Origin of the sequence: Azospirillum sp. OGB3 (assembly GCF_014192915.1) — a bacterium.
GTDB lineage: Bacteria > Pseudomonadota > Alphaproteobacteria > Azospirillales > Azospirillaceae > Azospirillum.
In genome coordinates this window covers 57,672-99,577 of sequence record NZ_JACHYN010000020.1, presented here as the reverse complement: position 1 = coordinate 99,577, position 41,906 = coordinate 57,672, and the positions used below count along the sequence as shown (strand labels likewise).

The window sequence follows — 41,906 nt, the reverse complement described above, 5'->3', positions numbered from 1 at the left end:
GGGCGCCTCAACGGCCTGTCCGCCCATCAGGCCATCTCACGCGCCCTCGCTGGTCAGCCGATCTTCGCCGCCTGACCAGCCCCCTGAGCAATTACGGCTTCGCCTTCGTATTCGGAAAGGCCAGCAAATACTCAAAGCCGTACCGGAGAAAGTGCTGGAGCCAACGCGGGCAGGCGCCGATTAGGTCGTCTCAACAAACCTGATGGATCTCCCCGAATTCCCCCCCGAGTTCCCGCTGTCCGGCGTAGCGGTCGGAGATCCCCATCTCGGGCCGATGCCGGCCCAGCGCCGCGGCAACCACCGCCCCCGCCGCGGCTGGGGGGCGATGGTGTGCCGCACGGCCGTACCGGCGTCCACGCACGACGGGCCGGTCAGTACGCATCGAAATCGAGGAACTCGAACGCGGCGAGGCGGACCTTTTCCGCAGGGGGCATGGCCGGGTCGAGCGGGCGGTAGATCAGGTTCAGCGGCGACGGCAACAGTCGCCGCGGCAGGGGCAAGCCGGAGAGCTGCACGGCCTCGTTGAAACCGGCGTAGAGGAAGAAGGGCGTCTTGTGGTGCGCGCACGCCGCGTCCAGCAAGGCCCGCGCGCGTAGCGGCCCCTGTCCCCGCCGGGGAAGGAACTTCAGCGCGATGACGATCGGGACGCCCTTGTGGCGCTCCACGCGGCTGACCAGGACGCCGCTGGCGTCCGCATGCAGCCAATAGGGCCCGAGCGGCGACGACAGGCGCCACGCCAGCTTTTCGGCGGTCCACAGCTGGGCCAGGGCGCCGGCGGACGGCGCCGCCACCGATCCGGCGATTTCGGCCAGCCGCGGGGAGCGGGTGAACGCCGCGTCGGTGACATGGGTCTCGATCCCCCGGCCGCCGAAGGGGTTCGCCACGCCGATGATGACCGGGAGCGGGCTGAGGATGGCAAAACCGAGCCGCCGCGTGAAGCCGGGGGTCGAATTCGCGTTCGCGACCCCCAGGACCGCCTTCGCCCCGCGCTGGTCGACGGCGGCCTGGTAGGTCTCCTCCGCGAGGCGGGTGAACACGCCCTTTCCGCGCGCCGCTTCCGTCACCGCCGTGTTCAGGGACAGCATCAGCGGATAGCGGGTTTTCTCATCGGCTCCCCCATCCGTCCAGGTCTGGGGGATCAGGGCGTAATGGGCGCTGAGCGCGTCGTCGTGGCGAAGGTTCACGGCGACCTCGCGGCCTTCCGGCGACCGCTCGTACTGCCAGTCGATGTATTCGGGCGTGTAGCGTTTCCCTCCGAAGACCTTGTCGAGCATCCGCGCGACCTCGGCAAGCTCGGCAGCGCGCGCTTGCGGCGATGTTGTAAGCTCCTGGGATTCGCTCATGCCCTTCGCTCCTCCTGTTTGGGGCCGCGTCCGGCCCGACGCGACCCGGAGGCGGCTCTTTCTTTGGTTTGACGAGCAGACCAAGCTGACCGACCCGAAGTCCCGGCCGCAATCCGCCCTAATGGACCAGCTGGTGCCGCTCCGGATCGAAAACCGGAAGTTCTCTATAACCGGCCACGCCGCTCATGGCATCCTGAAAGCGGATCGCCGGCCGGTTGCGGAAGAGGAATTTTATTTTCTCAAAGGTGTTCCTGCGGTTGAGCCAAAGCAGGATGCTGGTGGGAAGCGACGTGCCGGGCATGCGCGTGAACGGCTCGGCGGAATCGAAATCATAGGGATGGATGTAGGTCCACAGCATCGCTGCTGGCGTGGTCCTACGGATGCACTGGCGCGTCAGGAACTCGGGGCTGTAGCGCAGATAGATGCCGCCGAGATAAGGGATGCGGAAGCGGCCCAAGCGGGCGAGTGGGCACGGGAACTCGACAAGCCCGCCCGGCCAGCGGAACGGCGTCGCCGGTGCCCCCGGGAAACCGTAGAGAGGGCTGGCCATCGGCATGATGCTGGACGAATAGGTGAAGCCCAGTTCGCCGAGGACGTCGAGGGTCCACAGGCTGCTTGGGACCAGGGAGAAGATCGGGGCGCGGAAGCCGCTGACGGCGGCTCCGGAAACCTGCTCCAGCAGTTCCTTGGCCAGACGCGTCTCGGCGGTGAAGGCGGAGCGCTCCTCCCGATCGAGCGGGGTGTGCTGCCAGGAGTGGCACCCCAGCTCATGACCACGCTCGACAACCTTGCGCACTAGGCCAGGATGGCTCTGGGCGATGCGCCCGACCGTGAAGATGGTGCCCCGGATCCCGGAGTCCTCAAGGAAATCGAGGATCTTCTCCATGTTCCGCGCGAAGCGCCCCTCCGCCTCGTAGAGACCGAGATGGTCCTCGAGGTCGAGAGAGAAGACGATGGGCCGTTTGTTCGCTTCCACTGCCTGTTCCATGACGCTCTCCAGGTGATCGGTCAAGGCTTCACGAGCATCAACTTTTCCAGAACGACTGGGGAACCTTCAATCACGTGGAAGTAGACAAACGCGGTGCGCGCTGACCGTGGCGGGGTCAGGGCAATCGTGCTCGCCTTCCGTCCCGGTGCCGTGCAGGTTTCCGGGCGGCTGACCACGTCGACGATCCGGCCCGAGGAATCGAGCCAATTGACCTGGGCTCCCACCGTTGCCGGATCGTCTCCGCACAGGAAACTCGCTTCATAGACCAGGGTGGTGTCCTCCACGACCGCGGCCTGGGCGATCCGGCTTCCCGGTGGCATGGTGATCGGGCCGTGCTGCGCCTGCTGGCTGACCCCGACGTTGTCCCACCGCTCCAATCCGTCGGAGAAGCTCGAGTTCTCAAGCAGGTTGGCACCGTTCGGCGCCGGGATCGAGACGCCATAGAGAATGGCATCCCCGGTGCTTGCCAGGGGGGTGCCGGATTGCTTGAGAAGACGGGCGATGGGCGCCTTGTCGGGAACGGCGCCCGGCCTCCAGAAGACATGGGTGATCCGGTTCCGGTGAAGGACCAGGGCCGCCGCGTCGACGCTCGAGGCGTTGGCCAGTTCCTGGCTGACCTTCGGATTGTACCAGACCCCATAGATGGGCATGCTGGCCAGGCCCGCGCCCACAGGCTGGCCGAGGATCAGAACACGCGCATCGCGCCCGGCCAGGGCATTCACGGCGTTGATCAGTCCGCGGTAAGGAACGCGGCTGGAAATGAAGGAGTCCCGGTCCCGCAGGCCGACGACGACGTTGGCGTCGAAGCTCGGCAGAATCCAGCCGGCCGACGGCAGGAAGGCGAGGCCCAGCCCGACGAACAGGGAGCCGAACGCCAAGCTGGAGCGTGCCAAACTGGAGTGCGGCGGGTGGCCGTCTCCCGGGGCAAAGGCGCGCAATCCGCTGGCGCACACGATGAGCACGAGCGGCAGGGCCGGGTAGGCGTAGCGCATGTACTGGGTGACCGGCACCAGCATGCAGACATAGCCCAGCCCGGCCGCCGCGGCGACCAGGGCCATGCGGTCGCGGGTCGCGACCGCCATGGCCAGGCCGGGCAACAGAAGCCCGAGCACGGCGAAGCCAAGGGCTCCGTCCTGGCTTTCCATGAACAGGCTGGACTTGAAGGTCCAGAGATAGGGCAGAGCCGGCGACAGCTTGCCGATCCAGTTGCCGTCCGAGAAGTTCGCCGAGCTGTCGAAGTACGGCGACTTGAAGACGGCGTTGAACCACGGATAGACCGGATTCCCGGTCACCAGATAGGCGTGCAGATAGGGTTGGCAGCCCAGGACCGCGGTGAGGACCGCTGAGAAGGCCAGGATCGTCAGGGCGCGGCGCGGCGCGTTGTGGCGCAGCAGCAGGGCCGCGAAGACAAGGCCGAAGGGGATGAAGAAGAGGACGGCGTGCAGCTTCACCAGGGCGGCGCCGGCCAGCAGGAAGGCCAGAGCCGCGCCGTCCCGCAGGCCGAACTCCCGGTGGGACCGCACCAGGAGGAGCACAGGGGCCAGACAGAAGACGGCGAGCGCGTTTTCCGAGAACAGGCTGGCCGTCGTGATGAAGGCCAGCGGCGTGCTCGCCAGGAGGGCCGCGGCCAGCAGGGCGAGGGCGCGGCCCTGGCGCCACGCGACCGCGTTGCCAAGCATGGCGCAGAGGAGGCCCAGCAGCGCGAAATTCGCGAACTTGGCGGCGCCCTCGCCGGCAAGCATGTAGGACACGGCGAAAATCCAGTTGGCTCCGTACGGCGCGGCCGCACCGACGAACTGGGCCGGATCCGGGGTCCAGGACCCTTGCTGGGCGAGGGTCGTGGCGACCAGCAGGTGCACGCCCAGGGCGTCGTGATACTGCTCGGGAAGAGCCGCGTACACGCTCTGGGCGGCAAGCGCGAGGATCAGGAGGGAGAAGGCGGCATGGTCGCGCAGTCCGGCGTCGCGGTGCTGTGCCGCCCAGGCGGCCGTGCCCGCCGCATAAAGCCGGATCCGGCGGTGCCCGGCCAGCACCAGGAAACCGAGGACGGTGGCGTGGCTCGCGGCGCTGTGGATCGGCCAGGGCGCCGTCAGCCCCATGACGAGCATGAGCACGCTCAGGCCGACGCAGGTTGACAGCAGACCGGCCGTCGTCAAGCCGAAGCGCGCGCGCCAGAGTGGCCCGAACAAAAAGTCCCCGATCGCCAGGCAGGCGAGTCCGACGAGCATCACCGAGGCGACGCTGCCGACGCCGAAGGCCGCGAGGACCCACAGGCCTCCCGCGGCGCCGAGCACGAGCAGCCGGCGGCGGGCGCCGGCGCCGGCGGCACCGATGGCCAACACCGCGAAGGCTCCGGCGAAGATCAGGAAGCGCATGGCCCCCGCCTTGTCGCTCCAGGCTTGCCGGGGATCGAGGCCGGTCTGCAGGAAGCCGTAGGCCAGCAGGGCAAGACTCAGGAGGGCGAGAACCGCCGCTCCCGCCCCGACGTGCCGGAGGCTGAGGAAAGATGCACGCGGAGCGACATCATTGCTGATCGTCATGTCGGCGTTCCATAAGACTTGGGGGTGGCGCCGGGGCGCGCGGCTTATGCGGCGTGTCCCGGCTGGCGCGCGCCTTCCACCTCGAGCGCAATGTCGAGCATGGGGATGCCGACGAGGCCGCGGGCAACGTGGCTGGAGTGGACACGGAAGAACAACGCGTCGTCCACCCAGTGGTGCTGGACGTGGTCGTGCTGCGTGCCCTCGGCGATGGCGGCCACCACCGCGAAATCCCCGACGGGCAGGTAGGGCATCTGGAAGCGGAAGCGAGCCACGAACTCCTGCCCGGGCTCCACCGTCAGGGGGCTGTCGCTGTAGGAGAGGTAGGTGTTGTCGCCGAACAGGTTCTGGCCCAGCCGGTCCTTGATGTAGAAGCCAATGATCGGGCTGTGGATCGCCTTTTCCGCCCGGCAGGTGACCTTCAGCACGACCTGTTCCCCGCCATCCAGCGAAGGCAGGGAATGTCCTTGCGGATCAAGAAGCTCGACGCCAACAATTCTGGCTCCCTCCACGCCGTACCAGGGGCTTGCGTCGTTGAACTCGAAGATTTCGATGCTGTTGCGGTGCTGGGAGGATTTCAGAAGCTCGTCGCGCGGGTCCTGGACCGGCGCCGCGGCCGCCGGCGCCGAACGGCTGCCGCCGATGCGGAAGCTGTTGGAGGTGTCACGCTCGCTGTGGAGATCGGCGATGTAGTGGTAGCAGACATCCTTGGTCGTGCCGACCTCGCGCAGCTCGCCGTTCTCCAGCCATACCGCGCGGTCGCACAGGCTGATCACCTGGGACGTGTCGTGCGACACGAAGAACAGCGTGCCGGTTTCGCGGAATTTGTGGATGAAGCGCATGCATTTCTGCGTGAAGGCGGCGTCGCCGACAGCGAGGATCTCGTCGACGATCATGATGTCGGCGTCGACGTGTGCCGCCACGGCGAAGGCAAGCCGTGCGTACATGCCGCTGGAATAGAGCTTCACCGGCTGCTCGATGAAGTCCCCGATGCCGGCGAAGGCGGCGATGGAGTCGTACCGTTCGTTGATCTGCTCGTTGGTCAGGCCGAGCACGGACGCGGCGAGATAGACGTTCTCGCGGCCGGAGAATTCCGGGTTGAAGCCGGCGCCCAGTTCCAGCAAGGCCGCGATCCGCCCGTTGACGGTGATCGAGCCGCGGGTTGGCGCCAGCGTGCCGCACACGAGTTGCAGGAAGGTCGACTTGCCCGACCCGTTGCGGCCGATGACTCCGATCGTCTCGCCCCTGGCTACGGTCAGGTCGATGTTCCGCAGCGCCCAGTATTCGTCGTAATATTTGCGGCGACCGCGGCAGAGCATCTGCTTCAAGCGGTCCTGCGGCTTGCGGAAAATTGGATAGGCCTTGCCAAGGCCGGTGGCCTGGATGGCGACCTCGAGGGCGGCGGTCTCAGGCGGCATTGGTGAAATCCTTACGCGTCTTCATGGAGCGGATGCTGCCGGTTCCGGAGGGGTGCGTCCACCGTGCCCGCCCCCTCGCAAACGCACCGACGTTATGGCTGGGTGCCGTGGCTTTCAGTGATTGCGCGCGCAACAAGATCGAGAAATCCCCATGCCGCACCGGGCGTGCGGGCGTGGCACTCTACTGTGCGACCCTTGCGATGACAACCACTACCGGCCCGCGGGCCGACACCGGACGGACCAGGCGCGGCGAGCCGGAAGCCCTGCGGTTTGCATTTGGGGAGAGGGCTCGCTATAGATGCGCGCGGATCGGAGGAACTTATTCGATCGCGAAAAACGCCGGATGCCGGCGCAGGTCCATTTGGATTGTGGGAACTTTGACCATGACTGCGATGCCGAAGCCCATGGAGCAAGGTGAAGACTTTGTCATCGCCGTGGTTATTCCCTGTTACCGGGTGAAGCGTCACATCCTGTCGGTGATCGAGCGCATCGGGCCTGAGGTGCGGACGATCTATGTCGTCGACGACAAGTGCCCCGACCAGTCCGGCCAGTTCGTTCTCGACACCTGCAGGGACCCCCGTGTCCGCGTTCTCTTCCACCACGTCAATCAAGGGGTCGGGGGAGCGGTCATCACCGGCTACGAGGCGGCGATCGCCGACGGGGCCGAGGCCATCGTGAAGGTGGATGGTGATGGGCAGATGGACCCGGCGCTCATCCCCCTGTTCATCGCTCCCATTCTCGACGGCACGGCCGATTACACGAAGGGCAACCGCTTCTTCGACCTGACCAACATTTCGAGCATGCCGCCCGTCCGGATTTTCGGCAACGCCGCGCTCTCCTTCATGTCGAAGCTGTCGAGCGGTTACTGGGACATCTTCGACCCGACCAACGGCTACACGGCCATCCACGCGCGGGTCGCCGACATTCTGCCCTTGTCAAAGATCAGCCGGCGCTATTTCTTCGAATCCGACATGCTGTTCCGGCTGAACACGGTGCGGGCCCGTGTCGTCGATGTGCCGATGGACGCCGTCTACGGCGACGAGGAAAGCAACCTCAGGATCAGCAACATCCTGCGCGAGTTCCTGACCAACCATCTCCGGAACATCATCAAGAGGGTGTTCTACAATTACTTTTTGAGAAACTTCACGGTTGCGTCCATCGAACTGCTGCTCGGGATTACCCTGCTGGTGTCCGGTACGGTCTTCGGCGGGCTGTCGTGGATCCGCTCGGCGTCCGCGGGGGTGGAGACCGCCCCCGGGACTGTCATGTTGGCGTCGCTGCCGATCATCGTCGGGCTGCAGTTCCTGCTGGCGTTCGTGTCTTACGACATTGCCTCCATGCCCACGCGCGCCCTGCATCCGATGCTGGGCCTCCGCAACCGTGTCCGCCAAACGATGGCAGCCCGGTCACGGGCCGAAAGCCTGGACGTCGCATCTCCATGACCCGGACCGGTAGCGATCGTGGCGAGAATGGGCGTGCCGTGCGCCTGCGCTCCGGGCACCGCAGGGGGATATTCGGGGCCGGAACATGCGGGAGGGCGGCGCCATGACGGCGATGCCTGAGCGTGTGGGGACGGCCCTCGATCCGTCGGCCGCGGCGGCTTCCCTCGGCCGGGAGCGGAGCCGGTCCTGGCCCGACCTTTTCGTCCTGGCCGTCGTCCTGACCGGCCTCGTCTACACGGCGCTTGCCTGGACGCCGTCGTCCTATGGGGTGGCCCTCGGCGGAATCGGCGCGCCGGGCGAGGGGCTAGTGGTCGGCACGCCGAAGCCGATCCGGTCCGACGAATGGGCGGTGTGGACGCCCTTCGTCCAGATCGCGGTCAACAACGGCTTCCAACGCTTCAACGCGTTGTCTCCCTATGGCGAGGATCTGCGCAACTTCAACGCCCTGCCGCTGCTCGACTGGGCACTGGTGTTCAAGCCGCAGTTCTGGCCCTTTTTCGCGGTCGACCCGGCCTGGGCCTTCTCCTTCTCGCACGCCGTCCTCATCGTCCTGTTCCTGACTGGCTACCATCGCCTGTTCGTCGCCTTCGGCTTCAGCCGGGCCTGGTCGGCGGCGGCGGCCTGCGCCCTGTTCTTTACCAGCTACGCCCAGTTCTGGTGGACGACGACGGGGCCGCTCCTGGCGATATTCCCCTGGCTGTTGCTGGCCGTCCTGGCCCGTCTGCCCTGGTATCTGCACGCGGGGTTGATGGCCTATGTGACGACCTTCTGGCTGCTCAGCCACCTGTATCCCCCCATCATCATTCCGTTGTCCTTCGCCGGCGGAGCGCTGCTGCTCGCCTTCCGGCCGGAGACCCTGCGCCCGCGCAGGCTGCTGCCCTGCCTGCTCGGAGCCGTGGTCGGGATCGGGCTGACCTGGCTTTACCTGCATGAGCCGATCCGGGTGATGGCGGCGACGGTCTATCCCGGTTCGCGCTCGCTGGGCGGCGGCGGTGTGCCGCTGCCGCTCTACCTCGCCCAGTTCCTTCCGTTCCTGGTCAGCACGGACGACTACCGGGATCTGCTCGGCCTGAACATCTGCGAGGTGGCGACGGGGGGAAGCCACCTCCTGCTGCTGGCGCTGGTGTTTCTCGATTATGGCCAGCTCGGGACGGTCCTGCGCCATGGCGGCCCCGCGCGAACGGCGCTGCTGCGTCAGCTTGCCGTGCTGCTGGCCGCCTTCGCGCTGATGTCGGTTTGGATGCTGGCTCCGGTCCCAAGCGGCTGGGGACGCTTCCTGCTGTGGGACAAGGTGCAGGGCAACCGCATGGTCTTCGCCACGGGCCTGCTTCTGCTCGCGCTCGGGCTCGTGCTGCTGCGGGCTGGGGCGGTGCGGCTGTCCTGGGGACGCTTCGCCGTCGCGGCGCTGACCGTGGGGCTGGCCTGGGCGGCGGCGAACGGCGGCTTGGACAACCTCGCGGGGCGGCTGGCGAACAACCTCACCGACCTCGCCATCCTGCCGCCGCTCGCCGTCGTGGTCTGGCTGGGGGTGCGCGGCAGGCTGACCGGGGCACAGGGCGGCTTCGCCCTGATCCTCTGCGCCCTGGCCGTCAACGGGGTCGGCTTCGGCGGCTTCAACCCCATCCAGTCCGCCTGGCCGATCTTCCACCGTCCGGCCACGCCGGTGACCGCCGCCTTCGCCGAGAGTGCCGCCGCCCACCCCCAGGGCTGGGTGCTGCGCGGTGGCATGCTGCCGGGAGCGTTGATGCAGGGGTTGGGCTACCGGTCGCTCCAGCATGTCCAGATCGCGCCCGATTTGGACTTCTTCCGGCCTTACTTCCCGGAAATGGACGACGCGGCCTTCAACCAGCTCTTCAACCGCTACGCCCATATCCAGATCGTGCCCGGCCTGTCGGCGCCGGGCTCCCCGCAGGCCGATGTGATCCAACTCCCGATGGAGCGGTTCCTGCCGCCGCCGCTGCGGGATCAGCGTGGGGAAACCACGCCTGGGACGATGAAGTAACCGGGCGCTTGGCCTCACGGCGGCCCGTGTCGAGGATCAGGCCGCAGGTCAGGCTGAGGAAGGCGAACAGCATCAGGCCAGTGACAGGACGGCCGCAGGATTGACGTGTTTGTCGTTGAAAGCGTATCGCGGTGTGGATATGAGGTGCCCGGTCGAGTTTTTCCGGATGGACGAAGTTAACCGTCCGGCAGGGGCAAGCAATCGCGGTCTTATCCACCCTCACTGTTACGAATTCATGGTCACGCAAAAAATCCGGGTCCTGAGGTGGGGAGAACATGGGCATGACTTGCCGTGCTTTGCTGCTCGACCGTGATGGCGTGGTGAACATCGATCATGGCTATGTCGGCCATCGTGACCGGTTCGAGTTCGTGGACGGCATCTTTCCCTTGGCCCGCCACGCGGTGGACCGGGGATTTCGCATTGTCGTGATCACCAACCAATCCGGCATCGCCCGCGGCCGCTACACCGAAGCGGACTTCCTAGCGCTGAGCGGCTGGATGCGGGATGTCTTCCAAAGTCATGGCGTGGATCTCGCCGGGGTCTTCCATTGCCCTTATCACCGTGATGGCATGGTGGAGCGCTACGCCCGGGACAGCTTCTGGCGCAAGCCGAACCCCGGCATGATCCTGGAGGCGGCCCGCCATTTCGGCCTTGCCCTGCCTGTTTCGGTGTTCCTGGGCGATCAACCGACCGACATGGAAGCGGCGTTGGCGGCCGGCGTGGGGCGGCGTGTCCTGCTGGCGGAGGGTGGCCAAGGCCCCGACGGAAGGGCGGCGACCCTGACGATTGCCCGTCCCGTCGACCTGATCCCGCACCTGTCCTGACGCGGGCAGGCGCGGGTCGGCGGTGGGTTCAGGCCAGCCGCACCGCCACCTCGTCGGCAATGGCGAGGCAGGAGGTCAGGCCCGGCGATTCGATTCCGAACAGGTTGACGAGGCCGGGGACGCCATGCGCCTCCGGTCCCTGTATCAGGAAATCGGCCTGCGGCTGGCCGGGGCCGCTCAACTTCGGGCGGACGCCGGAATAGGCTGGCACGAGGGCGCCGTCGGGCAGACCCGGCCAATAGCGCCGGACCTCGCCGTAGAATCCGTCGGCGCGCCGGGGATCGACCGCATAGTCGATACGGTCGTAAGCTTCGGGGGCGAGCCATTCCACGTCAGGGCCGAAGCGGGCCTGGCCGCCGAGATCGATCGTCAGATGGACGCCCAGGCCCCCTTCCACCGGAACCGGGTAGACCAGCCGCGAGAAGGGGGAACGCCCTTGGGCCAGGGCGTAGTAGTTGCCCTTGGCCAGCACGCGCGGCGGGATCCGATCCGCGGGAAAACCGTCGAGGCTCCGCGCCACCGTCCAGGCGCCCAGCCCGGCGGCATTGACCAGGGTGGTGCAGGCGATGCGCATCGGCTCCGTCCCGCCGACCTCCAGCTCGAAACCGTCGGCGGTGCGGTGGGCGCGGTCCAGCGGGCTCAGCAGGGCGAGCATGGCACCCGCCTCCTCCGCGTCGCCCTGAAGGGCCAGCATCAGCCCGTGGCTGTCGATGATGCCGGTGGAGGGCGACATCAGGGCGCCGACGCAGCGCAGGTTGGGTTCCAGCGCCATCGCCTCGGCGGCGGAGATCTCGTACAGGTCATCCACCCCATTGGCCGCGGCCTGCGCCTTGATGGTCGCCAGCTTGGCCAGTTGCGCCTCGTCGGTGGCGACGATCAGCTTGCCGATGCGCTTGTGCTCGACTCCGTGCGCCGCGCAGTAGGCGTACAGCGCGTCGCGCCCGGCCACGCACAGCCGCGCCCGGACGCTTCCCGTGGGATAATAGATGCCGGCGTGGATGACCTCCGAATTGCGTGAGCTGGTGCCCGTGCCGATGGCGTCGGCCGCCTCCAGGATCACCACCTCCCGACCGGCACGGGCCAGCCGCCGGGCGGCCGCCAACCCGACCACCCCGGCCCCCACCACCACGCAGTCCACCCGCTCCATCGCGTTCCTCTCCGATTCACGGTGCCCGATCCACCGCGCATGGCCATAGAAAGCCCAGACCGGCCCCGCCGCACAAGGCCATACAAGGTCGCGCCCCGCCGCTCCGGCAACGCTTGATCCCTCTCCCGGAGGGTGGCGGCCTTCCGCTCTCGCGCCGCCCGTTCGGAAGGCGGTGAGCCGACTAGGGTACCGAAGGGGAGCCGAACGTACCGCGACGGGAGGGTGGGCGCATCCGTATGACGGTCGTCCGCCCTTCCCGCTCCCTTCGAAAATGCGGAGTAGGGAGGGCGCTAACCCCTCCCTTTGCCTCTTCCGGAGGTTCCGGATTATCCGGGTGTCGCCAATAAAATAAAAAGTATGCGACTGACGAACTCACTTTGGACGGCCTTTTCCTTTGGCATCGCGCCGTAATACGGAGGAGCTTGGATTATTTCTTCTTAGAGGATTGCAGGAATACGCCATCGAAATTCATGTCATAGGATGTCGCCGCCTTCCCAATGTCCGCGAAGGAGGCGATCTGGCATCCCAACGATCACAACAAAATCCACGGAGAGTCTCCCTTGACCGAAGTCATCATCGCGGACGCTGGCCTTGAGGATCTCGACGGACTGCTCAGCCACCGCCGTCCCGGCGTTCAGGTCACGCTCGTCTCCGCCGCCGACGATGGCCATGCCGTGCTGGCGGCCGCTCTCGCCGCGCGTCCGTCCGTCCTGCATCTGGTGGCCCATGGCGAGCCGGGACGGGTCCTGATCGGCGCCCAGCCGCTGGACGCGGTCTCGCTGCTCGACCGCTCCTGGCCGGACGCGCGCGGCACCGAGATCCACATCCACGCCTGCCATGCCGGTGCGGGCGCGGTGGGCCGTCTTCTCCTCGACCGCCTGGCCGCCGCCACCGGCGCCACGGTCGCCGCCGCTTCGGGCCCGGTCGGCCCGGCGGAGCGGGGAGCCTCCTGGAAGCTCGACGTGCGCACCGCGCCCGTATTCACCCCCTCCCCCTTCGCCGGGGTCCAGGGAGTCGGCGCGCGGGGCTGGGCCCATGAGCTGGCCGTGACCGGCACGCCGACCGACGGCAACGACACGCTGACCAGCGACGACGCGGCGGACAACATCAACGGCGGGGCCGGCAACGACATCCTGTTCGGCAACGGTGGCAACGACACGCTGATCGGCGGAGTCGGCCACGACACCATGGACGGCGGCGCCGGGGCCGACGTGTTCGACGGCGGCGACGGCTTCGACGTAGTCACCTACGAGAACGCCACCGCCGGCATGGTCATCGACATCGGGAACCCGGCGAACAGCACCGGCGACGCCGCGGGCGACACCTTCACCGGCATCGAGCGCTGGATCGGCTCCAACTACGCCGACACCATGGTGGCCGGAAACGACCCGGTGTGGTTTTGGGGCCATGCGGGCGACGACGTGGAGATCGGCGGTGCCGGCAACGACACGATGGAGAGCGGCGACGGCAACGACACCGTCTATGGCGGCGCCGGCGATGACCAGATCTACAGCCGCGCCGACAACGACGTGCTCTATGGCGAGGACGGCAACGACCTGATCTACGGCGGCTGGGGCAACGACATGCTCGACGGCGGCGCCGGCAACGACACCCTGTTCGGTGAGGGGGACACCGACACCATGTACGGGGGCGCCGGCGACGACAGCATGGACGGCGGCCAGGGCAACGACCTGATGTACGGCGGCGACGGCAACGACACGCTGATCGGCGGCATCGGCCACGACACCATGGAGGGCGGCGCCGGGGCCGACGTGTTCGACGGCGGCGACGGCTTTGACGAGGTCACCTACGCGAACTCGACCGCCGGCATCATCCTGGACCTGCGCAACCCGGCGAACAGCACGGGCGACGCCGCAGGCGACAGCTTCACCAACATCGAGCGCTGGATCGGCAGCGAGTTCGACGACCAGCTGATCGGCAACGACAACGGCGTCTGGTTCTGGGGCCACGGCGGCAACGATCTCGAGATCGGCGGCGCCGGCAACGACACGATGGAAAGCGGCATCGGAAACGACACGATCTACGGCGGCGGCGGCGACGACCGGGCCTTCGGGCGCGCCGACGACGACATGCTGTACGGCGAGGCCGGCAACGACCTGCTGGCCGGCGGCGGCGGCAACGACATGCTCGACGGCGGCACCGGCAACGACACGCTGATCGGCGATTGGGGCGTCGACACGATGATCGGCGGCGACGGCGACGACGTCTTCTACAGCGGCGCGCACGATCCCCTGCCGGAGGCGGACGTCATCCAGGGCGGCGCCGGCAACGACACCTTCATCATCGCGGCGCAGAGCGACGCCGGGACGGTCTCCTACGACGGTGGCGACGGCACCGATACGCTGCGCATCAGCTCCGACAACGTCGCCGATCCGGAGAACAAGATCACCACGGCGACGCCGCAGATCGACATCTCCGGCATGACCCTGACCAGCGTGGAGAGGTTGGAACTGGTGGGCGGCGTCCGCCACGCGGTGACGATGACCGTCGCCCAGGCCAACGGCTTCACCGGCGGCATCACCGGGGCCACCGGCGGCGACGTCTTCACCATCGCGGGCACGGCGATGGCCGGCACCGTCACCGCCGGCAACGGCAGCCAGCTCACCGCCGGACAGGTCCAGGCGGAGACGGTGAACGGCGTCACCCTGCTGCACATCGGCACCGACGCCACGGCGGGCGCCGACGTCACCCTGCGCTTCGCCGGTGGCTTCACGGCGGACCAGTTCCAGGTCAGCGGCAGCGGGATCACTCTGAGCGGGACGCCCTCGACCCCGCCGAGCACCGAACCGCCGACCACGACGCCCCCGACGACGGAGCCGCCGACCGAGACCCCGCCGACCGGCACTGAACCGCCGGTGGACAACCGGCCCTTCACGCCGATGCAGCGCACGATTGGGGGCGTGACGGAGGACGTGAAGGCCTATGCCTACGATGGCCCGGTCTCGGGCCTGCAGTGGAGCTTCCTGGGCGACGACCGCGGCGAGGTGCTGGGCGGCTCCGACGGCAACGACTTCCTCAATCTGCTGGGCGGCGACGATGCGGCGGCCGGTGGTGGCGGCGACGACGTGCTGGACGGCGGTGCCGGCTCCAACTGGCTGATCGGCGGTGCGGGCAAGGACACGTTCTTCGTCGACGCCCGTGGCGGGGCGACGACCTGGTCCACCGTCACCGATCTGGAGCAGGGCGAGTGGTCCACCCTGTGGGGATACAAGGAAGGCGTCTCCAAGCTGTCCTGGGAGGAGATGGGCGGCGCCGACGCCTACAAGGGCGCCACGGTCCGCTGCGACATCGACGGCAACGGCACCATCGACGCCAGCATGACCTTCACCGGCAAGGCCGTGGGCGCGATGAGCATGACCACCGGCTCGGTGGGTGACCAGAGCTACATCGCTTTCATCAACCTGTGATCCGAAACCGTCGAGCGTCAGTCCTGACTGACGCTCGACGCCATGAAGCGGTTCGAAAGAGCCGGCCCGGAGACCGCTCCGGGCCGGCTTTTTTGATGGTCCGCTTGGATGGCTCGGCCAAGTGGAGTTAGCCCGTCTTGAGGAAGTCTTCCCTCGAAATTTCAGATCGGATTCGCCAAGTTTTCCTCAATACAGCCTTAATAGTTATAATATTCATCTGTTCATCATAGAACAATTCACGATCATATGAATAACGAGTTCCTGCTTATCAAGTAAGATAATGCACGAATTGAGTTCCAATGATGAGGATGTGTTATTTCTTCTTGGACAATTGCAGGATGCATCTCCGAAGGCGCATGTGAATGGGTGTCGCGCTACCCCGTATCCGTGAACGATGCGACCGGGCGCCCCAGCGATCACAACAAAATCCACGGAGAGTCTCCCTTGACCGAAGTCATCATCGCGGACGCTGGACTTGAGGATCTCGACGGGCTGCTCAGCCGCCGCCGTTCCGACGTCCAGGTCACCCTCGTCTCCGCCGCCGACGATGGCCATGCCGTGCTGGCGGCCGCTCTCGCCGCGCGTCCGTCCGTCCTGCATCTGGTGGCCCATGGCGAGCCGGGGCGAGTCCTGATCGGCTCCAGCCCGCTGGACGCGCGGTCGCTGCTCGACCGTTCCTGGCCGGACGCGCGCGGCACCGAGATCCACATCCACGCCTGCCATGCCGGTGCGGGCGAGGCGGGCCGCCTCCTTCTTGACCGGCTGGCCGCCGCCACCGGTGCGGTGGTCGCCGCCTCTTCGGGTCCGGTCGGCCCGGATGCGCTGGGCGCGTCCTGGACGCTCGACCGCAGCACCGCGCCCGTCGTCATCCCCTCCCCCTTCGCGGGCACCGAAGGCTGGTCCCATGTGCTGGCCGTGACCGGCACCACGACGGCGGGTCCCGACCTGTTGACCAGCGACGACGAGCCCGATGTTATCGAGGGCGGCGCCGGCAACGACACTCTGGTTGGTGGCGGCGGCAACGACACCCTGATCGGCGGGGCCGGTGCCGACGTGCTGAACGGTGGGGCCGGCTTCGACGAGGCGTCCTACGAGACCGCCACCTCGGGCCTCGTGCTCGACCTGCTGACCCCGGGGAACAGCACGGGCGATGCCGCGGGCGACACGTTCATCGACATCGAGCGCTGGGTCGGCAGCAACTTCGACGACACCATGGTGGCCGGCAACGACCCCGTGTGGTTCTGGGCCCATGACGGCGCCGATTCGGTGACCGGCGGTGCCGGGGACGACACGCTGGAGAGCGGCAACGGCAACGACACCGTCCATGGCGGCGCCGGCAATGACCAGATCTTCGGGCGCGCCGACGACGACATGCTTTACGGCGACGACGGCGACGACCTGCTGGTCGGCGGTGGCGGCAAGGACAGCCTCATGGGCGGGGCCGGCAACGACACGCTGGTCGGTGACTGGGACGCCGACACGATGATCGGCGGCGACGGCGACGACGTCTTCTACAGCGGCGAACACGGCACCATGGACGAGGCCGACGTCATCCAGGGCGGCGCCGGCAACGACACCTTCATCGTCGCCGCCCAGGGAGATGCCGGCACGGTTTCCTATGACGGCGGCACCGGCATCGACACGCTGCGCATCAGCTCCGACGATGTGACCGATCCGGAAGGCAAGGTCACCACGGCGACGCCGCAGATCGACATCTCCGGCATGACCCTGGCCAGCGTGGAGAATCTCGATCTGGTCGGCAGCGTCCGCCACACGGTGACGATGACCAGCGCCCAGGCCAACGGCTTCACCAGCGGCATCACCGGCGCCATGGTGGGCGACGCCTTCACCATCACTGACGCCGCGATGACCGGCACGGCCACCGCCGGCAACGGCAGCCAGCTCACCGCCGGGCAGGTCCAGGCGGAGACGGTGGACGGCGTCACCCTGCTGCACATCGGGACCGACGGCACGGCGGGCGCCGACGTCACCCTGCGCTTCGTCGGCAGCTTCGCCGCCAGTCAGTTCCAGGTCAGCGGAAGCACCGTCACGTTGGTGGACGCCTCCACCACGCCGCCGACCACGGAACCCCCGATCACCGAACCGCCGACTACGACGCCCCCGACGACGGAGCCGCCGACCGAGACCCCGCCGACCGGCACTGAACCGCCGGTGGACGACCGGCCCTTCACGCCGATGCAGCGCACAGTGGACGGCGTGACGGAGGACGTGAAGGCCTACGCTTACGACGGCCCCTTCTCGGGCCTGCAGTGGAGCTTCCTGGGCGACGACCGCGGCGAGGTGCTGGGCGGCTCCGACGGCAACGACTTCCTCAACCTGCTGGGTGGCGACGACGCGGCCTGGGGCGGGGCGGGCGACGACGTGCTGGACGGCGGTGCCGGCTCCAACTGGCTGATCGGCGGCTCGGGCAAGGACACGTTCTTCGTCGATGGCCGCGGCGGGGCGACTACCTGGTCCACCGTCACCGATCTGGAGCAGGGCGAGTGGTCCACCCTGTGGGGATACAAGGAAGGCGTCTCCAAGCTGTCCTGGGAGGAGATGGGCGGCGCTGACGGCTACAAGGGCGCCACGGTCCATTGCGACATCGACGGCAACGGCACCATCGACGCCAGCATGACCTTCACCGGCAAGGCCGTGGGCGCGATGAGCATGACCACCGGTTCGGTGGACGGCCAGAGCTACGTGGCCTTCATCAACCTGTGATCCCAGACCCTGCGATCCGAAACGCCGTGATCTGAAACGGCCTGGAAAGCGCCGGCCCGGAGTTCGCTCCGGGCCGGCTTTTTCCTGTTGATGCCGGCTGTTGATGCAACAGGGGTGACCGTCAACCTTGACCGATTCGGGTCTCCGTCGTATCGGTTGAACACGGCAAGCGCATTCGCTGTGGAGGTTGACGTGCGTGGCGAAGACATGAGGCTCCTGCGCGAGGAGCGCAAACTCTCACAGCCGGATTTTGCGGCTTGGCTGAACGAGCGGCTGGAGCGGCGCTACGACCGGTCCAAGATCTCCCGGTGGGAAAGCAACAGCGAGAAGATCCCCGACGCGGTGGTCCGTTTCCTGCTGAAGGAGACGACGGTGGTGGACGGCAAGCACGGCCCGGCGCTGGTCGTCTGCCTGGCCAACCAGAAGGGCGGCGTCGGCAAGACCACCTGCACGGTCAACACCGCCAGCCTTCTGGCGCGCGAGGGCTACCGTGTGCTCATCATCGACGCCGACCCGCAGGCCAACGCCACAGCGCATCTCGGCATCGACCTGATCGAGTATGAGGAGGGGCGGCGCAAGTCGCTCGCCCATGTGCTGCGCGAGGAGGTCGCGGTCGAGGACATCGTGGTCCCGGTGGGCGACATCGGGCTGGAGATCGCCCCGTCGAGCATCGAGCTGGCGTCGGTCGAGGTGGAACTGACCGCCGACCCCAGCGGTCCGATGGCGCTGCGCGAGCGGCTGCAGGACGCGCGGGCTGCCTACGACTTCATCTTCATCGACTGCCCGCCGAACCTCGGCCAGTGCACGGCCAACGGGTTGGTGGCGTCGGACGTCATCGTCATCCCCTGCCAGACCGAGTATCTGTCCTCGATCGGCGTCAACCATCTGCTGAAGACGATCAACAAGCTGAAGCGGCGCTGCCATCCCAGCCTCGCCGTCCTGGGCATCCTGCCGACCATGCACAACGCCCGCCTGAACCAGCACCAGGTGACGCTGGAGCAGCTTCACAGCGCGCTGGGCGGCACGCTGCGCATCTTCCCGCCGGTACCGCGTGCGACCATTTACGGCGACGCCGCCCTTGCCGGGCGCGCCGCGCTGGAGGCGGTGCCCGACGCGCCGGGGGCGTCCTCCTACCGGGCGCTCGCCGACGCCATCGCCGCGGAGCGCCACAAGCGTGTGGAGGTGGCCCATGTCGCGTAAGCTCGGAACCGGGAACCTTGCCCGGCTGAACGCCATGAGCCGTGGCGCGCTCGCCGTCTTCGCGGAGCCGGAGCAGGGAGTCCGGCTCGTTTACCCGGACGTGGAGTGGATCGAAGCCAACCCCGACCAGCCGCGCCGGCGCTTCGACGAGGCGGACCTCGCCGCGCTGACGGACTCCATCCGCAAGCACGGCCTGCAGCAGCCGATCGGCGTGCGGGAACTGGGGCCGAGCCGCTTCCAACTCGTCTTCGGGGAGCGGCGCCTGCGTGCGGTGCGCGCGCTCGGCCAGCAGACGGTCCCCTGCATCCTGGTGCCGGACGGCATCGACACCGCCGAGGTGGCGGTGGTGGAGAACGTGCTGCGTGCCGAACTGACGCCTTTCGAGGAGGCGGATGCCTTCGTGGCGCTGGTCGAGCGGCACGGTTACTCCCACGCCGATCTCGGCCAGATCATGGGGCGCGACCGGGCGGAGATCACCCGGACCATCGCTCTGACGAAGGTGTCCGCCGCGGTGCGCGAGCGCTATGAGAACGCTCCCAGGAAAGTAGCCCGCTATAAGCTGTATCAGGTCGCCGCCCTCGACGATGTGGACGCACAGCTGCGCCTGTGGGACTCGCTGGTCAATGAGCCCCTGCCCGCCGCCCCGGCCGAGGCCGGGAATGGCCATGCGCCGGGGCAACGGACGAACCGCCGGGGGGACGAGCCCGAGGTGGTGCTGAGCGCCTTCAGCCTGCGCGTGTCCCGCAACATCCTGCGGACGCGGGAGGCCCTGCAGGCGTTCCAGGAAAAGCCGAAGCGGCTGGACGGCGTGGACCGCGAGGTTCTGCGCGCGCTGCGCAGCTCCATTGACGCCATCCTGGACAGCGATCCGGAATGACGGGGGCCGGTGAGAATTCTCACCGTTATTCCTTTTTCGGCATAACGGTGAGAATTCTCACCGGCCAAAAGCCGGCTCTTCCTCGGCCATGGTCCGGGACCTCATCGGCCGGTGCCAGTGCTTCAGGGTGGGTGGGGCAATCATGACCGGGTATCGTCGCCGCCCGCCACGTCCCCGAAGGCTCGCGACGCCGCGGCGGGGGGAGAAACCCTCGGTTTGTGGCCTCCGGGAAGCCTTTCCACACCCCGGTTGCATTTTGCCGGGATCGGTATCACTGTGGCGCCCGCCCGTTGGACTGTCGCCCGGACCGCCCTGCTTGGCTTGTCCTGTTCGGCGGAGGCCCGGTTGCTTCCGAACACGTTGTCACGGACCCTATTCATGACTGTTGAGAGTTTCGAGGACGCTGCAGCCGGTGCGCCCACCCGAACCGGTGATGCAGGTTCCCTGTCGCCCCGCCAGGAGAGCGTGCGGATGCTGTTCGACAGCCTTGCTCCCGAGCGCGACCGCTGGGTCGAGCGCAATCGCGCCTTCCACGAAGCTGACCGTGCCTATCTGCGTTTCCTCATTCCGGAGAACGCGTCGGTCCTCGAGATCGGCTGCGGCACCGGCGACACGCTGGCCTTTCTGGAACCATCGTGCGGGGTGGGCATCGACCTCAGCCCGGCGATGATCGAACGGGCACGGCAGCGCCATCCAGGGTTGGAATTCCACATCGGCAACGCGGAGGACCCCACTGTCCTGGCGGGGATCGAAGGGCGCTTCGACGTCATCCTGCTGTCCGACACCGTCGGCTTCCTCGACGACATTGAGGAGACGCTGCGCCAGCTTCATCGCTTCGCCACGCCGCAGACGCGCATCATCGTCAGCTACCATTCCCGCCTGTGGGAGCCGGTCCTGGCCGCAGCCGAGCGGTTCGGCCTGAAGATGCCGCAGGGACAGATGAACTGGCTGTCGAGCGCCGACATCGCCGGCCTGCTGACCCTGGCCGGCTGGCAGCCGGTGAAGCGCGAGTGGCGGCAACTCGTGCCGCGCCGGCTGCTCGGCCTCGGCACGCTCATCAACCGCAGCATCGCCCCCTTGCCGGGGGTCCGGAAGCTCTGCCTGCGCAACTACGTCGTGGGGCGTCCGATCGCCAGGGCGCCGGAGCGGCAGCCGTCCTGCACCGTGCTGATCCCCTGCCGGAACGAGCGCGGCAACATCGAGAACGCCATCCGCCGCATGCCGCGCTTCTGCCCGGACCTGGAGGTGATCTACGTCGAGGGCAACAGCCAGGACAACACCTACGAGGAATGCCTGCGCGTCCAGGCCGCTTATCCGGACTGGGACATCAAGGTCATGAAGCAGCCGGGCAAGGGCAAGGGCGACGCGGTGCGCGCCGGCTTCGCCGCGGCGCGGGGGGACATCCTGATGATCCTCGACGCCGACCTGACCGTGCCGCCGGAAAGCCTGCCGAAATTCTACCGCGCCATCGCGTCCGGGCAGGGGGAGTTCATCAACGGCACCCGGCTGGTCTATCCGATGGCCGATGAGGCGATGCGCTTCCTGAATTGGATCGCCAACCGCGCTTTCGCCCGCATCTTCTCGTTCCTGCTGAACACGCGCTTCACCGACACGCTGTGCGGCACGAAGGTGCTCTGGCGGCGCGACTACGACCAGATCGTCGCCAACCGCCACTACTTCGGCGACTTCGATCCTTTCGGCGATTTCGACCTGATTTTCGGCGCGTCGAAGCTGAATCTGGAGATTGTCGAGGTGCCGATCCGTTACGCCGACCGCAGCTATGGCGAGACGCAGATCAGCCGCTTCACCCACGGCTGGCTGCTGTTGCGGATGGTGCTGTTTGCCTGGAAGAAGCTGAAGGCGCTTTGATTCCACCACACCGTCGAGCGTCGGTCCTTTACCGACGCTCGACGGTCGGGACTGCGACGGTGGTCCCGCCGATCCATATCTGGGAAGGCGAGCTGCTGGTCCAGGTGGCCTGAGGGGCGCTCCCGCCGATCGAGAGTGGGCGTCAAGTTCGATCCGTCATGTTCACGCTTGGTGGCATTCGCCAACGCGAGGCCCTCCGTCCCCTCCTAGGGGGCAGGGCTCATCATCATGGTGACGCCCTCGTGCTTTCTTCATCCGACCATCATAAAGGGATCGGCGTTCCGGCCATGTCGGAACCATGCGTCGGAACCATGCCCGAACGCTTTTGTCGTCGCAGGCGATGATACTGTTGCAGATGTTTACTTCCGTAAGTGGAAGGTTTTCCGATACGATCGTCGTTGATCGGGGGCACATCCTTTGGCGGTGTCCGTGTGTCGTTGTCGGATGGATCCGTTTAGAAGAGAGTAAATCGGTTTAGAACCGGACCGCCGCTGCTCAGATCGGCCGTTCCAAGCGCGTCAGGGCGCTCGATCCCAGCCAGATCGCTGGGCCATTCCGCGCATGTCCGTAGCCCGGTTTTGCGATCCGCGGTCCGGCACCCTGATCCACGTCGCAGATCCCCTTTGGGACGCTCCCGATCACGGGACGACCGGCCGCACGATCGCTGTAAAGGAATTGGCGCGCCCTGAAACGGTCATTTACTCTCAACTTCTGGAACTTTACAAAGGGGGTGTCCGGAAGTCTTTTTCCCGGCTTGGGAGAAGGGAATGGCCCTCATCGGCTACGCGCGCGTCTCGACCGACGAGCAGACCACCGCCGGCCAGTTGGACGCGTTGCGCGCCGCCGGCTGCACGGAGATCTTCGAGGAGAAGGCGTCGGGCGCGTCCCGGGCGCGGCCGGAACTGGCGCGGGCGCTCGCCCGCATCGCCCGCGGCGACACGCTGGTCATCTGGAAGCTCGACCGGCTCGGTCGCTCGCTGGCCCACCTGCTGGAGGTGATCGAGGACCTGCGTGGTCGCGGCTGCCACTTCCGCTGCCTGACCAGCCCGATCGACACCGCCAGCCCGCACGGCACGCTGGTGCTGCAGATGCTCGGCGCCGTGGCGGAGTACGAACGTTCGCTGATCCGCGAACGCACGCGGGCCGGGCTGGCGGCGGCTAAGGCGCGCGGCCGGGTCGGCGGCAATCCCAAGCTGAAGCAGGGCGACACCGCGACGGCGCAGCGCCTCGCCGACCGGCAGCGCCAGCTCTATCTGCTGGAGCTGACCCGCTCGGCGGAGGAGTGGCTGCCCACCGTGCGGCGCCTCCGGCCGTCCCGCTCGTGGGCGGCGGTGACCCGCGCCGTCAACGCCAAGCTGCCGCCCGGCCGACACTGGACCGCCGAGCGGTTGCGCCGCGCCGTTCGCGCCTTCGTCGCCGAGGGGCTGGCCGACCCGGCGCTGCTCGACAAGGTGCCGTCCGTGCGCGGGAATGACCGGCTCATGGTGCTGGTCGCCGGCATCGCCCGCGCGAACCCCAAGCTGTCGCTGCGGGCCATTGGAGCTCAGCTGGAGGCGATGCGGGAAACCACGCCGCGGGGCGGGCGCACCTGGGCGGCGGCCTCGGTCAAGAACCTGCTGGACCGGGCGCGAACGCAAGGGTTGCTGGAGCGCGGCGCGTCGGTGGAACAGCTTCGCGCGTCGGATGGCGGCCCCGATCGGGCAGGCATCACGCGCCCTGCAGGGCGGTGATGGCTCCGTCCTTCAAACGCTCGATGCCGTCCAGACAGTGCTGCCAAGCTGGGCGGATCCCTGGCTTCCCGTCGCCACCGCGCGGCTGACGACCTCGCCGTCGAGATTGATGAAATACGTCGCGGTTCGGACGAGCTGATCGGGCGCGAGGCCGTTGGCCCTCAGTTCCTCCCACATCCTCTCCATCTCATGCCCAGGCCGGCCGAGATAGGAGTCGGTGATGCGGTCCATCAGCTTCTGCTGGTCGGCCGTCACGTAGGGCATGTAGCCGCGGTCATTGACGGGCAACGCCATCTGGAACGCCGGCGGGTCGGTCGTTCGGCTCTGGACGATTTTGTTGCGTTGGCGCTTGTACGCTTCCAGCTCCGCCTGCATCCGAGCGATCTCCTCGTTCTCGGTCCGCTCGCCCGATGGCGGAACTGTCGTCGCGGCCGGCGATCCGGACGCGTTTCCCGACAGAAGGTCCGAGAAATCGGGTGAGCCTGTGGGGTGGCCGGCACCCGACATCCTGCTCCGATCCGAGACGACAGCATGGCCGGCGGCCACAGGGTATCCAAGGACTTGCACGCTCACCTCCGCTGCGGTTCATGGCACCGCCATGTGCTGCCGGACAAAAGCAAAGGTTGTGCCATATCCTGACTGCGTCCAAGACCGCCGGACGCGCCGCCGGTGACGCCGACGCGTGCGCCGTTCGCTTGGTCGGACTTTGCCGACGGGCATGAAATGCCCGGCGGAGCGCAAGCGCGGAGACGGTGAGAATTCTCACCGCTCATCCCTGCGAGCGCGGGCAGGAAAAAGGGCCCTTCCCACACCCGATGGGAAGGGCCCTTTCCGTTGGATGCCGTCAGTGGGCGCTGCCGCCGTCCTCGAAGGAGGGCGCCTGGAGGCCGGAGGCCGCCAGCTGCGCGACCACCATGTCCTTCAGCCGCTCCAGCCCCTCGGGCGTGCCGGATTCCGCACGGGCCACCAGCACGTCCTGGGTGTTGGAGGCGCGCAGCAGCCACCAGCCGTCGGCCGTCGTCACGCGGACGCCGTCGATGTCGTTAACGTCGGCGCCCTCGGCCTTCAGCCGCTCCTTGACCTCCTGCACAACCTGGAACTTGCGCTCCTCGCTCACCTGGAAACGGGTTTCCGGGGTGTTCACCACCGCCGGAAGGCGGTCGCGCAGGTCCGACAGCGGCACGCCGAGCTTGCTGACCAGCCCGATCAGCCGCAGGGCGCAATACAGCGCGTCGTCGAAGCCGTACCATTTGTCGGCGAAGAAGATGTGGCCCGACATCTCGCCGGCTAGCGGCGAGCCGACCTCGGCCATCTTCGCCTTCAGCAGCGAGTGCCCGGTCTTCCACATCAGCGGATTGCCGCCCAGCCGGGCGATCTCGTCGAACAGCGTCTGGCTGGCCTTCACGTCGGCGATGATGGTGGCGCCGGGATGGCTCTTCAGAACGTCGGCGGCGTAGATCGCCAGAAGCTGGTCGCCCCACACCACGCGGCCCAGATGATCGATGGCGCCGATGCGGTCGCCGTCGCCGTCGAAGCCGATGCCGATGTCGCAGCCCTTCGCCGCCACCACGGCCTTCAGATCCACGAGGTTCCTCTCGACCGTGGGGTCGGGGTGGTGGTTCGGGAAGGTGCCGTCGATGTCGTCGAACAGCAGGGTGTGCGTGCCCGGCAGCCGGGCCGTCAGGCGGCGCAGGATCTCGCCGGTGGCGCCGTTGCCGGCGTCCCAGGCGATCGTCAGGTCGCGGGTGCCGTCGTAATCCTTCAGCAGCCGCTCCACATAGGCGTCCCGCACGTCGACCTGTTCCGAGGAGCCCTTGCCCGACACATAGTCGGCCTTGGCGGCGATGACGCCGAGATCGAGGATTTGACGGCCGTAGACCGGCCCCTTCCCCAGCATCATCTTGATGCCGTTGTAGTCCGGCGGGTTGTGCGAGCCGGTGATCATGACGCCGGCCGCCGCCTCGCGGTCGCGGGTGGCGAAATACAGCATCGGGGTGGGGCCGAGCCCGATGCGCAGGACATGCAGGCCGCAGGCGACCAGCCCATCCACCAGGGCCGCTTCCAGCTCCGGCGAGGACAGCCGGCCGTCATAGCCGACGCACACGGTCTTGCCGCCACCGCGGGCGACCACGCTGCCGAAGGCGCGCCCGACCGCGCGGGCGTCGGCGGGCGTCAGGGTGCTGCCGACGATGCCGCGGATGTCGTATTCGCGCAGCACCGTCGGATGGAACGTGTGGGCCTCGTTCATGGTCTCGAATGACCTCCTTGGACCAGATCCGTTTCAGACCGTTTTGGGCTGCGCGGGCCGCCCGATGGAAGAGTAGGCGAAGCCGGCGGCGGCCATGTCGTCGGGATTGTAGATGTTGCGCAGATCGACCATCACCGGGCGCTTCAGCAGCGCCTTGACCCGCCTCAGATCCAGCGCGCGGAACTCGTTCCATTCCGTCAGGATGGCGACGCAGTCCGCCCCCTCCAGGGCGCCGTAGGCGTCCTTCGTCCACTCCACGCCGGGCAGCAGCTTCTCGGCCTCGTGCATGCCGGCGGGGTCGAAGGCGCGCACGGTGGCGCCGGCGGCCTGGAGCGCCGGGACGATGTCCAGCGACGGGGCGTCGCGCATGTCGTCGGTGTTGGGCTTGAAGGTGACGCCCAGCACGCCGACGGTCTTGCCGGCCAGCGACCCGTCGCAGGCCGCGACGATCCGCTCGGCCATCCGCTTCTTGCGCGCGTCGTTGATCTCCACGACCGTCTCGACGATGCGCAGGGGGCTGTCCGCCTGCTGGGCGGTGCGCACCAGGGCGAGCGTGTCCTTGGGGAAGCAGGAGCCGCCGTAGCCCGGACCAGGATGCAGGAACTTCTTGCCGATGCGCCCGTCCAGCCCGATGCCGCGGGCCACGTCGTGGACGTTGGCGCCCACCTTCTCGCACAGGTCGGCGATCTCGTTGATGAAGGTGATCTTGGTGGCCAGGAAGGTGTTGGCGGCGTACTTGGTCAACTCCGCCGTTTCCAGCGAGGTCAGGACGATCGGCGTCTCGATCAGGTAGAGCGGGCGGTAGATCCGGCGCATCACGTCGGCGGCGCGCTCCGAGGAGGCGCCGATCACCACGCGGTCGGGGCGCATGAAATCGCCGATGGCCGAGCCCTCGCGGAGGAATTCCGGGTTGCTGGCCACGTCGAAATCGGCGTTCGGGTTGGCGCGGCGGATGATCGCCTCCACCTCGCGCCCCGTCCCGACCGGCACGGTCGATTTGTTGACGACCACCGTATAGTGGTCGAGATGGGAGGCGATCTCCTCCGCGGCGGCGTAGACGTAGGAGAGATCGGCATGGCCGTCGCCGCGCCGGGTCGGGGTGCCCACGGCGATGAAGACGGCGTCGGCCCCGGTCATCGCCTCCTTCAGGTCCAGCGTGAAGGACAGCCGCCCGGCGGCGACGTTGCGCGCGACGAGATCATCCAGCCCCGGCTCGTAGATCGGAATTTCGCCGCGCTTCAGCCGCTCGATCTTGCCGGCGTCCTTGTCCACGCAGGTGACGTGAACGCCGAATTCCGAAAAGCAGGCGCCGGACACCAGCCCGACATAGCCCGTACCGATCATCGCTATGCGCATGAAAATTCCTTTGCTGACAGCCACGCGCCTCCGCCCGTCTCCGGACCGGAAGGCGGTTCCTGGCGTTCAAACGCTGTGCGGTGCGTTTCGGGCCGCTGCCTGGGTGGCCCGATCTGTTTGCAAGGGGCCGCGGAGGCCATAAAGGCCGGCGTGCATCGAACAGCCTTGGCCGGCCAGGGAAAGGCCGGACCGGCCCATGGCCGCGTTCTGCGCCTCATCGGTGCGATCCGGCCCTCATCAGGCCATCCGAACTCGGGGCCGTTTCAAATCGCCTGGAGATAGGCGGGATCAAGGGCGCCGTGGCGGAACGGGATCCAGTCCTTGTGGTCGGCGCGGTATTGCAGACCATAAGGGTTCTTGAAGAAGATCTTCTGCAACGGCTGCCCGCCCTCGGCGCGGGTGCGCTCAAGGTCGATCAGGGGGGAGGAGGCGAACACCTTGTCCCACAGCTCGGTGTTGTCCACGTCGCGGCCCGCGTTCTTCACGTAGTCGCGCGCGGCGTCGCTCAGTTGCCAGGCCTCTTCGACCATCGCGTAATAGTCCACAGTACCCTCGGCCATGACCCTGCTCCGAAGCGTTCGAGATGACGCTTGGCATAGCGCATTTTTGGAAGGGAGAAAACTGTCCAGCAGCGACGCCGGCCAGCGACGCAGGGGGCGTCACGCCGGGGTGGGCAGGCCGAGCGCCGCGGCCAGGGCGGCGACGACCCGGTCGACGTCGGCATCGGCCATTGCCGGGAACAGGGGCAGCGACAGCGTCCGGGCGTAATGGGCGTCGGCGCCGGGCAGGGCGAGGTCGCCGCAGCGCTTGCGCCAGTAGGGCTGGCGGTGGACCGGGATGTAATGGACCTGGGTGCCGATGCCCCGCTCCCGCAACTCGGCCATGACCCGTGCCCGCGTCCGCCCGGCGGCGGCGAAGTCGATGCGGACGGCGCAGAGGTGCCAGGCGGGGCGGCACCAGGGAGCGCGGGCCGCCGGCCGGACCAGCGGGGCGAGGGGGGCCAGCCGCTCCGCGTAGAGGTCCATCAGGCGGCGTCGCCGCTCCACGAAGGCGTCCAGCCGCGTCAGCTGGCTGAGGGCGAGCGCCGCCTGGATGTCGGTCAGGCGGTAATTGAAGCCCGGCTCCGCCATCTCGTAGTACCAGGGATGGGCGGTCCCGTCCTTGGCGAGTCCGTCCGCGGCGGAGGCTGCTTCGCGGTCCTCGAACGCCGCCGGGTCCCGCTCCATGCCGTGGTTGCGGAAGCGGCGCAGGCGGGCGGCGAGACCGGCGTCGTTGGTGGTGACGGCCCCGCCCTCGCCCGCCGCGATCGTCTTCACGGGATGGAAGGAGAAGGCGGTGAGCGTGCCGAAGGCGCCGCCGCCGACCGGCAGGGCGTGCCCGTCGGGCGCCAGATCCAGGCTGCCGATGGCGTGACAGGCGTCCTCGATCACCGCCAGCCCGTGACGGCCGGCGAGCGCGCCGAGCCCGGCCATGTCGGCGGTCTGGCCGGCGAAATGCACGGGCGCCAGGGCGCGCACCCGCCAGCCGGCGCGGGCGGCCCGCTTCATCGCCGCCGCCGCCTGCTCCGGCCCCATCAGGCCGGTGTCCGGATCGACGTCGGCGAAGGCGACCTCCGCCCCGACATAGCGGGCGGCGTTGGCGGTGGCGAGGAAGGTCACGGCGGGCACCACCACCGCGTCGCCGGGGCCGAGCCCCAGGGCGAGCGTGGCCAGATGCAGGGCGGCGGTGCCGTTGGCGCAGGCCACCGCGTGGGCCGCGCCGGTGCGCTCGCGCAGCGCCCGCTCGAAGGCATCCACCGCCGGCCCCTGGGTCAGCCAGTCGCCGCGCAGGACGGCGGTCACCGCGTCGATGTCGGCCTGGTCGATGTCCTGGCGCCCATAGGGCAGGAAGGGGAGCGGCGGTTGGGACGCCGGGTCGCCCATCACGGGGCTTCCGCGATCAGCCGCATCAGCCGCGCGCCGTCCAGCCAGTCGGTGTTGGTGTCGCTGGCGTAGCGGAAGCCGTCGGCCACCGGCCGCGCGCCCAGCCGCTGGTAGGGCTCGTGCGTCCAGAAGGCGAAGGCCGGCTCTATGACGAAGCGGTCCGGCAACTCGAAGGTCTGACGGGAATCGTCCTCGGTGATCATCACCTCGTGCAGCTTCTCGCCGGGGCGGATGCCGACCGGCTTGTGCGGCAGGTGGGGCGCCATCGCGCGGGCCAGATCGGTGATGCGCATGCTGGGGATCTTGGGCACGAAGATCTCCCCGCCCTGCATCATCGCGATGCAGGAAGCGACGAAATCAACCCCGTGCTGGAGCGTGATCCAGAAGCGGGTCATCCGCTCGTCGGTGACCGGCAGCGCCTCCGCCCCCTCCGCGATCATCTTGCGGAACAGCGGGATCACCGACCCGCGCGAGCCCACCACGTTGCCGTAGCGCACCACCGAGAAGCGCGTGCCGAGCGAGCCCGACAGGTTGTTGGCGGCGATGAAGATCTTGTCCGAGGCCAGCTTGCTGGCGCCGTAGAGGTTGACCGGGTTGGCCGCCTTGTCGGTGGACAGCGCGATCACGCGCTTCACGCCTGTGTTCAGCGCGGCCCGCACCACATTCTCCGCCCCGTAGACGTTGGTGTGGATGCATTCCATGGGGTTGTATTCGGCGGCCGGCACATGCTTCAGCGCGGCGGCGTGGACGCACACGTCCACCTCGCGCATGGCCAGTTCCAGCCGCTCGCGGTCGCGCACGTCGCCGATGAAGAAGCGCAGCGTGGAGGCCCATTCCGGCCCCAGCTGCTGCTGCATCTCATACTGCTTGAACTCGTCGCGGGAGAAGACGATGACCCGGCGCGGGCTGGCCCGCCGCAGCACCGTTTCCACGAAGCGGCGCCCGAAGGAGCCGGAGCCGCCGGTGACCAGGATCGACCGGCCGTCCAGAAGGTCGAAGCCGGATTGCAGAGCCTCGGTCGGCGCCCCACTCGAACGGTCAAGCTGCTGCATGGTCACTGTGATCGCACATTATGGTGTCTGAGGTCGTTTTGGCCGACCTTAGCCTGATACCCCTATCAGTGCGTTAATGTTTCGGCAATCGGCGGGGCGGTGCAAAGCCGGGCGCCGGAGGCCGCGGCCCCCCTCGGCCGGCTGGGGCTTTGCAGAAAACTGTTGCGCCGGCACCGTTCCTTTGCACTCTGGCGTGCATGCCGGCCAACGATCCCTCCGCAGCGGCGAACCGGTCCGCAGCGCCCGCCTTCCCGCCCGCGGGCGCCGTCCACGATGCGGAGGCGTTCCACCGCGCCCTTCTCCGCAACGACCCCCGCAACGCCGACGCCTTGCTCGGCCTCGGCGTTCTGTGTCTGGACACCGGGCGCGCGGGGGAGGCGGAATCCCTGTTCCGCGCGTTGGCCGCCGTCGGCCCGGGCGCGGATTGCAGCTATCACCTCGGCCTCGCGCTGACGGCGCTGGAGCGGGCGGAGGACGAGGCGGCCTACCGGCAGGCCCTGGTCTTCCGGCCCGGTTTCCCGGAGGCGCTGTGCAACCTCGGCGCCGGCCTCAACGCGCAAGGGCGGCTGGAGGAAGCCGGGCAGATCTACCGCCGGGTCCTGGCGGTCCGGCCGGACCATGCCGAGGCGCTGTCAAACCTCGGCCTGATCCGGCAGGGACTGGGGATGCTCGATCGCGGGGTCGCGGCTCTTTGCCGCGCCCTGGCGGTCCAGCCCGGCAACCCGGACATCCTGCACAACCTTGCCCTTGCGCTCGACAAGCAGCGGCGGCTGGTCGAGGCCGCCGACGCCGCCCGGCGCGCCGTGGCGGTCCGGCCGGACCATGCCGAGGCCCTGTCCACGCTCGGCACCCTCCTGCGGGAACTGGACCGCCTTGCGCCGTCCATCCTGGCGCAGCGAAACGCCATTCTTCTCCGCCCGGACCGTGCGGAGACGCTGAACAACCTCGGCAACAGCCTGCACGATCTGGGGCGGCTGGACGAGGCGGTGACGGCCTACGGCCGGGCCTTGGCAATCCGCCCGGACTTCACGGGCGCCCATTGGAACCGCGCGCTGTCCCGGCTGCTCGGCGGGGACTATTCACGCGGCTGGGACGATTACGAGTGGCGGCTGCGCCAGGAGGGGGTCCAGGCGCCGGGCGGCCCCTTCCCGCAGCCGTTGTGGCGGGGGGAAGAGCCGGCCCGCGGAACCCTGCTGGTCCATGCCGAGCAGGGGTTCGGGGACACGATCCAGTTCATCCGCTACGTGCCGGCCGCCGTGGCGCGCGGGTGGCGTGTCGTGGTGGAGGCGCCGCGCCCGCTGCTCCGTCTGCTCGGTTCCCTGCCGGTTCCCGAGGGCCACGTGACGCTGGTCGCCAAAGGCGATCCCCTGCCGCCCTTCGACGCCCATTGCCCGCTGCTCAGCCTGCCGCGCGCCTTCCGCACCGAAGTCGCGACGATCCCGGCGCCCATCCCTTATCTCGGCGCCGATCCCGAGCGGGTCGCGGCCTGGGAGCGGCGGCTGCCGCCGCGGACGATGGTGACCGCTGCCCAAGGACGCGAAGGGCAAGGGGGCGGGCCGCTGGCCGGCCTGCGGGTCGGCATCGTCTGGCAGGGCAACCCGCAGGCGGCGGTCGATCGCGGGCGCTCCGTGCCGCTCGCGGAATTCGCGCCGCTTGCGCGGATTCCCGGCCTGCGGCTGGTCAGCCTGCAGAAGAACCACGGGCTGGAGCAGCTCGACCGGTTGCCGGACGGCATGAGGGTGACCGTGCTCGGGCCGGACTTCGACGGTGGGCCGGACGCCTTCCTCGACACCGCGGCGGTGATGACGGGGCTGGACCTGATCGTCACCACCGACACGGCGATCGCGCATCTGGCCGGCGCCCTCGGCCGCCCGGTCTGGCTGGCGCTGAAGGCGGTGCCGGACTGGCGGTGGCTGATGACGCGGGAGGACTGCCCCTGGTACCCGACCATGCGGCTGTTCCGCCAGACGAGGCCGGGGGACTGGCGCCCCGTCTTCGCGCGGATGGCCGGCGCCCTGTTCGAGATCATGATGGCGAAGGCGATGCGGACGACGGACATCCTCGTGGAAACCGCGCCGGGAGAACTCCTGGACAAGATCTCCATCCTGGAGATCAAGCGGGAGCGGATCCAGGACCCGGTCAAGCGGCGCAATGTGGAGACCGAACACGGCATCCTGACGCGGACCGCGGACCGGCACATCCCGGATAGCTCGGAACTGCGCGAACTGGCCGCCGCCTTGAAGACGGTCAACACGGCCCTGTGGGAGATCGAGGATGCGATCCGCGACTGCGAGCGGGCTCAGGATTTCGGGCCACGCTTCATCGAGCTGGCAAGGGCCGTGTACCGGACGAACGACCGGCGTGCCGCCATCAAGCGGCAAATCAACGAACGGCTCGGTAGCGCTCTCGTCGAGGAGAAATCCTATGCGGCCTATTGAGGCCCTGCATGGGAGCGAAACGTCGGAAGAAAACGACCATCGCAATATTGGAGCGGGCGAAGGGATTCGAACCCTCGACCCCAACCTTGGCAAGGTTGTGCTCTACCCCTGAGCTACGCCCGCGCCGCTCCAACGAAGGAGGCAGGGAGATACCGCACCGGCCCGGCGGAACGCAAGCCCCCTGTTTGGCGTCCGCCAAGATTTTTCTCTTCGGACGCCTTCCTCCGTCTTCCCTGGCGCATCCGAAGGAGACGTTAGGCTTAAAGTTATAACCCACTCAATGCTGTTGACTTCCCAGTGTCGACTGTGGAAATTTCCTCTCACAAAACAAAGGCCTTGAGGTCTGGGGAGGAAACCAAAAACATCATGATGCTCTAAGAGCATTAGGCTGCCGCGCCGACCTTGTGTCCGGGCGCGGCATTTTTTTTGGTCGATGCCGTTCTTTTGCCGGGTGCCGGTAATACCACAAGCCGGTAATACCACTCCAGGCGATGTCACGCCTCCGGGCGATGCCGCGCCCGGCAACGGCGGGCGGGATTCGGTCCCGCCCGCTTTTCCGCGGCGCCTCGCGTCACAGGGCGATGCCGCCGGCCGCCAGACAGGGCTCCAGCGTCAGCGCCTCGACCGTCGTCCGTCCGGCGCGGAGCTGTTCGCGCAGCCCCTCTTCCATCCGTTCGCGCTCCGCCGCCCTGGCGAGCGCGGCGGCGGCTTCGGCCTGGGGCACCACGACCATTCCGTCGTCGTCGCCGACCAGGATGTCGCCCGGCATGACCATCACGCCGCCGCAGACGATGGGGGTGTTCACGTCGCCGGTGGGCTGGGTCTTGGTGGTGCCCTTCATGCTCGTCCCCCGGCAGAAGACCGGGAAGCCCATCTTGCGGATGGCCGCGGCGTCGCGCACGCAGCCGTCGATCACTAGCCCGGCCAGCCCGCGCTGGAGCGCCGCCTCGGTCAGCACATCGCCCCAGGGGCCGGCTTCGGTCATGCCCTTGAAGTCGACCACCAGCACGTCGCCCGGACGGGTCAGCGTCATGGCGACGTGGATCATCAGGTTGTCGGTGGGGCCGCCGGACACCGTCACCGCGGTGCCGAACAGCGTCATGCCCGGATAGAGCGGCTTGATCGGAAAGGACATTGCGCCCTTCTTGCCCATCGCCTCGTGCAGCGTGGCCGGGGACTGGCCGCGGAAGGCGGCGACCAGATCGGGATCGGGACGGGGGAACTCTTTGAGGACGGTCATCGCACAGGCACCTTTCACGGCGTGAAGGCCGCCGGCCTTCGGAGGAGAGGACCGGCGGGGAGAAGAAAGCGTTTTTTGGGACTCACTCGTCCTTGAAGGCCTCGTCGCGGCGGCGGCGCACGGACGGCATCACCATCAGGAGCAGCAGAAGGGCGGCGACGGCCAGCAGGCTGCCGCTGATCGGGCGGGTGGCGAAGACGGTGGGGTCGCCGCCCGACAGCAGCAGGGCGCGCCCCAGATTCTCCTCCAGCAGAGGTCCCAGCACGAAGCCCAGCATCAGCGGCGCCGGCTCGCAGTCCAGCTTGCGCAGGACGTAGCCCAGGACGCCGAACAGGGCCATCAGCAGCACGTTGAAGGCGCTGTTGTTCAGCGTGTAGGTGCCGATGCAGCAGAAGACCAGGATGGCCGGGAAAAGATAGCCGTAGGGCACCCTCAGCAGCCGCACCCACAGACCGATCATCGGCAGGTTCAGGATCACCAGGATCACGTTGCCGATCAGCATGCTGGCGATCATGCCCCAGAACAACTCCGGCTGCTTGGCCATGATCTGCGGCCCCGGCGTGATGCCGTGGATGGTCATCGCGCCGATCATCAGCGCCATGATGGCGTTGGGCGGAATGCCCAGGCTGAGCATCGGGATGAAGCAGGCCTGCGAGGCGGCGTTGTTGGCGGCCTCCGGGGCCGCCACCCCCTCGATGGCACCCTGGCCGAAGCGCTCCGGGTAGCGGGACACCTTCTTCTCCAGCGAATAGGCGGCGAAGGAGCCGAGCGTGGCGCCGCCGCCGGGCAGGATGCCCAGCAGCGCCCCCATCACCGTGCCGCGCACCGTCGCCGGCCACGCTTGGCGGACATCCTCGCGCTTCGGCCACAGGCTGGCGATGGGGGCGGTGGTCTGCCCGACGCCGCCGGTCTGCTCCAGGCTGGCGATGATCTCGGCCAGCCCGAACAGGCCCATGGCGAGCGGCACGAAGTCGATGCCGTCGTAGAGCTGCGGCAGGCCGAAGGTGAAGCGGGTGTCGCCGGAATTCACGTCGGTGCCGACCATGCTCAGCAGCAGGCCCAGCAGGATCATCGCGATGGCCTTCACCACCGATCCGTGGGCCAGCGTCACCGCCCCGATCAGGCCGAGAAGCATCAGCGACACATACTCCGCCGGCCCGAAGGCGAGCGCCACCCCGGCCAGCGGCGGGCCGGCGACGGCGATCAGGACGGTGGTGACGATGCCGGCGAACAGCGAGGCAAGCGCCGCCGTGGCGAGCGCCACCCCGGCCCGGCCCTGCCGCGCCATGGCGTGGCCGTCCAGGCAGGTGACCACCGACGAGGACTCGCCCGGCAGGTTCACCAGGATCGCTGTCGCCGACCCGCCATACTGCGAGCCGTAGAAGATCCCCGCCAGCATGATCAGCGCGCCGACCGGCGGCAGGTGGAAGGTCAGGGGCAGCAGCATCGCCACCGTCGCGGTTGGCCCCAGGCCGGGCAGCACGCCGATCAGCGTGCCGATCAACGCCCCGCCGAAGCAGAGCAGCAGGTTGTCCGGGGACAGCGAGACCGACAGGCCAAGCAGAAGGTTGCCGATCAGGTCCATCACGGCGACACCCACAGGGGCCACACCCGCAGGGGCAGGCCCAGCCCCCCGACGAACAGCGCGACGCAGCCCGCCGCCAAGACGGCGCCGAGCAGCGCCAGCGGAACCGGGCGCAGCGGCTGGCCGGCCAGATTGCCCAGCCCCACCAGGATCAGCACCGCCGGCGCCAGCCCGAGGGTTTCCACCGTTCCGGCGAAGGCCAGCACCGCCGCCGTCACCCCAAGCAGAGGGCGCCAGCCCCAGGCCGGAAGGGACGCGCCGTGGGTCAGCAGGCTCCGGCCGGTCACCACGGCACCGGCCAGCACCATCAGCCCCCCGATCATCCGCGGGAAGAAGCCGGACTGCACGTAGGCAAGCGTTCCGGTCGGCCATTCGCGCCCCATCCACAAGGCGATCAGGCCGAAGGACGCGATCAGCAGGCCCGCGGCCAGATCCTGCGGGGCCTGCCCCGGAATCCGGAGCGGCGTCCGATCGCCGACCGCCGCGTTGCGGGATGTGTCCGGGGTGGTGCCGAACGGCGCTGGGGACGGGCCGCGCGGGGGAGCGGCCAAGGAAGAGGATGGGCGGAGATTTGGAAAGGGCAGGCTCGGCATGGGACTTCCACAGCTTTCAGAGGGGCGGCTTTCGGAAGGGTGGATTCCGGCTGCGGTCGGCGGCCGGCTGTTTTTGCAAGCATAAAGGTAAAATTAACCGATAAACTCTTATTGATTGTTGTCGGTTCATCCTATCCCGATTACCATGAAGAGCAATAGCCACGATCACGCTTATCAAAATGACGCATGATCCGCCATGACCGCCAGAAATGGATTGTTTTATTGATCAATAAGCCCCTTAACGGTTGATGAGTGTTTTCGAATGCACGCTGGACCACCGAGGCCGGGCGTCCCCTTTTCATGTGTCTTGCCTCGGCGGCGACCAGCCGTTACCCAGGGCGCACCGCGAACGAGGACGCGGCGATGAGGAGACCCAGGAATGACGCGCCCCCTGCGCCCGTGGACCGTGCTTGAAAGCCGCCAACTGCTCGACGCCGATCCGTTCCTGAAAGTTCATGTCGAGACGGTGGAACTGCCCGATGGCCGGGTCATCCGGGACTATTACCAGTTCGACATGCCGTCCTTTGCCTGCGTCTTCGCCGAGACGGCGGATGGGTGCGCCATCGTCTACCGCCAGTACCGGCACGGGCCGCGGCGCGTGAACCTGTCCTTTCCAGGCGGTCATCTGTCGCCGGGCGAGGACCCGCTGGCGGCGGCCCGGCGGGAACTTCTCGAGGAAACCGGCTTCGTCTCGGACCATTGGACGGCGCTCGGCGGCTACACGGTCAACGCCAACCAGGGCGGCGCGGTGTCCCACATGTTCCACGCCACTGGCTGCCGCCGGGTGGCCGATCCGTTGTCCGACGACCTTGAGGAGACGGAAATCCTGTTCATGACGCGGGAGGAACTGCTGGCCGCCATCGGGCACGGCGAGATCGCCCTGCTCACCCAGATCGCCCTGGTCAGCATGGTCTGGCAGAACGACATCCGCGCGGCGCTCAACCAGCGGCATCGGTGAGGCGGCTTCGCCTCCCGCTGTGCCGCACGCCGTCCTTTTTCGATCAAGCGGAAGCTTGGCTTTTCCAGATTTTCTCAAAAAATGAGTATGTCTTCGGAATACATGGCCTGTTTACGTGCTGTTAATCAAATCGGCCCATAAATGACCTCACCAAGTTCTCTTGGTTTCCTCCCTCCCAGAACTAGGCTGCGCCTCACCGGCTGCAGCCTTTTCTTTTTCCGGCTACTGTTTTCAGGGGGATGGAGTGAAGGGCGGCGCCTTTTCCGCGAAGGTCGCTCCGGAGGGGCTTGACCTTTGTTGCGTTGCAACATAAATTGAATCCCGGATGCCCTTTGGGCGTTTCCTCCCTAGACTTGAAGGCCGCGCCGTCCTGGCTGCGGCCTTTTTCTTGCCCCGGCCCGCGGGGGTGCGCCCGGCGCCCGCGCGATCGTCTCTCGCGGCGCGGTAGCGCCCGTGATATGCAAGCTGGACCATAGAAGCCCCGTTCGTCGAACCGAAGGCCCGCACCATGGCCGAGCGCCGCACGCCCTCCCTGTCCATCCTCCGCAACCTCGGGCGGGGGCTGCTCGTCCTGCTCCTGCTCGGTGGGGCCGGGGCCTGGTGGGCATGGCATGGGGCCTTCGGGATGGACGCGCTCCAGGACATCCTGCGCCATCACCCCGCGGCACCGGTCCTGTTCCTGCTCCTGCACATCCTGGCCAGCCTTCTGTTCTTCCCGCGCTCCGTCATGGCGATGGTCGCCGGGCTGGTCTTCGGCGTCTGGTGGGGCGGGGTGCTGGCGGCGGCGGGGAGCGTGATCGGCGCCTCCACCGGTTTCCTGCTCACCCGCTACGTCTGCGACGGGCTGGTCCCGGCCCTGGACCGGGCGCGCTGGGGCGATGTCCTGCGCCGGCTGGAGACCGGCGGCTGGCGCGCCGTCGCCATGCTGCGGCTGGTTCCCGTGCTGCCGCACAGCGGGGTGAACTACGCTCTCGGCCTGACGCGGGTGCGGCTCGGCGCCTACGCCTTCGGGTCGCTGGTCGGGCAGCTGCCGATGACCGTGGCCTTCGTCCAGTTCGGCGCCGCGGGCGATCACGCCCTGGCCGGCAAGCCCGACTGGATCGCGCCGACCGTCATCGGGCTCAGCCTGCTGATCCTGTCGGTTCTGCTGCCGAAGGTCGGGCCGAAGCTGCGGGAGAAGTTCGGCGCCGGGCGGGCCTGACGGAGACACCATGAACATCGTCTTCATCCACCAGAACATGCCCGGCCAGTACAAGCATCTGGCCGCCCGTCTCGCCGCCGATCCGGCGAACCGCGTCATCTTCATCACCAAGCGCACCGACCGGGACATCCCGAACGTCCGCCGCCTCTCCTACCAGCCCAGCCGCAAGGCGCGGGAGAACGCGCACCCCTATCTGGTGTCCACCGAGAACGCGGTGCTGCACGGCCAGGCGGCGGCCCGGCTGCTGATGGGCCTGCGCGAGGAGGGCTTCCGCCCCGACGTCATCGTCGGCCATCCGGGCTGGGGCGAGACGCTGTTCGTCAAGGACGTGTTTCCCAACACCCCCTACCTGAACTACTGCGAGTTCTTCTACCGCGCCCAGGGGTTGGACGTCGGCTTCGACCCGTCGGTCCCGGTCAATGTGGACACGGTGTTGCGGCTGCGCATGCGCAGCACGCCGCTGCTGCTGGCCCTGGAGGCCTGCGACCGTGGCATCGCCCCGACCGAGTGGCAGCGCGACTCCCACCCGGCGCCCTTCCACCCGAAGATCGAGGTCATCCACGACGGGGTGGACACCGCGCAGCTCCTTCCCGATCCGGGCATCCGCGTCACCCTGGCCGACGGCACGGTGCTGACGCGCCAGGACGAGGTGCTGACCTACGCCGTGCGCAACCTGGAGCCCTACCGCGGCTTCCCCAGCTTCATGCGCGCCCTGCCGCGCATCCTGGAGGCGCGGCCCAGGGCCCATGTGCTGATCGCCGGCGGCGACGAGGTCAGCTACGGTTCGGCGCCCCCCGGCGGGAAAAGCTGGCGGGAAACCATGTTGGCCGAGATGCCGCTGGATCCGGCGCGCGTCCATTTCCTGGGGCACCTTCCCTACGACCAGTATCTATCGGTCCTGCGGCTGTCGCGGGCGCACATCTACCTGACCTATCCCTTCGTCCTGTCCTGGTCCATGGTGGAATCCATGGCGCTCGGCTGCGTGGTGATCGGCTCCGACACCGCCCCGGTGCGGGAGGTCATCCGGCACGGCGAGAACGGGCTTCTTGCCGATTTCTTCTCCCCCGACGACATCGCCGCCAAGGCCATCGCGGTGCTGCAGGACCCCGGCGCCTTTGCCCCGCTGGCCCGCGCCGCGCGGGAGACGGCGGTGGAGCGGTTCGAGCTGTCCCGCTGCCTGGACCGTCAGATCGCGCTGATCCGCGCGATGGCCTGAAGCCGGAAAGCCCCCACTTCGTGAGGCAATATTTTCCCGACGGGTCGGCAGAAGCCGCCACCCATGGGGAGGAATTTGCCGGGTGCGCAAGCCGGAAAGGTCTTTTTTGCGCCCATGAAACACAATGCCCGCACCGAGGGCGGCAGCGGGACGGAATCACCGGTATTGGTTTGATTTTAAGATAATTTCCAAACGAAGGCCTGAAAACGGCGGGTTCGGGGCGCGGGGCGTGGCATGACCCTTGCGATGGTGTGGGTACCAATCCGGCGAACCCGAACACGAGTGCCTGCCATGTCCATGACCGCAGTCCAGCCGATGCCGGCTGCCTCGGCGACCGCCTTGGAGGCGGATGACGCCCTTTTGCTGTCCAAGTCCCCGCGCCGCGGCGGCTTCGCCTGGGAAGCCGTGAAGACCCTGATTGCCGTCGCCGTCTTCGCCGCGATGCTGCTGCCGACGGCCTTCCCGTCGAAGGCGAGCCCGCAGGGCCGGCTTCAGCAGGCGTCTTCCGAAGACATGGCGCCGCCCGTCGTGAAGGCCGTGGCGAAGACCGACGGACAGAAGGCCGTCCGCAAGCCGGTGGCGAGCAACTGAACACCCGAAGGCGCCCGGTGTCACCACCGGACGCCTTTGTCGGTCTCCGGCGGAGCGGGGCCGCTCAGAGCGGGCGGGCGCCCGTTCGTATGCCGGTGCGGATGATGGTGCCGACATGCCCGCCGCGCAGCGCGGCGGTCAGGCGGCCCGGAACCAGACCGTTGACGACCTGCACGCGCTCCAGGTGGCGGGCGTTCGCCATCACCTCCAGCAGCGCGCCATCCAGCGGCAGCGTGCCGCCCTGCTTGGCCAGCTCGGTGGCGGTGGTCTCGCGCAGCAGCTCCGCCGTGCCGGCCTCGGGGCCGTTCGGGTCGGCGGTATAGATGCCGTCCACATCCTCCACGATGGTGAGCCCGGCGGCGCCCAGCGCGTCGGCCAGCAGGAAGGCGCCGGTGTCGGCCCGGTGCTGCGGGATGCGCGAGCCGGGGAACTCGTGGTGGTGGTAGGGCGGGAAAGCGCTGCCCACCACCGCGCGGGCGGCCGACAGATGGACCGCGAGCTGGTTCGCGATGGTGCCGTGCTCGACGTAGGACACGCCGTCCGGCGAGAGCAGCGAGGCCAGGATGTGGCCGTTCTGCCCGGCCTCCGTCGCGGCGAGCGGGGCGAGCGAGCCGACCGGCAGGCCGAGATCCAGCCCGACGCTGTAGAGATGGCGGGCACGGATGCCGGCGCCGGTCAGGATCAGCAACCGGTGCTCCGGCAGGATGCTGCGGATTTCCTCGACAATCGGCAGGATCGCCTCGTGGCCGCGGTCCATGATCGACCGCCCGCCGATCTTCACGACCTGCAGCCAGGGCAGCAGGCGGATCGGGCGGACGCCGGCGACCGGGGCGGTCAGGCTGCCGTCGAGAAGGGTCTGGCGCGCGAGCGGCGAGGCCACGTGCTTGATGCTGTTGGTGGTGTCGGACATGGGATGTGGTCCTTCAGCGCGCGGTGATGATGGTGCCGACATGCTCGCCGGCGAGCGCGCGGGTCAGGTTGCCGGGGACCAAGCCGTTGATGACCTGCACCTCGCGCACATGGCGGGCGTTCTTCAGCAGATCGAGCACCGGAAATTCCAGGATCGAGTCCTGCAGCCCCTTCGCCTTCATCTCGTCCACCGAGATTTTCGGGATGAAGGTGGCGTTCTTCGAGGTCTTCGGGTTGCCGGTGTAGAGCCCGTTCTCGTCCTTCACGTAGATCATCGCCTTGCAGCCGAACTGCTCGGCCACCAGGAAACAGCCGGCGTCGGTGCGGTAGGGCGGGATGACGCCCTCGGCGGCGGGGCGCATCCACAGCTTGTAGGGCGGCATCCCGCTGAAGACGACGGCGTTCACTTCGGCCAGGAATAACGGTACCGACGACAGGCCGGCGCCATCCACCGCGGAGATGCCGTGCTTGGCGAGGAGCTGGCCCAGCATCGCGGCGTTCTGGTCGGCGACCGAGCCGCCGAGCTGCGAGAGCAGGCCGGCCGGCAGGTTCAGCCCCGCCGCGATCGAGTAGAGGTGGCGGGCGCGGGTGCCGGCGCCGGTCCCGATCAGCAGCTTATGCTCCTTGCGGGCGGCGACGATCTCGTCGACCAGCGGGTAGACGGCGGCGCGGCCGCGGTCGATGACGCTCTGGCCGCCGATCTTGAGCACCGTCGCGTTCGGCAGGATGCGGAAATCCGCCGCGGCGTCCGCAGCCGCCAGAAGCTGCGCGTCGGTCAGCGACCGCTGCATGAGGAGCGCTTCAAGCTCCGCTGTCGTGCTGGTCATGAGGGGCTGTTCCCTTTCGGTTCGAAGGCATGCCGGTGCGTTTCCGCCCTGCCGATCCCGCAAAACAGCGTATCGGAGACTGACTTTTGTATTAAGCGTTGTCGGAACCGTGAGCCCTTCCCGTGGCCGCGTCAACCCGGAAATTGAAAAGATCGTTGTTTTTCATCGCGTTATGAAGGAGGTGGTGATAACGTCGATGCATCGCCCGTGAATCGTCGATTCAGCTGTCCGTTCCGCCCGC

General features: G+C 67.9%; 30 protein-coding genes and 1 tRNA gene. 14 read left to right on the top strand and 17 right to left on the bottom strand.

The annotated features are described in order from the left end of the window. Positions 1 to 371: 371 nt before the first annotated feature. From FHW79_RS27780 to FHW79_RS27765, 4 genes are all read right to left on the bottom strand, one after another. Positions 372 to 1,343, bottom strand: a complete 972-nt coding sequence (locus tag FHW79_RS27780; protein WP_183181911.1) for a GNAT family N-acetyltransferase — start codon at positions 1,341 to 1,343, stop codon at positions 372 to 374. A 118-nt stretch (positions 1,344 to 1,461) separates the two neighbouring features. Continuing rightward, on the bottom strand, positions 1,462 to 2,355 hold the full coding sequence (locus FHW79_RS27775) for a polysaccharide deacetylase family protein (RefSeq protein ID WP_183181910.1): 894 nt from the start codon (positions 2,353 to 2,355) through the stop codon (positions 1,462 to 1,464). Continuing rightward, on the bottom strand, positions 2,352 to 4,871 hold the full coding sequence (locus FHW79_RS27770) for a glycosyltransferase family 39 protein (protein WP_183181909.1): 2,520 nt from the start codon (positions 4,869 to 4,871) through the stop codon (positions 2,352 to 2,354). The genes FHW79_RS27775 and FHW79_RS27770 overlap by 4 nt, the downstream gene beginning before the upstream one ends. Before the next feature lie 44 nt (positions 4,872 to 4,915). Continuing rightward, positions 4,916 to 6,286 carry an ABC transporter ATP-binding protein gene (locus FHW79_RS27765; protein ID WP_183181908.1) on the bottom strand — a complete coding sequence of 457 codons (1,371 nt, stop codon included), beginning with the start codon at positions 6,284 to 6,286 and terminating at the stop codon, positions 4,916 to 4,918. Positions 6,287 to 6,669: 383 nt separating this feature from the next. On the opposite strand from FHW79_RS27765, the gene FHW79_RS27760 reads away from it, so the two are divergent. The 3 genes from FHW79_RS27760 (at position 6,670) to FHW79_RS27750 (ending at position 10,554) form a co-directional block, all read left to right on the top strand. Continuing rightward, the gene (locus FHW79_RS27760) at positions 6,670 to 7,728 is read left to right on the top strand and encodes a glycosyltransferase family 2 protein (RefSeq protein ID WP_211108512.1); all 1,059 of its coding nucleotides are present in this window, start codon (positions 6,670 to 6,672) and stop codon (positions 7,726 to 7,728) included. 103 nt (positions 7,729 to 7,831) lie between these two features. Then, positions 7,832 to 9,730 (top strand): hypothetical protein, encoded by a 1,899-nt coding sequence (locus FHW79_RS27755; protein ID WP_183181907.1) that lies wholly within the window; start codon positions 7,832 to 7,834, stop codon positions 9,728 to 9,730. 281 nt (positions 9,731 to 10,011) lie between these two features. After that, positions 10,012 to 10,554 (top strand): HAD family hydrolase, encoded by a 543-nt coding sequence (locus FHW79_RS27750; protein ID WP_183181906.1) that lies wholly within the window; start codon positions 10,012 to 10,014, stop codon positions 10,552 to 10,554. Between the two features lie 28 nt (positions 10,555 to 10,582). Here FHW79_RS27750 and FHW79_RS27745 read toward each other — a convergent pair whose 3' ends face one another. Further along, positions 10,583 to 11,701 carry an NAD(P)/FAD-dependent oxidoreductase gene (locus FHW79_RS27745; RefSeq protein WP_183181905.1) on the bottom strand — a complete coding sequence of 373 codons (1,119 nt, stop codon included), beginning with the start codon at positions 11,699 to 11,701 and terminating at the stop codon, positions 10,583 to 10,585. Between the two features lie 560 nt (positions 11,702 to 12,261). Between FHW79_RS27745 and FHW79_RS33400 the strand changes: the two genes are divergently transcribed. The 6 genes from FHW79_RS33400 (at position 12,262) to FHW79_RS27715 (ending at position 23,529) form a co-directional block, all read left to right on the top strand. Beyond that, positions 12,262 to 15,129, top strand: a complete 2,868-nt coding sequence (locus FHW79_RS33400) for a DUF4347 domain-containing protein (protein ID WP_183181904.1) — start codon at positions 12,262 to 12,264, stop codon at positions 15,127 to 15,129. A 444-nt stretch (positions 15,130 to 15,573) separates the two neighbouring features. Beyond that, positions 15,574 to 17,853, top strand: coding sequence for a DUF4347 domain-containing protein (locus FHW79_RS27735; protein ID WP_183181903.1), 2,280 nt, complete (start codon positions 15,574 to 15,576; stop codon positions 17,851 to 17,853). Between the two features lie 192 nt (positions 17,854 to 18,045). Further along, the gene (locus tag FHW79_RS27730; RefSeq protein WP_348984291.1) at positions 18,046 to 19,053 is read left to right on the top strand and encodes an AAA family ATPase; all 1,008 of its coding nucleotides are present in this window, start codon (positions 18,046 to 18,048) and stop codon (positions 19,051 to 19,053) included. Next, positions 19,043 to 19,930: a ParB/RepB/Spo0J family partition protein gene (locus tag FHW79_RS27725; RefSeq protein WP_183181902.1), complete on the top strand. Its 888-nt coding sequence runs from the start codon at positions 19,043 to 19,045 to the stop codon at positions 19,928 to 19,930. Before FHW79_RS27730 ends, FHW79_RS27725 begins: the two co-directional genes overlap by 11 nt. A gap of 471 nt (positions 19,931 to 20,401) precedes the next feature. Beyond that, the gene (locus tag FHW79_RS27720; protein ID WP_247884640.1) at positions 20,402 to 21,799 is read left to right on the top strand and encodes a glycosyltransferase; all 1,398 of its coding nucleotides are present in this window, start codon (positions 20,402 to 20,404) and stop codon (positions 21,797 to 21,799) included. A 767-nt stretch (positions 21,800 to 22,566) separates the two neighbouring features. Next, on the top strand, positions 22,567 to 23,529 hold the full coding sequence (locus tag FHW79_RS27715; protein WP_247884639.1) for a recombinase family protein: 963 nt from the start codon (positions 22,567 to 22,569) through the stop codon (positions 23,527 to 23,529). A gap of 12 nt (positions 23,530 to 23,541) precedes the next feature. Here FHW79_RS27715 and FHW79_RS27710 read toward each other — a convergent pair whose 3' ends face one another. The 6 genes from FHW79_RS27710 to pseB all read right to left on the bottom strand — a co-directional run bounded on the left by FHW79_RS27710 (position 23,542) and on the right by pseB (position 30,107). Continuing rightward, complete coding sequence (locus FHW79_RS27710; RefSeq protein ID WP_247884638.1) at positions 23,542 to 23,904, bottom strand: hypothetical protein; 363 nt, start codon at positions 23,902 to 23,904, stop codon at positions 23,542 to 23,544. 469 nt (positions 23,905 to 24,373) lie between these two features. Next, positions 24,374 to 25,777, bottom strand: coding sequence for a phosphomannomutase/phosphoglucomutase (locus FHW79_RS27705; RefSeq protein WP_183181899.1), 1,404 nt, complete (start codon positions 25,775 to 25,777; stop codon positions 24,374 to 24,376). 33 nt (positions 25,778 to 25,810) lie between these two features. Then, entirely contained in the window at positions 25,811 to 27,133 is a 1,323-nt protein-coding gene (locus tag FHW79_RS27700; RefSeq protein ID WP_183181898.1) for a UDP-glucose/GDP-mannose dehydrogenase family protein, read from the bottom strand. A gap of 263 nt (positions 27,134 to 27,396) precedes the next feature. Next, positions 27,397 to 27,693, bottom strand: coding sequence for a hypothetical protein (locus tag FHW79_RS27695; protein ID WP_183181897.1), 297 nt, complete (start codon positions 27,691 to 27,693; stop codon positions 27,397 to 27,399). Positions 27,694 to 27,792: 99 nt separating this feature from the next. After that, positions 27,793 to 29,055: a UDP-4-amino-4,6-dideoxy-N-acetyl-beta-L-altrosamine transaminase gene (gene pseC, locus FHW79_RS27690; protein WP_183181896.1), complete on the bottom strand. Its 1,263-nt coding sequence runs from the start codon at positions 29,053 to 29,055 to the stop codon at positions 27,793 to 27,795. Continuing rightward, positions 29,055 to 30,107, bottom strand: a complete 1,053-nt coding sequence (gene pseB / locus FHW79_RS27685; RefSeq protein WP_211108510.1) for a UDP-N-acetylglucosamine 4,6-dehydratase (inverting) — start codon at positions 30,105 to 30,107, stop codon at positions 29,055 to 29,057. The genes pseC and pseB overlap by 1 nt, the downstream gene beginning before the upstream one ends. Before the next feature lie 197 nt (positions 30,108 to 30,304). Between pseB and FHW79_RS27680 the strand changes: the two genes are divergently transcribed. Then, positions 30,305 to 32,545: a DUF6165 family protein gene (locus FHW79_RS27680; protein ID WP_183181895.1), complete on the top strand. Its 2,241-nt coding sequence runs from the start codon at positions 30,305 to 30,307 to the stop codon at positions 32,543 to 32,545. Between the two features lie 48 nt (positions 32,546 to 32,593). Here the strand turns inward: FHW79_RS27680 and FHW79_RS27675 are convergent. From FHW79_RS27675 to FHW79_RS27660, 4 genes are all read right to left on the bottom strand, one after another. Continuing rightward, positions 32,594 to 32,668, bottom strand: a tRNA-Gly gene (locus FHW79_RS27675). Between the two features lie 448 nt (positions 32,669 to 33,116). Then, the gene (locus FHW79_RS27670; RefSeq protein WP_183181894.1) at positions 33,117 to 33,785 is read right to left on the bottom strand and encodes a 4-carboxy-4-hydroxy-2-oxoadipate aldolase/oxaloacetate decarboxylase; all 669 of its coding nucleotides are present in this window, start codon (positions 33,783 to 33,785) and stop codon (positions 33,117 to 33,119) included. Between the two features lie 82 nt (positions 33,786 to 33,867). Then, complete coding sequence (locus FHW79_RS27665) at positions 33,868 to 35,370, bottom strand: tripartite tricarboxylate transporter permease (protein ID WP_183181918.1); 1,503 nt, start codon at positions 35,368 to 35,370, stop codon at positions 33,868 to 33,870. Beyond that, positions 35,370 to 35,921 (bottom strand): tripartite tricarboxylate transporter TctB family protein, encoded by a 552-nt coding sequence (locus FHW79_RS27660; RefSeq protein ID WP_247884637.1) that lies wholly within the window; start codon positions 35,919 to 35,921, stop codon positions 35,370 to 35,372. Before FHW79_RS27660 ends, FHW79_RS27665 begins: the two co-directional genes overlap by 1 nt. Positions 35,922 to 36,342: 421 nt before the next feature. Here FHW79_RS27660 and FHW79_RS27655 point away from each other — a divergent pair, with 421 nt between their 5' ends. The 4 genes from FHW79_RS27655 (at position 36,343) to FHW79_RS27640 (ending at position 39,929) form a co-directional block, all read left to right on the top strand. Further along, entirely contained in the window at positions 36,343 to 36,921 is a 579-nt protein-coding gene (locus FHW79_RS27655; protein WP_183181892.1) for an NUDIX hydrolase, read from the top strand. Positions 36,922 to 37,429: 508 nt separating this feature from the next. Next, on the top strand, positions 37,430 to 38,122 hold the full coding sequence (locus FHW79_RS27650; RefSeq protein ID WP_183181891.1) for a VTT domain-containing protein: 693 nt from the start codon (positions 37,430 to 37,432) through the stop codon (positions 38,120 to 38,122). Positions 38,123 to 38,132: 10 nt separating this feature from the next. Continuing rightward, a complete protein-coding gene (locus tag FHW79_RS27645; protein ID WP_183181890.1) occupies positions 38,133 to 39,338 on the top strand; it encodes a glycosyltransferase family 4 protein in 1,206 nt (401 codons plus the stop codon). 291 nt (positions 39,339 to 39,629) lie between these two features. Further along, complete coding sequence (locus tag FHW79_RS27640) at positions 39,630 to 39,929, top strand: hypothetical protein (RefSeq protein WP_183181889.1); 300 nt, start codon at positions 39,630 to 39,632, stop codon at positions 39,927 to 39,929. A gap of 64 nt (positions 39,930 to 39,993) precedes the next feature. On the opposite strand, the gene FHW79_RS27635 is transcribed toward FHW79_RS27640, so the two are convergent. Continuing rightward, positions 39,994 to 40,839 (bottom strand): molybdenum storage protein subunit alpha, encoded by an 846-nt coding sequence (locus tag FHW79_RS27635; RefSeq protein WP_183181888.1) that lies wholly within the window; start codon positions 40,837 to 40,839, stop codon positions 39,994 to 39,996. Between the two features lie 13 nt (positions 40,840 to 40,852). Next, positions 40,853 to 41,665 (bottom strand): uridine kinase, encoded by an 813-nt coding sequence (locus tag FHW79_RS27630; protein WP_183181887.1) that lies wholly within the window; start codon positions 41,663 to 41,665, stop codon positions 40,853 to 40,855. Positions 41,666 to 41,906 lie beyond the last annotated feature (241 nt).

Excerpts from the sequence above, each read along its gene's own strand:
- FHW79_RS27780 (WP_183181911.1), bottom strand. The coding sequence starts at position 1,343 with ATGAGCGAATCCCAGGAGCTTACAACATCGCCGCAAGCGCGCGCTGCC.
- FHW79_RS27770 (WP_183181909.1), bottom strand. The coding sequence starts at position 4,871 with ATGACGATCAGCAATGATGTCGCTCCGCGTGCATCTTTCCTCAGCCTC.
- FHW79_RS27765 (WP_183181908.1), bottom strand. The coding sequence starts at position 6,286 with ATGCCGCCTGAGACCGCCGCCCTCGAGGTCGCCATCCAGGCCACCGGC.
- FHW79_RS27760 (WP_211108512.1), top strand. The coding sequence starts at position 6,670 with ATGACTGCGATGCCGAAGCCCATGGAGCAAGGTGAAGACTTTGTCATC.
- FHW79_RS27755 (WP_183181907.1), top strand. The coding sequence starts at position 7,832 with ATGACGGCGATGCCTGAGCGTGTGGGGACGGCCCTCGATCCGTCGGCC.
- FHW79_RS27750 (WP_183181906.1), top strand. The coding sequence starts at position 10,012 with ATGACTTGCCGTGCTTTGCTGCTCGACCGTGATGGCGTGGTGAACATC.
- FHW79_RS27745 (WP_183181905.1), bottom strand. The coding sequence starts at position 11,701 with ATGGAGCGGGTGGACTGCGTGGTGGTGGGGGCCGGGGTGGTCGGGTTG.
- FHW79_RS27725 (WP_183181902.1), top strand. The coding sequence starts at position 19,043 with ATGTCGCGTAAGCTCGGAACCGGGAACCTTGCCCGGCTGAACGCCATG.
- FHW79_RS27720 (WP_247884640.1), top strand. The coding sequence starts at position 20,402 with ATGCTGTTCGACAGCCTTGCTCCCGAGCGCGACCGCTGGGTCGAGCGC.
- FHW79_RS27715 (WP_247884639.1), top strand. The coding sequence starts at position 22,567 with ATGGCCCTCATCGGCTACGCGCGCGTCTCGACCGACGAGCAGACCACC.
- FHW79_RS27710 (WP_247884638.1), bottom strand. The coding sequence starts at position 23,904 with ATGCAGGCGGAGCTGGAAGCGTACAAGCGCCAACGCAACAAAATCGTC.
- FHW79_RS27705 (WP_183181899.1), bottom strand. The coding sequence starts at position 25,777 with ATGAACGAGGCCCACACGTTCCATCCGACGGTGCTGCGCGAATACGAC.
- FHW79_RS27700 (WP_183181898.1), bottom strand. The coding sequence starts at position 27,133 with ATGCGCATAGCGATGATCGGTACGGGCTATGTCGGGCTGGTGTCCGGC.
- FHW79_RS27695 (WP_183181897.1), bottom strand. The coding sequence starts at position 27,693 with ATGGCCGAGGGTACTGTGGACTATTACGCGATGGTCGAAGAGGCCTGG.
- pseC (WP_183181896.1), bottom strand. The coding sequence starts at position 29,055 with ATGGGCGACCCGGCGTCCCAACCGCCGCTCCCCTTCCTGCCCTATGGG.
- pseB (WP_211108510.1), bottom strand. The coding sequence starts at position 30,107 with ATGCAGCAGCTTGACCGTTCGAGTGGGGCGCCGACCGAGGCTCTGCAA.
- FHW79_RS27680 (WP_183181895.1), top strand. The coding sequence starts at position 30,305 with ATGCCGGCCAACGATCCCTCCGCAGCGGCGAACCGGTCCGCAGCGCCC.
- FHW79_RS27670 (WP_183181894.1), bottom strand. The coding sequence starts at position 33,785 with ATGACCGTCCTCAAAGAGTTCCCCCGTCCCGATCCCGATCTGGTCGCC.
- FHW79_RS27665 (WP_183181918.1), bottom strand. The coding sequence starts at position 35,370 with ATGGACCTGATCGGCAACCTTCTGCTTGGCCTGTCGGTCTCGCTGTCC.
- FHW79_RS27655 (WP_183181892.1), top strand. The coding sequence starts at position 36,343 with ATGACGCGCCCCCTGCGCCCGTGGACCGTGCTTGAAAGCCGCCAACTG.
- FHW79_RS27650 (WP_183181891.1), top strand. The coding sequence starts at position 37,430 with ATGGCCGAGCGCCGCACGCCCTCCCTGTCCATCCTCCGCAACCTCGGG.
- FHW79_RS27645 (WP_183181890.1), top strand. The coding sequence starts at position 38,133 with ATGAACATCGTCTTCATCCACCAGAACATGCCCGGCCAGTACAAGCAT.
- FHW79_RS27640 (WP_183181889.1), top strand. The coding sequence starts at position 39,630 with ATGTCCATGACCGCAGTCCAGCCGATGCCGGCTGCCTCGGCGACCGCC.
- FHW79_RS27635 (WP_183181888.1), bottom strand. The coding sequence starts at position 40,839 with ATGTCCGACACCACCAACAGCATCAAGCACGTGGCCTCGCCGCTCGCG.
- FHW79_RS27630 (WP_183181887.1), bottom strand. The coding sequence starts at position 41,665 with ATGACCAGCACGACAGCGGAGCTTGAAGCGCTCCTCATGCAGCGGTCG.